The organism is Maridesulfovibrio spiralis (SeqCode) (genome assembly GCF_048571135.1).
Taxonomy (GTDB): Bacteria; Desulfobacterota; Desulfovibrionia; order Desulfovibrionales; family Desulfovibrionaceae; genus Maridesulfovibrio; species Maridesulfovibrio spiralis.
This window is the reverse complement of record NZ_CP182344.1, coordinates 4261885-4319251: the sequence shown is the minus strand read 5'-3', so window position 1 is coordinate 4319251 and position 57367 is coordinate 4261885. Positions and strand designations below refer to the sequence as shown.

The window sequence follows — 57367 nt, the reverse complement described above, 5'->3', positions numbered from 1 at the left end:
CCTGCTTGGGAATTTTCACACCCATTTTGGCAGCAGCCTTTTCGTTGACGAACAGGCGCAGGTTCTGGAGGGTTTCAACAGGCATGTCTGCAGGCTTTGCCTTACCACCGAGGATGCGTGCAGCCATGTCGGCAGTCTGTAGACCCATGCGGTAGTAATCCACTGCGAGAGCAGCCACAGTTCCGCGTTTAACTGAATCGGTATCTGCGGAGAAGATGGGCAGCTTGTTCTGGCGGCAGACCTTGATTGCTGCTTCCAGCCCGGAAACAACGGTGTTGTCCAGAGGAATGTAGATTGCGTCGCATTTACCTACAAGACTCTTGGCAGCCTGATATACGCCGCTGGAGTTGGCTATGGATGCTTCTTCAACCTTGATGCCGAAATCCTTGCAGATTTCTTTGAGCAGGTTGGTCAGTACGATGGAATTGGCTTCACCTGCATTGTAGATGGTCCCGAGCGTTTTAATCTCAGGCATGAATTCCTTAATCAGTTCGACCTGACGCAGAACCGGGCTCATGTCAGTCATACCGGAAATGTTTTTACCGGGAAGCATGAGGCTTTTCACCAGACCTGCAGCGACCGGATCAGTTACGCCGGTAAAGAGAACAGGAACGTCCTTGATCTTCTGGGCTACTGCCTGAGAAGAGGGAGTGGTGATAGTCAGTACCAGATCGGGGTTCTCGCCTTTGATCTGGTTGGCAATCTGAATATTAGTGGCCTGATTACCCTGAGCGATGTGCTCATTGTAAATTACATCATATCCGGCTTCTTTAAGCCGGTCTTTAAAACCTTCCCTCATGGCATCGAGGGACGGATGCTCTACAATCTGGGAAATAGAAACAGTGTAAGTCTGGGCGGAGTGGATTACAGGAACAGTAACCATGAACAGCAATACGAGAAATAGGAGGATTTTTTTCATCCTGATACTACCCTTTATTAATAATTATTTGATTGAATTGAATTTGCCCTTAAAATGACACTTAAGTCAAGACAGGATAAGAATTATTTTTTATAGTTATAGATTTAGCTGCAGATTTGAACTCCGGTTTTATGGCGGTTAAGTGACAGCTTTATGTCAGCATATTTAACTGTTGGGGCGCAAGGAACTTACAGGGACAATCCTGATTTTGCCTTTGTTTTCAGCTACCCATTGGCGGATTGCTTTCAGGGTCTCGCGGTTCGGATGTCCGATAGCGATTGCCTGTCCTCTTTTTCTGGCGATTTTAGCGGCCTTGGACAGCTGGTATTTAATTGCTCCCACATCTTTTACATTATCAAGGAAAATGTTGCGCTCGTAGAAAGTCACGCCTTCTTTTGAGGCTGCTCTGCGTCCTGCGCTTTTCGGGGTGGTGCGGCTGTCGAGGAAGAATAGCTTCTTCTTGTGCAGCTGAGTCATGACCACACTCATTCCGGTGTAGAATTCGGTGAAGCGCGAACCCATGTGGTTGTTCAGCCCGGTTGCACCGGGAACTTTTGCAATTGCCGCACGGGTAATTCTACTGATGTCTTCCGCGTTCATGACCATCAGCAGGGCATCTTTACCGGGATTTACTTTGGGGTAGCCTTTGGGTTCCATAGGCAGATGGACCATGATTTCATTGCCGCTTTTCTTAGCAATGGCAATGGTCTTTCCTACGTGAGAACTGTCAGGCCAGATGGAAAAAGTGATCTTCGCATCCAGTGCCGCCAACCCTTTGGCAAGGCCGAGGTCTTCGCCCATATCGTCAATCACGATTGCCATCTTGGGAGCATTCGGATCAAGCTTAACCGGAGCAGGCTTTTTCTCTTCGATCACTGGGGCGAAAAGAGAAAATTTGTGGGTCGGGACGCCGTTGATGCTTATCAACCAGCTGTCGGCTGCGATTTCATGCAGACTAGCGTTAAGTGCTGTGGATTCAAGCCCTTTCTGTACTTTGGCTATAAACGTTTTCTTGTCGCCGGATACAGGAAAGCTGAGTTGCTGGAAATGGTAGTCGTGCCCTTGGTGTTTTTTCAGCGACACGTCTTCCAACCGCAGGTCACTCATGGATATTTTGGATGTTTTAAGCGTATTGATCAGACTTAGGTCGATCTGTTTGACCATGTCGTCCAGATCGCCTTCCATGGGTTCTTCGTAGAGTTGAGCCGGGGCTGCCGCCTGTTCTGTGGAGGCCTGTTCTGTGATAGTTTGGTCCGCGGTGTCTGCGTCGGCAACAGCATTTTCTTCAGGTGCACCTAAGCTCAGCAGGGCGATAATCAGGCAGATGGAGGCCGCCGCAGCAATAGTCGCTGCTGCAATGGCGACGGGCCTTGAAAGATAAGCCCGAAATCCCGGGGTTGATTCCGGGATTTCGGGCTGGTCGTTATGTTCGGATTTGTTCTGATCCACTTCTAGTAACCCTTAATGTTACTTGATTTCTTTAAGGCGGGGGAGTTGCTTGACCATCTGCAGAGCCAGCCTGAGCTGGTTGTCTCTATCAAGCATTCTTTTGGCCTTGTCGTCTCTAATCTTATCGTTCTTTTTATCTTTACCGTTATTCTCCAGGTGACGGCTGAGGTCTTTTTCGCGCAGGATGAAGCGGTCATCCTTGTCTTTGTCTACTGCCGGGGGAACGAAAGGATAGACGATGTCAGGATCAATACCTTCGGCCTGAATGGATCGGCCGCTGGGGGTGTAGTAAAGGGCGGTGGTCAGCTTGATGCCGGAACCGTCAGCCATGGGGATGATGGTCTGCACAGAGCCTTTACCGAAGGTCCTTTCACCGAGCAGCAGGGCACGGTCATGGTCCTTCAGTGCACCGGCTACAATTTCAGATGCGGAAGCGGAACCTGCGTTGATCAGGGTTACGATAGGAACGTGTACATCTGTTGCCTGCCCTTCGGCCATGAAATCCTTGCGGCTGGCTTTGTTGCGGCCTTCGATGTAGACGATCAGACCTTCATTGATGAAAGTGTCTGCAACAGAGACTGCCTGTGTGAGCAGACCGCCGGGGTTGTTGCGCAGGTCAAGTACAACGCCTTTGAGAGTGTGGCTTTTTTTGTAATCGCGAAGTGCTTTGTGCATTTCACGGGTGGTGTTTTCATTAAATCTGGTCAAGCGCAGGTAGAGTATGCCGTCTTCCAGTTCCTGACTTTTGGCACTTATGATTGGAATGGTGTCGCGGGTAATGGTAACTTTATCCGGCTTATTTGCGTCCTTGTGCAGAATGGTCAGGATAACGTCAGTGCCGCGTTTACCTCTGATTTTACCTACAGCTTCCATCAGAGAAATAGACTGGGTTGATTCGCCGTTGATTTCGAGGATGAGGTCTCCGGCCTTGAGTCCGGCTTTGTATGCCGGGGTATCTTCAATGGGGGAGATAACGGTCAGGCGGCCTTTCTCCATGCTGATTTCAATGCCGATACCGCTGAATTCACCGCTGGTGGATTCCTGCATTTCTTTAAAATCATCATTGGAAAGAAAAGTGGAGTGAGGATCAAGCTGTTCCAGCATGCCCTTAACAGCATCATCAACAAGTTCCTTGCGTGAAATGTCGTTAACGTAATTGTGCTCCACCAGATCAAGCACCTGCGAGAATCTGCGCAGGGGTTCAAAACGGTTGTCATTAACGGCTTGTGTGGGTTCCGGTGCTACGGAGATTACAAAAAGAGAGATGATTGCTATCATCCACAAAGTTTTTCTCATGTGTTCCTCCAACATGGTGGGTGCTGTATCTTGTCCAATTTATTATGCATTAATTTCGGGCAAGCCATTTTTGCGGATCAACGGGTTTCTGATGAAAGCGTAATTCAAAGTAGAGGCCCGTTTCTTTCAAGTTAGGGTAATACCCTGTTTTTCCGATAATTTCATCCTTTTCGACTTCTTGACCGGTTTTTACGAAACTTTCGGCCAGATAGGCGTAAAGGGAGTAGTAGTTATAGCCGTGATAGATGATCACAACCCGTCCGAATCCCCTGAGGGTGTCATTGTGAACGACCTTGCCCCAGAAGATTGATTTTACATCAATATTCCCGGCTGTTTTGATTCCGATACCGCGTACAGGCGGTTTTGCGGAAGGTTTGAACCGGAATTTGATATCCCCCACGCAGGGGCGTGGTAAGGACCCTTTAAAATTAGCAATTTTTTTACTGGTCAGGCTCTTAAGTCTGTAATTCAGTTTGTTGATTGTTTCAAGAAGACCTTTCAGTTCCTGTTCCCGGCTGATCTTAAGGGCGCGGATTCCTTTAATCCCGGACAGCAGGCTTAATTTGTCGTTCAAAAGGTTGTCTTTTGTCACGTTGATTTCGGACAGTTTGGATTCAGCTTTTGAACGTAAATCTTTCTGGACTTCCAGATTCGCAGTGATCTGGCCAGCCTTTTCGCGGGCTTTGTCCAGCTCGACTTTGGTGTCATTATATAAAGAAGCCAGCCAGACGAATTTACGATCAGCCTCTTCCCAGTCTTCAAGCGAACCGAATTTGTTTTCCAGTTTGCGGGAATGGATAGGCCAGATCTTGGTCAGCATGGATCTCAGTTTATCGACTATTTCATCCAGTTCGCCTTCCAGAACACGCTGGTCTGTCTTTGCTGCCTGTTCGTCTTCTATGATCCCGGCAAGGTCATCTTCCTGTCGGAAAAGTTCTCGCTCCACATTAAGGATACGGTCTTCGATGGCGGCCAGTTCACCGAACATACTGCGTTCTTCGCGGGTAAGTTTGAGCAGCTCCTGTTTCTGTGCTTTAACGGTCTGTCTGGTGTCTTTGATCTCATCTTTCAGCCTTTCCACAGTGGAATCAGCAAAAACTGAATTTGCGCAGCCCATTACGAGCAACGTAAATACAGCGATAATCAGGTGTGTTTTACAATGAAATCGGGACATAAGCAGAAGTCAGTTTTCCAGAAATTTACCCAGCGGACAATTATCGCAGTCCGGCTTAGATTTTTTACACCATTCCTTGGCTGCTCGCACAATCAAGGCGTGGTATTCATTGTACATTTTGACGTCATGATCAAGTACATCCATGAAATATTCCTGTAATTCATGGTAATCGATATCTTCATGTACCAGCATGTGGCGGTTAAAGATTCTGCGCGTATAAGCATCAACAACGAATACAGGCTTGTTCAGCGCATACAGCATGATCGAATCCGCTGTTTCCGGACCGATTCCGTTGACTGCCAACAGTTTTTCGCGCAGTTCGAAGGTCTCCATCTCTTTCAGGTCCGTGATACACTTTGCAGAATTGGCGTCAAGGAAATCAAGGAAATTATTGATTCTGACCGCCTTCATCCTGAAAAAACCGGAAGGCCTGATTAACTCCTGCAACTCTTCAATAGAGAATTTACGCAAGCCCTGCGGAGTAAGCCCGTCATTATCCCTGAGATTGTTGATGGCTTTTTCAACATTCACCCAGTTCGTGTTCTGAACCAGAATCGCGCCCACCGCAATCTCAAAAGGACTTTCGCCCGGCCACCAGTGGCAGGGGCCAAGCCTTTTAGACAGGGCTTCGTAATAATCAAGCAGGATTCTTTCTCTATTCATAAGATGCCTTCGGCGAGTCTACCGGCGGTCCCTCCGGGGGCTTAAACCCTTTTGCAAAAGGGTTTAAGAATCCCAAAACCTTTTAGTATGCTTCGCGTCCATGTTCATACAAATTGGCGTAGGGATAATTACTTTTCGATAACTACTAAATTCGTGTCTCCAGCGGCGAAGCCCGATCAAAAAGTTTTGAAGGGATGGGGTCTGGGGAAGGGGAACTTTTTCCAAAAGTTCCCCTTCCCCAGCCGCCGGAGGCATAAAATTAATCTGCACTAACATCGCGCCAGAGCAGTCCGGCCCATTCACCCATGGTGAATATTTCCGGTGCGGGCAGTCCGGCCCTGATGTATTCCGCGGCAACTTTTTCGGCCTGTTCCACGAGGATACCGGAAAGAATCAGGATTGAATTTTCCTTCAGCCTTGCAGTCACATCCGGGCAGAGTTCGATGAGCGGACCGGAAAGTATATTTGCGACAACGAGTTCGTATTTCAGAGTAGGGTCGATGGAATCCGCACTGCCGACGGAAAGGATAATTCCGTTAACATCGTTGTTATCAATATTTTCCTGTGCGCAGACGATGGATTGCGGATCGATATCCACACCCACACCTTTTAGCCCGAGTTTGGCAAGGGCAATGGCGAGGATTGCGGAACCGGTTCCGAGATCGAAAAATTCCATGTCAGCTTTCAACTTGCCTTCTTCCGCAAGTTTGCTGATCAGTTCAAGGCAGAGCGCGGTCGTGGGGTGGCTGCCTGTTCCGAAAGCCATTTTCGGTTCGATAATGATGTGGTTTTTGCCTTCGGTTTTCTTTTCCAGCAGCCAAGGCGGCAGGATTTCGAACTGACCGCAGGTTACCGGTTCAAAGTAGTCTTTCCATGCAAGTCCCCAGTTTTCATCTTCGATTTCTTCACCCACACATCCTGCATGAGGCCAGCGGGTTTTGATTTCTTCTACGATTTCCATGCCCAGAGGATGGTCTTCCAGATGGATGGTGTAGAAAATTGAGTCGTCATCAAGCGGTTTTTCTTCCCAGCCGTGGGCAACCTTTGCGCCGAGATAGACCTGACATTCGTCGCTTTCAAGTTCGGAAAGGGTAAACTGGATTCTGAGCAGTTTGGGCATTTGGTTTTCCTTATATTAAAATCAGGTTGTTGATTTGAATGTTTGCTGTTTTCGAAATAGCAGTACATGAAAAAGCCCAAGTACTAAAGTTAGTATTTGGGCTTTCATGTTTATTTATTTAATCCCTGCCGAACGGTTAGACAATCCGGTCAATCAGGTTGCCGCGTCCGGTCAGGCTGTGGATGGCGTGATCAACTACCTGCTGCTGTTCCGCATCATGCTGGTGCAGCGTGGGCACGTCAATACCGTCCGGGACTGCGTCCGGCCTTTCGGTCGGCAGCCAAGGCTCAATGCTGGTGTCCTGAACACCGCCTTCTATAGGCGTGGCAAATGATGTGCTTTCCATAATATTTAGTACTGTTGCGTTAGGCGCTTTTGTTAATTTTATTTCGCCTCCGGCGGCTTAAAACCTTTTTGAAAAAAGGGTTTGTTCCACAGTCGTTATCTCTAAGACTCGCGGAAACAGCTCGCCTAAGAGCTAATGCAAGAATCCCAAAAACTTTTAATAGTTGTTGAGGCGAGTTCTATTTAGACTCTTGCTATATTATGAAGATAATCCTGCTTTGCCTTGCGGTCAAGTTATGCCTGCTTTTCCAGCAGCTCTTCCAGAGCCTTCAGGAATGCAACAAGGTCTTCCCGGTCTATGGTCAGTGCCGGGAGTAGTCTCAAGATGGTTCCTTTGGTCAGGTTGAGGATGAAACCCTGCTCACGCAGAGCTGCAAAGATTTCGCTGCCGTCAAAATCAAGCTCAACGCCGAGCATCAGGCCGAGTCCGCGCACGGATTTGATTTTACCGGGGAATTTTTCCTGCAGTTTGCCTGCTTCGGCCTTGAAGAAATCACCAAGCTCTGCTGCGCGTTCGTCAAGTTTATCTTCGGTCATAATGTCGATGACCTTGGATGCTACTTTTGAAACCAGTGCACCGCCGCCGAAGGTGGTTGCGTGGCTGCCGGGGGTGAATCCTTTGGCTACTTCTTCGGTTGCCAGCATCGCACCCATGGGCAGTCCGTTGGCAAGGGCCTTGGCGGAAGTGAAAATGTGCGGGGTAACTCCGTAATGCTGGTGCGCCCACCATTTACCTGTTCTGCAAAGGCCGGACTGGACCTCATCCACGATGAGCAGGATGTCGTTTTCAGCGACCAGCTCGGTCACGGCTTTGACGTACTCTTCGGGCAACGGCTTGATTCCGCCTTCTCCCTGAACCATCTCGATCATAACAGCAGCGGTCTTTTCGCTGATGGCGGATTCGAGAGCCTCAACATCCCCGGCGGGAACGTATTTGAAACCTTCGGGCAGGGGAGCAAAGCCGTCTTTGATCGGTCCGGTTTGTCCGGTGGCGGTCAGGGTGGCAAGGGTTCTTCCGTGGAATGAACCGTCGAGAGTGATAATCTCGTATGCGTCCCTTTCCTTTACGGTGCGCATGTATCTTCTGGCCAGCTTGATGGCGGCTTCGTTGGCTTCCGCGCCGGAGTTGGCGAAAAAGACTTTGCCGGCATCGCAGGTGGCGAGCAGCTTTTCAGCCAGTTCGACCTGTTCTTCCTGATAAAAAAGGTTACTGACCTGAACAAGTTTCCGGGCCTGTTCGGCCATGACGTCTGCGAGGTCGTCGCGGCAGTGGCCTATATTGACCACGGAGATACCGGAGAGCAGGTCGATGTATTCTTTACCGTCAAGATCCCAAAGTCTGGAACCTTTTGCTTTACTTACGTTTACGGGATATCTGCCGTAGGTGTTGCAGATGGATTTCTGTTCAGCAGTGACAAGTGTATCGTGTTTGGTCATGATAAGTTTCTATTTTCAGTGGAGATTATTTTTTACCGGTGTGCCCGAATCCCCCCGCACCTCTGGTTGTGTCGGAGAGTTCTTCGCTGGGAGTCAGCCGGGCATGGCAGTAGGGCATGAAAACAAGCTGTGCAATGCGCTGTCCACGCTCGATTCGTCGTTTCTCGCCTGATGTGTTGAGCAGGGAAACTTTTATCTCTCCACGGTAGTCGGGATCGATTACGCCGACTCCCTGACTGACAGTAAGCCCGTCCTTGGTTCCCAGTCCGCTGCGGGAATAAATAAATCCGGCGATGCCCGGAGAGGTGATCTCAATGGCGATTCCGGCGGGGAATGCATATCTTCCACCAGCCTCGATTTCCACGAAATCTTCTTCAATGCAGGCCCGCAGGTCAACTCCGGCGGAGTTGGGGGTAGCATAGTCCAGACCGCCGTCTTTCGCGGTGTCACTGAGGAATTTTACTTTTACTTCAACTGGATTGGATTGGGTAGGATTCATTTTTTTATCCTTAGAACAAGTTTGGTGACAAACTCATAATGAGCAGACTACTAAGAAAGTGCCAGATGCAAGACGCAAGAAAAAGACTGGAACGACGCGTAGATAGACATACGTGAGTTTCAGCTTTTTTCGCAGCAACTCCGCAGATGGTGCTTTATCAGTAGTCTGGGAACAAGTGATATTTGGAAGGGGCAGAATGCTCTTGTCTGCCGGAAGTGTCAACTTTCTATCTATAATATTGCCAAACCGTCTTGAAATGTTAACCTGAATAAGGCAAATAATAAAAAGAAGTGTGAAAGGTTCGGGGTTTCTGATATATTCGTCAAATCATCCCGTTAAGAATCAATATTTAAGGAGATAACTATGCAACCGCTTCGCGTTTACAGCGTCGTTCCGCGTCTGCCCAGTCAGTTGAAAGAGCTTTGGGACTTGGCATATAACTTTCTTTTTGTCTGGAACAGCGATATTGCCAGTATCTTTTCTTCCATTGATCAGACTCTCTGGCGGGATTGCCAGCAGAATCCGGTCAAGTTCTTGAACAGCCTGCCGCAGCAGCAGCTGGAAGAACTCGCCAATGATGATTTTTTTATACAACGATTAAAAGAAGCTTCACGGGTGCAGCGCAATTATCTTGCCCGCGAAGGCTGCTCTTACAAGTTTGAAGGTGCTAAAAAAGGCGAGCCTGTTGTTGCGTATTTCAGTTTTGAATACGGCATCGGCTTGAGTCTGCCTATTTATTCCGGCGGTCTCGGAATTCTTGCCGGGGACCATCTGAAATCTGCAAGTGACCTGAATATTCCGTTGATCGGTATCGGGCTGTGCTATCAGCATGGTTATTTCCGTCAGTATATGACTCAGGACGGCTGGCAGCAGGAGCGTTATCCGAGTCACGATTTTGAGGAAATGTCCATCAAGGCCGCTAAGGATAAAAAAGGCAAGGATGTTAAATTTTCCATCGACATGAAGGGCGAGTCTCTTACTGTCAAAGTATGGTATGTTGAGGTGGGGCGTGTGACTCTCTATCTCCTTGATACCAACATTCCTGAGAACCCGACATATTTCCGCAACATCACCGCGCGCCTCTACGGCGGTGATCTTGAAATGCGTCTCTGGCAGGAAATCCTGCTTGGAATCGGCGGGGTAAAAGCTCTTGCCGCTCTCGGTCTGGAACCGAGCGTTATCCATATGAATGAAGGGCATTCTGCTTTCGCAGGTCTGGAGCGTATCCGTATTTTTATGACCGAACACGGTCTTTCGTTTGAGGCGGCAATGGAAATGGTCGCTTCGTCCAGCATTTTCACCACCCATACTCCGGTTCCGGCGGGTAATGACCGTTTCCCCGCAGACCTGATGCGTCCCTATTTTGAACCCTATGCCCAGACTATGGGCCTTGCTTATAAGGTTTTCCTTTCTCTGGGCAGGGAAGATCCGCGTGATGACGCAGAGCAGTTCTGCATGACTGTGCTGGCATTGAAGCTTTCCCGTTTCAATAACGGTGTTTCCAAACTGCATGGACACGTTTCCCGTAATATGTGGAAGAAAGTCTGGCAGCAGTATCCGGTGGAAGATGTTCCCATCGGGGCTATCACAAACGGTGTGCATATGCCGACATGGGTGGCTACTGATTTTTCATTACTTTTTGACCGTTACCTCGGCCCCAACTGGCGTGAAGACCCGGATTGTTCCCGTGTCTGGAAGCAGACCGACAACATTCCCGATGCTGAACTCTGGCGTACCCATGAGCGGCTCCGCGAAAGGCTTGTCGATTTCGTGCGTAAACGTCTGCGCCGTCAGCTGATGAATATCGGCGCCCGCCGTAAGGAAATTGAGCTTGCGGATGAAGTGCTCGATCCCCGTGCTTTGACCATCGGTTTTGCGCGCAGGTTCGCGACTTACAAACGCGCAGGACTTCTCTTTAAGGATAAGGAGCGTCTGCTCAAGATTATTTCCGATTCCAAGCAGCCGGTGCAGTTTATCTTTGCCGGTAAGGCTCACCCGCAGGACAATGAAGGAAAGAAACTTATTCAGGATCTTATCCAGTTCTGCCGTCGCGAAGAATGCCGCATGAGCCTTGTCTTCCTTGAAGATTACGATATGAAGATTGCCAACTATATGGTTCAGGGTTGTGATGTCTGGCTGAACACTCCAAGGCGTCCTTTGGAGGCTTGCGGAACCAGCGGCATGAAAGCCATGGCAAACGGTGTGCTTCAGTTCAGTACCCCGGACGGCTGGTGGGATGAAGCGTATCTGCCGGACAACAGCCTCGGCTGGGCGATCGGTCGTGGTGAAGATTACAACGATCATGAATATCAGGATTTTGTGGAAAGCCAGACTCTTTACAAAGTGCTGGAAAATGACATAATCCCCGAGTTCTATGACCGTGGTCACGGCAGCCTGCCCCGCAGCTGGATTGTCAAGGTCAAAAAGGCATTGGGAATTCTGGGACCGGAATTCAACGCCAACCGCATGGTGGAAGATTATACTGAAAAGGCTTACCAGCCCGCGTTCAGGAATTACGCCACAATGCATAAGGACGACTTCAAGGGAGCCAAGGACCTGGCTGCCTGGAGAATGGAAGTGATGACCAAGTGGTCAAGCCTGAAAGTCCGCAACATTGCTTCGGAAACCCATACCGACGTCTATGTTGAGGAGCCGATCATCATTACTGCCGAGGTCTTTCTCAACGGCCTGACACCGGAGAATGTGCAGGTTGAAATCTACGCCGGACCAGTTGGCCAGGACGGTAAGTTCGCCCGCCGTAATACTGTTGTCATGGCGCAGGAAGAAGATCTGGGCAGTGGCTGGCATGTTTATCAGGGTGAGGTGATGCCGCATGAGGCCGGAAGATTCGGCTACACTGTGCGTATCCTGCCCAGACATGAGCTGCTGCTTGATCCCCATTCTCTGGGCCTGATTCACTGGGCGCAGTAAAAGTAATTGGATGTCTGAAAGAATAATTAAAATAATCAAGTCACGAAGCGGGGTCCTTAAGGGCCCCGTTTTGTTTTTTGTGCTTTGCTGCCTGTTTTTGGGTGCAGCTACTGCCTCTGCTTTTGAGGCCAATGTTCGCTATGTAATCGATGGTGACACTTTTATACTTGAAAATGACCAGCGGGTGCGTATCGCCGGGATAGATACCCCCGAAATCGGGCGGGACGGCAAGCCGGACCAGTATTACGCCCGGCAGGCCAAGGCCATGCTCAACAAGTTGATTCTTGGCAAAAGGGTGCGTATTGAACCTGCCGGAAAAGGCAAGGACCGTTACAAGCGCATTGTCGGGTGGGTTTATATCGATGAGCTTTTTGTGAATAAGTATATGATCCGCAAGGGAGCGGCATTTTTCTATTTTCATAAAGGAAATGAAAGGGGTAAACAAAAATTACTTCTCCAAGCTCAGAGAAAAGCCTATACTGAAAAGAAAGGGTTCTGGCCTGCAATCAGCAAAGTAAAGAAATTTAATAAACCTTGGGTAGGCAATAGAAACAGTAAGCGTTGTTTTCTGCCGAATGATAAGTTTGCCAAACGAATCAGCTGGAGAAATAAAGTAAGTTTTTCCAGCCTCGGTGATGCCTTTTACGACGGTTATTCTCCCGCAAGACATTTAAATTTTTGGCCTTTGTCAAAGTAGACATTGCGTAGATGCGCAGTCTTTGTGGTTAAAGTATAAATTTAGAAGTCCCAGAGCAAAGCATATTAAAAAGTTTTGAGGGGATGGGGGCTGGGGAAGGGGAACTTTTTCCAAAAGTTCCCCTTCCCCAGCCGCCGGAGGCAACAGTGCTATTTAGAAAATTTGCCAGCACATTCCATGAATTCCGCATAGTGCGCGACCCGGACCTGTGCATCGACTGTAAACTGTGCATCAAGCAATGTTCCTACGAAGCCCATTTCTGGGACACTGCCCGTGAGAAAGTTGCCCATGACAACCGCAAATGTATCGGCTGTCACCGCTGCGCAGCCATGTGTCCCACTGCGGCACTTACAATTAAGTTAAATGAAGCCGATTTCCGGCCCAATGCTACATGGCGGCCTGAGTTTGCCCGCAACATATATAATCAGGCTGAAAGCGGCGGTGTGCTGCTGGCCGGAATGGGCAGTCCCGTGGATATTCCTGTTTACTGGGACAGATTGCTGCTGGACGCCAGCCAGGTCACCAACCCTTCCATAGACCCACTGCGTGAGCCTATGGAACTTAAGACCTTTCTCGGTACCAAGCCGGACCGTGTAGAGGTTGCATTGGATGCGGACGGTAATCCCAAGCTCAAAAATGAGCAGACTCCGCAGATTGAGCTGGCAACCCCGATAACCTTTGCCGGCATGTCTTTCGGGGCGATCAATTACAATCTGCATGTGGCCATGGCCATGGCTGCCAAGGAGCTGAAAACGGTCTACAACACCGGGGAAGGCGGACTGCACAAGTCGCTTTATGAATACGGGCAATGGACCATCGTGCAGGTGGCTTCCGGGCGTTTCGGGGTGCATAGTGACTACCTGAACGCCGGGGTTGGTATTGAAATCAAGGTCGGGCAGGGGGCGAAGCCGGGCATCGGCGGACACCTGCCGGGCGAGAAGATTAACGCCAAGATTTCTGAAACGCGCATGATCCCTCCGGGGTCGGACGCGATTTCACCTGCACCGCATCATGATATTTATTCCATTGAAGATTTGTTGCAGCTGATCTTTGCGCTCAAGGAAGCCACCGAATACCGGGTTCCTGTGGCGGTAAAGATTGCTGCGGTCCATAATGTCGCGGCTATCGCTTCCGGCGTGGTTCGCGCTGGGGCTGATATATTAACTCTAGACGGCATGAAGGGCGGAACCGGGGCTGCTCCGGCCATGACCCGTGATAACGTCGGTATCCCCATTGAACTGGCGCTCGCCAGCGTGGATCAGCGGTTGCGCGATGAAGGTATACGTTCTCAGGCTTCGATTATTGCCGGGGGCGGATTCCGCTGCAGCGGCGATGTGATCAAAGCCATTGCGCTGGGGGCGGATGCGGTCAACATCGGGACTGCGGCTTTGGTTGCGGTAGGGTGCACCCTGTGCGGACGGTGTTATACCGGGAAGTGTCCTTGGGGTATAACGACGAATGATAAGAAACTGGCCAAACGTCAGAATCCTGAAGTTGCTGCGGAACGGCTGGTCAATCTAGTACGCGGCTGGTCCCATGAGATTGAAGAGATGCTCGGCGGTATGGGATTGAATTCTATTGAAAGCCTTCGTGGAAACAGGGACAAGTTGCGGGCCGTAGGGCTGACCGAAACCGAGATGAATATTTTAGGCGTCAAGCACGCTGGCAGGTAAGAACATGAAACGTATTTATCCTGACAAGGACTTTTGCATGGGTTGCTGTCTTTGTGAGATGGCCTGCCTTGCAGCTCATTCCAAAGGGAATGATCTTATCCTTGCGTATAATGAAGAACGGGCCGAAGGGCTGCTCTCACGTAAGCGGGTTATTGAAAATTGTGATGTCTGTGTCGCCATCAGTTGCAGGCATTGTGAAGAACCGGAATGTGTGCCGGTCTGTATTTCCGGGGCCTTGACCAAAGATGAAGAGACCGGAATTACGGTCTATGACGCTGATAAATGCGTGGGCTGCTGGACCTGTATCATGGCCTGTCCCTACGGAGCCATCCAGCGAGATAAGTATAACAGCAAAATCATCAAATGCGACCTTTGCGCAGGAAGGGAAAACGGCCCGGCCTGTGTTGAAGCTTGTCCCAACCGTGCTTTGAAGTACGAGGAGAGGTAAGCAATGACATACGTGATTATCGGAAACGGAATTGCTTCGCTGGGAGCTATTGACGGTATCAGGAAATATGACCGCAAAACCCCGATTACGGTGATCGGGGCAGAAAACACAGCGGCCTATGGAAAACCGCTGACTTCCTATCTGCTGGCCGGGCGTATAAATCCCGGAAGACTTTCCATGAGGACTGACGATTATTACAAGAGCAAGGACGTTAGTCTTAAGCTGGCGACATACATTGAACAAATTGATCTTGAAACTCAGCAATTGTTGACTTCAGAGGGCGACAGGATTCCGTTCAATAAATTGCTCATTGCAACCGGTGGTAAGCCTTATGTGCCGGAGATTAATGGTGTAGAAGGGGATGGTGTCTATAATTTTACTGATGCGAAAGATGCTTACCGTTTGATTGAGTCGGTTAAGGATTTGAAGCGTGCCGTTGTTGTCGGCGGTGGATTGATCGGGTTGAAGGCTGCTGAGTCGCTGTACAACCGGGGAGTGGAGGTGGCTGTTATCGAGCGTGAAACGCGAATACTGCCTCTGGCTTATGATGCTGATGCCGCTGGGCTTATCGCTAAACGGGTGGATGATGCCGGAATGCTGGTTCGTTGCGGTGTGAACGGGCAGCAGATTGTTCGCGATAAGTCAGGGAAGTTACGCGGAATCCTGCTTGATGACAAAAAATTTCTTGAAGCTGATGCCATTGTGATCGCCATAGGTGTCGTTTCCAAAACAAGGCTTGCAGAGCAGGCCGGTATTGCCGTGGATAAGGGCATTGTTGTGGATGACAACATGTTCACCGGAACAGAGGACGTTTACGCAGCCGGAGATGTGGCACAGGCGCGTGATGTCGTGTTTGATAAGGATAAGGTCGTCCCGGTCTGGTCCAATGCGTATACACAGGGTTACTACGCCGGGCGCAACATGGCCGGGAACAAATCTCCGTACCCCGGAACCATGTCCATGAGTTCGATCAGCTTCTTCGGCCTGCCGACCATTTCAGTGGGCGAGGTTAATCCCGATCCCGAAAATTCTGATTATGAAATCTACACCTTTTTTGATGAAATAAAGCAGAGTTACCGCAAGCTTGTATTCAAAAAAGACCGGCTTGTCGGCTACGTGCTGGTTGGTGATATTGATTTCGCAGGTATGTACACTTCATTTATTAAATTTAAATTCAAAGTGGACGCCCAAACGAGAAAACGGCTAAGCGAAGGCGAACCCGATGTACTCATGTGGCCGGACGATTTTTTTAACAAGGCATGGAATCCAGAAGGTTAGGATACCGCCGGAGGCACCACCATGAAAGCACCAGACAATTATCATGATTTTGAGAAGGACATATCCGGTTGCGGTGTGTTCGGTGTAATCAGCAAAAGTCGCGAATGCATTCCCGGCGATATTCCCATCCGGGCCATGGCCTGTATGCATGATCGCGGCAATGGTCTCGGGGGCGGATTTGCTGCCTACGGTGTTTATCCTGATCTTGCTGACAAATATTGTTTGCAACTGCTTTGCGATGATCAGCATGCCCTTGATAAGGCCGAAGCGATCATTAAGATATTTTTTGATGTGAATGAGTCCGAACCGATCAGAACCCGTAAGGTTTTGAGCATACCGAACCCGCCTGTGGTCTGGCGTTTCTTTGTTTATCCTAAAGAGCTGCGGCCCCAATCTCCGTTCAGTGGTGGGGATGAGGCGGACTACATTGTCGGTGTGGTCATGAAGATCAATAAGGAAGTTCCCGGCGCATTTGTCCTTTCCAGCGGTAAAAATATGGGTGCTTTCAAAGGTGTTGGCTATCCTGAAGATATCGCGGAATTTTACAGGCTTGATGAGTACTCGGCTTATCTCTGGACCGGACATAACCGCTTCCCGACCAATACACCGGGCTGGTGGGGCGGGGCGCATCCGTTTACCATTCTGGATTGGTCAATTGTGCATAACGGGGAAATCTCGTCATATGGTATCAACAGGCGATACCTTTGCACCCACGGGTATGAATGTACCATGAATACCGATACGGAAGTTGTTGCATATTTAATTGATTTGCTGGTACGTAAGCACGGTTTGAGCCGAAAACTTGCTTCTTCTGTATTTGCTCCACCTTTCTGGGAGGAGATTGAAAAAATGGAAGAGCGGGAAAAAAAGCTTTACAGCGCACTTAGAACCACATACGCAAGTGCGATGTTGAATGGTCCGTTCGCTATTTTGGTGGCGGATTCCGACAGCCTGTGGGGGCTTAATGACCGCATAAAGCTGCGGCCCCTTGTTGTAGCAAGCAAGGGAGACCGGGTTTTTATGTCCAGCGAGGAAAGTGCCATCAGGATGGTCTGTCCTGATCTGGATGAGGTCTGGATGCCCAAGGCCGGGGAACCGGTCATAATTCAGGCGGACGGGTGATGCTATGACCGGATCATTTACAATAGATGCTACTGATATGGATTACCGCACTCTTAATGCGATAGTGCGGGAGAATGTCCGCAACGGTGTATGCGAATTCGTTCTCGACAATGTTGTCGGACAAAGGTACATAGCAACAGCACTTAAGGGTGAATTGACTTTCACTGTCAACGGCACGCCCGGTCAGGACTTGGCTTCTTTTATGAAGGGGCCGAAAATAGTAGTGAACGGCAATGTGCAGGACGGAACCGGAAACACCATGGATGACGGAAATATCGTCATCAAGGGAATTGCCGGGGATGTTCTGGGTTACGCAATGCGCGGCGGGACTATTTACGTTCAGGGCGATGTCGGGTATCGGGTAGGAATCCATATGAAGTCTTATATGGATCAGCAGCCTGTGATTGTCATCGGTGGTAAAGCCGGTGATTTTCTGGGCGAATATATGGCCGGAGGAGTGATTTTACTTCTTGGCATGTTTTCTGGTAAACCAGATGCTCCCATAGCGGGGATGTCGCTCGGGACAGGAATGCACGGCGGAGTGATCTACGTGCGTGGAGAGGTTCCCGAAGGGCTGGTCGGCCATGAAATAAAGGTTGAACCCGCAGACAAGGGCGATCTTGAGGCAATAGCCGAGATCGTCCGGGATTATTCAGAGGAAATCGGTGTTGATGCGGACGCTATTCTGGCTTCTGATTTTATGAAGCTTCTGCCCCGCTCACACCGCCCGTACGGGAATATGTATGTTCCCGTGTAATAGGCGGATTGTTTTATTCGTACACAGTCTTTTCAGGAGGACGTAATGTTTTTTGCAGATGTCGCACACGCGATGGGTGCAGCCGGACAGCAGGCTCAGGGCGGGCCTATGGGTGCACTTGGTTCTTTTCTCCCTCTCATCCTCATGTTTGCAATTTTCTATTTTCTGCTCATCAGACCGCAGCAGAAAAAAGCCAAAGAGCACAAAGCAATGCTGGATGCAATCCAGAGAGGCGACCGTGTTCTCACAGCAGGCGGCATCTACGGCCGTGTAACTGCTGTTGACGGCGATGAACTGACCGTTGAACTGGCAGAAGGTCTGCAGGTCAAGGTTGAAAGATCTTTTGTTTCTAACCTCGCAAACCCTGCGAAAAAAGAAGAAAAGAAAGATAAATAAATCTTTTTTGTGTAGCTAAGCCTATCAAGGCAAGTTTCTTTTCGGGGGTCCCGGGAGTGCTTGCCTTTTTAGTGTTTTTGTAACCTATCCTATTTGAATTTATAAAGGGAGAGGAGATGAACGGGAGTCTTCGTTGGAAAATAGTCCTGACCCTGCTTGTAGTTGTGCTTGGAGTTGCTTACCTCCTTCCTTCACTGCCTGCGGTTCAGAATTCGGGAATGGCTCGCTTCCTGCCTGATGACAAAATCAGTTTGGGACTTGACCTTAAGGGCGGAATCCACCTCACACTCGGTGTTGATATGGATAAAGCCATGGATAACAACCTTGCCCGCATGGCAGACGACCTTAAGGCCGTAGCCCGCGAGGAAGGCGTAATTGTATTGAAGCCTAAAGTGCTCAAGGGCGAGAGAGTGGAAGCAATTCTTCTTAAAGAAGCCCAGAAGGAAAAGCTGGAAAAGATTGTCAAAGACACTTTTGGCAACCTGACCATCCTGAGCACCGCAGTGAAGCCTGACGGTAAAGTCACTTACGTTTTTGCTCCCACTCCGGAATACAAAAAGTACCTGACCAAACTCACCATGGATCAGGCTATTAAAACTATCCGTAACCGTATTGACCAGTTCGGTGTTGCCGAGCCGGATATCCGCAAACAGCAGGGTAACCGCATTCAGGTGCAGCTTCCCGGCATGCAGGATCCCGAAAGGGCAATCAAGATTATCGGTAAAACTGCCCATCTTGAGTTCAAGCTGGTTGATGATACCGCTGATCTCCAGAAAGCAGTTCAGGGCATTATTCCCCCGGGCCGCGAAGTTACTGTCATCAGGCATAGACTTCCTGACGGTTCCTATGTTGAAAAGCCCATCGTTCTCAAGAAAGACGCTATGCTGACCGGTGAATACATCACTGATGCCCAGACCCGTTTCGACCAGTTCAACCAGCCTTATGTAACCTTGAATTTCAACAGCAGGGGCGCAAGGATTTTTGAACGCGTTACCGGTGAAAACATTAAAAAGCAGATGGCGATCGTTCTGGACGGCAAAGTATATTCCGCGCCTACCATTCAGGATAAAATCCCCGGCGGACGCGCATCTATCTCCGGCAGCTTCTCGACTGAAGAAGCTCATGACCTCGCAATTGTTCTACGTGCCGGTTCTCTGCCTGCTCCGGTTAAAATCCTTGAGCAGAGAACAGTTGGTCCTTCCCTGGGACAGGAATCTATCGATAAAGGTATCTCCGCAGCTATCGTAGGTAGTGTGTTGGTTCTTATCTTTATGTTCATCTACTACGGTTTTGCCGGATTTGTAGCTGACGTTGTACTGGTTCTTAACGTGGTACTGATCCTTGCAGGTCTGGCTGCTTTCGGCGCCACACTGACCCTGCCAGGTATTGCCGGTATCATCCTGACCATCGGTATGGCTGTTGATGCGAACGTCATCATCTTCGAACGCATACGTGAAGAATTAAGAAGGGGACTGACTGCCAAAGCCGCTATTGTCGAAGGCTACAGCAGGGCGACCCTGACCATTCTGGACGCGAACATCACCACTGTGATTGCAGCGGTTATTCTTTACCAGTTCGGTACCGGGCCGGTGCGCGGTTTCGCGGTAACACTTACTCTGGGTATTATTACCTCCATGTTCACCGCTATTTTCGTAACCCGCATCTTGTTTGATCTTTACACCTCCAAGCGTGCCGCAGACGCGCCGCTGAACATCTAAGGAGAGTGAATAAATGGGATTGCAGATAATTAAACCCGATACCAAGATCGATTTTATCGGATCAAAGACCAAAGCATTCATCGTTTCTGCTTTGCTGATCCTGCTTGGCCTCGGTTCATTGGTTATGAACGGCGGACCCAAGTACGGCATTGATTTCGCCGGCGGTATCGTGGTTCAGGTTAAGTTTGAAAAAAAAGTAGAAGTTAAGGCAGTTAAGAGCGCCCTCAAGGAAGCCAAGCTTCCCGGACTGGTTGTTCAGAGTTTCGGCCATGATGATGATAATGAAATCCTGCTCAGGACTTCATCTTCTGACATCAGCTCTTCTGAAGTTCGTGATAATATCTCTGCCGGCCTTGAGTCCGGTATGAATGGAACCGGATTTGAGATTCAGCGTCTGGAAATGGTTGGTCCCAAAGTAGGTGCCGACCTTAGAACCAAAGCCCTTGAGGCACTGTTCTATGCGGTGTTGCTGATCGCTATTTATATCTCCGGTCGTTTTGAAAAGCGTTGGTTTGCTGCGGCAATCATGGCCGGTGGTCTCTTCGCCGGTATCACTGCTTTGCAGATGTTGGGTATGTCTACCACCGTGCTGATCTTTGGTGCGCTGCTGATTACCGTTGGACTCTGCTGGTATCTGAAGTTGAACTATGCGCTTGGTGCTATCGTGGCCCTTATCCATGATATTATGATTACTGTCGGTATCTTCTCTTTGCTGGGCAAAGAGTTTGACCTGACTATCATTGCAGCACTTCTGACCATTATCGGTTACTCCCTGAACGATACCATTATCGTTTTTGACCGTATCCGTGAGAACCTGCTCGGCAAGATTAGTGATTCTCTGGCAGAAACCATCAACATCAGTATCAACCAGACCCTTAGCAGAACCATCCTCACTTCCGGCACCACCCTGCTGGTTGTTGCGGCTCTGTTCGCACTGGGCGGCGGCGTAATTCATGATTTCGCTCTCGCACTGCTTATCGGTGTAGGTGTTGGTACCTATTCCTCCATCTTCGTAGCTAGCCCCATCCTTCTCGGATTCGGCACCGGCATCATCGAAGAAGACAGCGACGACGCAGAGGAAGCTGAAGCAGTATAGTTTCAGAATCCTTTCGAAGCTTATTCAAGCGGGAACAGCTCAGGCTGTTCCCGCTTTTATTTTGGCTATGTGTTTTTGTGTTGGTGAAAGGTGAATAATTTTGTCTTAAGTTTTGATAGTCTTAAAATTATTGCAAATAATTACGAGAAGAGTAGATTTCTCCGAAAAAGATGAAATTAGCATTTCATATTTAAGGAGATTGTTTTGAATACTAAGATGATCGGCGCAATCAGTGTGGTTGCCGGTACTTCTATTGGTGCAGGCATGCTCGGCCTGCCTATGACTCTTGGAAATCTGGGATTTGTGACCGGGGCATGTGCGCTCATTTTCATGTGGATCGTGGCTGCGTATTCGGCATTGATGCTTCTGGAAATCAATCTTGAGTTCGGACAGGGCGTCAACTTCAACTACATGACCCGCAAAATTCTCGGGCGTAGTGGACAGCTTGTCGGAACCGGGTGTGTATTCTTTTTGTTGTATTGCCTGATTGTGGCCTACCTGAGTGGAATCGGGGGACTTGTTTCAAATGCTACCGGGATTGATCCGAGGATAGGATCGGGAGTTTTCACCGCATTCAGCCTTGCTGTGCTTGTTGCCGGAACCCATATTGTGGTGCAGGCAAATAAGACTCTGTTCATTTTGATGCTGGCAGCTATGTTGGTCAGTTTTGCGGCCCTCGGAGGGCAGTTGGATTTTAGTAATTTGACGCAGGGCAACCCCGCTCCAGAGGCTCTTTTTGTGACCTTACCTGTTTTAATAACGTCATTCGGCTACCATGTCTGCATACCGAGTATTGTAAACTATATTGGGGAAGATAAGAAAATCCTTGTCCGTATTTTGTTCATCGGCGGTGCGCTGCCGAGTTTCTGTTATCTGATCTGGTTGTTTTTGGCTGAAGGCAGCACAACCCCTGAGCAGCTGGCATCCATGAATAATGTAGATGCCCTTGTGGATATGATCAGCGGGGGAGCAGTCTGGGTTAAAACCGTTGTTTCTGTGTTTGCAGCCCTTGCCCTTGTCACTTCATTCTTCGGTGTCTCCTTAAGTTTGTTTGATCTGGTGGCCGAGACTTTCAAGCGTAGTGATGACGGTATGGGCCGCATCGGTTCCGGGTTAATTGTTTTTGTCCCGCCCCTCATCGCTTCTTTGCTGGCACCGGATGGATTCATTGCTGCTCTTGCGCATGCTGGTGCAGCCTTTACTGTCATTGCGGTTCTGTTGCCCTGCATTATGATCTGGAAAATGCGTGCGGCGGGTTTGAACCAGAAGTTCAGAGTCTTTGGCGGACGTCCGGCAATTATCGCCAGTTTTATCTGTGGGGTGGCGATCATCCTTGCAAATTACGTTCATGCATAAAATAAGGGGCCGCTGTGTGCGGGCCCTTATCTTGTTAGTATCTGAAAATCCAAGGCAGGATTAAAACGGATAAACCGGACCAGATTGCATAAGCGGGTAGATACCGGGCAAGGCCGTCCTCGATGTCTTCCAGAGAACCGGCACTGAAATGGTTGCGAATGTAGCCCACGCCCATAAAAGCAAGATTACCGAATACTACCAGATTTGAACCGAGTACACTTAAACGGTTCGCAGTCATTCCATATTCAAATACGCGCCAGCAGATGGCCCAGATCCCGATAAGATCCAGCAGAACAGTAGCTGCAATCATGGTACTGATGATGCTTGTTTCCATTTTGTCCGGAATGCGCTCACCTCGGCCGGTAATACTGAAGACTGCGGTACAAAGTACACAGAGCAGCAGGATGTTGTAAGTCAGCAGGGTAGAGCGGTCGTTAAAGAGTTCTTCCATATTTAAAGCCATAGCTCCCATGTAACAGAGAATGAGCACCAGAAGCAGAGGGGAGAATATCCGGGCTAGCAGCGGAACCAGCTTTCGGGCGGCAGAATATGTGTCCGTAGCCCATGCCGCAACTAGCGGAATTGATGCCAGTCCATATATTGCTAAATCCTCAATGATCCAGTCATTGCGTATGTTCAGCAGGTCGAACAAACCGTATGTGAGTAGAAGAAGTACCCCTCCTCCGAGGAAAATAAGTCCACCATGAATTGCCATCTCTCCGCTGAAACGCAGAAAATCTATGCGCTTGTGTTTGTAATCCGTTTCGAAGCCTGTACGGCTGAATCCATATAGAGACCAGATAAATAGCGGTAAATTAAGGATAGCGAGAGCATGCACGTCTTTCCATTTATTAGGGGTAAGCTGCATGGCAACTGCCAGAATTATGCAGCAGCCGATTCCGTAGTAGGTTGTTTTGCGGGGCCAGCCGCGCATGTGCATGGTGAATAAAAACATGGCAGTCAATGGGACCAGTGAGACCATCCATGCGAAGGTTTCGAATTTTCCATAGTCATACCAGTCCGGCAATTTCAGCAGTGTCCCTGAGCAAAAACACAGGAGCAGCATAATTAGCAGGTCGCGCTTGGATAATATTTCGGCTTTGGCTGAAGAAAACTCCATTCTTGCCTGCCATGCCCTGAAGAGCAGGCTGTTCTGTGCTGACGCAAAAGCACCCCGGTATGCTCTACGAAACGATTTGGGATCATTTCTGTAAAGTTGCTCAAGCTTTTCAGGTTCATCAATCGCAGCTTGAATTCTCGATTCGATATCCATCTGACTACCTTCCGGGGTTAGAGTGATATTCATATTAGTTCAAAAAATATTCTGAAAATATGGATGGCGTCAATGCGTGATTATAGGCTGCAACTTTTTTTTAAGATTGGTTAATATACTGTATAATTATTGCTATGAGGCTTTTTTACTGTTGTATGTATGGAATTGTGTGTGTCATTTTATGCACTATTCGTTGTCGAGGGTGTCATTTTGCAACAAAAAACGTAAATATGTCAAAAAAGATATAATTAAAAGTTATGTGCTTTGGCCGATATAATTTAAATTCTTTGACAATGCTGACTGCAGGTATATAATTACTCCACTTATTAACGGAAGTGCTTTATTTAAGAACGAAGGTTGGTTTTACTAATTTTTAAATTTTATAGGGGGTTGTTATGCCCAGAATCCTTAGAATTAATACCCGTACCAAAGAATTCAAATTTGAAGAACTCGGAGATCTGGCTGGCCTTGGCGGACGCGCCTTAACTTCCAGAGTAGTGAACAACGAAGTTCCCGGCGATTGTCATCCTCTTTCCGCTGAAAACAAGCTCGTTTGGGCTGCCGGTATCCTCGCTGGCTCCGGTGCTGCAAACTCCGGCAGACTTTCCTGTGGTGCTAAGTCTCCCCTGACTGGCGGTATCAAAGAAAGTAACTCCGGCGGACAGTTTGCACAGGTTCTGCCCCGTCTCGATATTCAGGCTATCATTTTTGAAGATAAGCCTGAAATGGACGCTCCTTTCTCTATTGTTGAAATTTATGCTGATCGCGTTGAATTCAAAGACGCTACCCCTATCGTAGGTAAGGATAACTATCCTGCACACGAAGAGCTTAAGAAAATTTATGGCGACAAAGCTGTAACCGCTCTGGCAGGACCTGCCGGCGAACAGTGCCTCGCTGCTTCAACCATTCAGTTTTCCGATCCGCATTTGCATCCCGCACGTTCCGCAGGACGTGGTGGTATGGGTGCAGTTATGGGTTCAAAAAAAATCAAGGCCGTTGTTCTTGATCCTAATGCAAAGGGCCGTGTCAAGCCCGTCAACGAAGAGGCATTCAAAGTTGCCCGTAAGCGTTGGCTTGAAATCCTCATGGGCCACCCCGTAACCAGCGAAGGTCTGCCCGCATTCGGTACCGCTATCCTCGTTAACATCATTAACGAAGCAGGCGCACTGCCCACCAAGAACTTCCGTTACGGCCGTTTCGACGATGTTGCGGATATCTCCGGTGAAAAGATTGCTGAAGTAATCGAATCCCGCGGTGGTAAAACTAAAGAAGGTTGTCACACCGGTTGTGTTATTCAGTGCTCCCAGCGTTACAATGACAAAGACGGCAACTACCTGACTTCCGGCTTTGAGTACGAAACCGTTTGGGGCTTCGGTGCAAACTGCCTGATCAATGACATCGACGATATCGCCACCATGGACCGTATTTGTGATGAAAAAGGTATCGACACCATCGAAATGGGTTGTACCATGGCTGTTGCTATGGACGGCGGCATCCTCGAATGGGGTGACAGTAAAGCAGGTATCGATCTGCTCAAAAAAATCGGTTCTGCCGATGCAATGGGCCGCATCATCGGTAACGGTGCAGACTTCGCAGGTCAGGCTTTCGGTGTAGACCGTATCCCCACCGTTAAAGGTCAGGGTCTGCCCGCATACGATCCCCGTTCCGTAAAGGGCGTTGGCGTTACCTACGCAACCACTCCCATGGGCGGTGACCACACTGCAGGTTACGCTGTTGCTACCAACATCCTGAAAGTCGGTGGTGACGTTGATCCCCTTTCCAAGGAAGGTCAGATTGAACTTTCCAAGAACCTCCAGATTGCTACTGCAACCATCGACGGCCTTGGCCTCTGCCTGTTCGTAGCTTTCGCAGTTCTGGATACCGAAGATGCAGTTCAGTGCATGTGCGACCTCGTTGCTGCAACACACGGCATTGAGTTCACCGCTGATGACTTTATCGCTCTCGGCGTAAACACCCTGAAGGATGAGCTTGAGTTCAACCGCAAAGCAGGTTTCACCAAGAGTGACGACCAGCTGCCCCGTTTCTTTAGCGAAGAAAAACTTGAGCCTCACGACACCGTATGGGAATACACTGTCGAAGAACTTCAGGCTGCTAAAGTCTAAAGTCGCTTAAAATAAAATGAGTTAAGCCCGGTTGAGAAATTCTCGACCGGGCTTAATTTTTATCTGTTTTTAACTACGTGCACGGATACAGGGGACTGCTTGATGACTTGATCGGTTACGCTTCCTATGAGATCAGGGGGGGAATTCTTCTTTTCCCGACCCAGACCGTGACTGGAAATGACGATCAGATCTACATTTTCCTTTTCAGCGTGTTCAAGGATATTCGTAACCGGATCGCCCATTGTCAGCCTGATTTCGATAAGCGGACAAATGCGTAGCTCTTCCTCGCATAGTTTGTTGAGGGCTTTTCTGGCTTTTTCGACTTCCCAATCACGAAAGTCATTGAGTCTGTCCTTATTCGGGTAATTGCCATATGCAGGGAAGTAGGAGCAGAGATCGATGGTGGAGTAGAGCACTACAACCTTGGCATTGTAGAGGGTAGACAGGGAAACCACTTCATCTATTGAGTCTCGCGAATAGCGCGATAGATCGGTCGGCCACAAGATAGTTTTTACTGACATATAAACCTCCATTCTGGAGTGGAATTAATATCTAGTAATAATATAAGCTCTCCCTGAAAAATAGAAAGAGGCACGGAATCATTCTGACTCCGTGCCTCTCTTTTATTATGTATGGACTCGATGAAATTTACATCATCATATAGTATTTGCGCAACATTTCCAGAGGGTAAGGTGAATCCCAGTGGTTGGTGAATTTTGCTGCTGCATAGTAGACCAGCAGGATCAGCAGAGAGCCTGCTGCGATCACGTACCACGGCAGCTTGATGCGGCTCAGGCGGTCGGTCACACTCAGGCAGCCGTCCACCGGACAGGCGTTGATGCACTGCGTACAGCCCACGCATTCAGCGGAATTGATGGTCTGCTTGATGTCGACTTCAATGCCTCCGGGGCATGCCTTGTTGCATTTTCCGCAGGCGATGCATTTATCTTCGTCACGCTTGATGGCAACCGGGGAAGCTTTCGCGATTATTCCCAGTAACGCTCCATACGGGCATAGGAAGCGGCACCAGAAGTAAGGAATGAATATTCCGAGTATGAGTATAGCGCCGACTACAATAGCGGCTGTGCTGCTCATATCAGTGAAAAATTGCATCATACGTGCTTCAGCTGTGAAGTTGTATGGAGAATGGATGAAAGCATCCACTTCACGTCCGCTCATTTTGAAGAATACAGTGATCAGGAAAAAGGTCAGGGCAACGTACTTGGGAATGAGCATTCCCAGCTCAATCTTGCCTTTGACAGTAACTATTTTGCCGATCCTGCGTCCAATTTTATTGAGCAGGTTGTGAATGAAACCCACCGGACAGAGATAGCCGCAGAATCCTTTGCGCACGATCAGGCTCATGACCATCACGGCGATAAAGATGGTTAATCCAGCGGGGTGAACTTCATCGAATATTCCCTGCGTAAAGAGCTGTTTTAGGGAAAGCAGGGCACTGATAGGCAGGAAGCCCTCCACTGCCCCGGGTTTACTGACCGCTATGTCGGAGTTACCGACCATCCATTGGTAGAAAAGATAAAAGCGGTATCCTACCCAGATGCAGAACATGGTCATTGCAAACTGGATAGAATCCCGCACTAGTTCTGGGGATACTTTTTTCATTTTTCCTTTGTCGGGAAGCTTAATCTTCCTGATGGTCTTTCAGGTCGTTATAAACATAGTCCCGCAGCGCCTGCACCCAAGGGCGTGGTGTTATTCCCGTTACCTCGCTGAACTTGGTGGTATCGAGAACTGAGTAGGGCGGTCGTTTGGCCTTGGTAGGATAGGCGGATGTGGGCACAGGGTCGACCCGGCAGTTTATAGCGCAGCTGTCGACGGCCTCGGTGGCCAGTTCGCACCAGCTTGCCTTGCCGGAGTTGACTACATTGAAAATTCCACGGGCTTCATGCTTGAGCAGTGCGATAGAGTAATCTGCAAGATCAGGTGTGTAAGTAGGAGATCCGTTTTGGTCATGAACGACAGTCAGACTGTCCCGCTCCTTGGCAAGATTCACAATTTTATGGACAAAATTGTTTTTTTGAGGACCGAACAGCCATGCGGTGCGAATGATCAGGAAATCAGGATAATCAAGATCCTTTATCCGTTCTTCTCCGGCCAGTTTGGTTTCTCCGTATACGGATTGAGGATTGGTCTGGTCGTCTTCGGTGTAGGGGGAGTCTTTTTTGCCGTCAAAGACAAAGTCTGTGCTGTAGTGGATCAGCTTGGCTCCCCACTGTTTGCAGAGTCTGCCCAGTGTAGCGGGCAGAGTGGTGTTTAGCAGGTGGGCGTTGTTTTCCTCGTCTTCGGCCTGATCGACCATGGTGTATGCCACCGTGTTGAAGACGAAGTCCGGTTCTTCCCTTTCCAGCAAAGCGTTCAGGGATTCTTCGTTTAGAGGATCGAAGTCGGAGCGGGAGAGAGGGATCGTTACTATTTCCTGCTGCTCCAGTCTTGCGGTCAAAGTTTGACCAAGAAGCCCGGTGCGTCCGCCGAGGATAACTGCCTTTTTACCTGCTAAATCAATCATTTTCGTTCTCCGTACCATTGGTCCATAAAGTCGCGGTAGGCTCCGCTGCGAACTTCTTCAAGCCAATCGCCGTTGGTCTGGTACCATTCAATGGTTTTGCGGATTCCTTCGTCAAAAGTCACTGCCGGACTGAAGCCCAGCTCCTTTTCAGCCAGTGAGTAATCCATGGCATATCGCATGTCATGACCGGGCCTGTCTTTGACATAAGTTATGAGTGACTCATCTTTTCCTAAAATATTCAAAAGTTCTTTGACCAGTTCAAGGTTGGTTTTTTCCGCAGCTCCGCCGAAGTTGTAGGCTTTGCCGGGTTTACCTTTGAGCAGGGTCAGCTCCACTCCGGTGCAATGGTCGTCAACGTAGATCCAGTCCCGAACATTGGAGCCGTCGCCGTAGATGGGCAGGCTTTCCCCGGCACATGCTTTGATGAACATGAGCGGGATCAGTTTTTCCGGAAACTGATAGGGACCGTAGTTGTTGGAGCAACGGGTGATGGATACGGGAAATTTGTATGTTTCAAAGTAAGCTCGGGCCATGAGGTCCGCGCTCGCTTTGGAAGCGGAGTAGGGGCTGTTCGGTTCCAGCGGATTTTTTTCACTGAAAGCCGGATCTTCAGGGCTAAGGGTTCCGTATACTTCGTCGGTGGAAACGTGGACGAATTTCTCAATCCCTGCATTTTTGGCGCATTCCATCATATTCTGCGCGCCGAGGGTGTTGGTGGTCAAGAAAGGTGCTGGGTCATTGATGGAACGGTCTACATGGGATTCCGCCGCAAAGTTGATTACAGCATCAATCTTGTAATCGTGCAGCACAGAAGTGACGAATTCCTTATCGCAGATGTCGCCATGCAGGAATGTGTAGCCGGAATTGTCTTGCTCTTCCAGCTGGATCAGGTTTTTGCGGTTCCCGGCATAGGTCAGTTTATCAAGGTTGAAAATTTTCCAGTCCGGGTGACGTTCCTTCATGAGGTATATGAAATTTGTGCCGATAAAACCGCATCCGCCGGTTATGAGAAGTCGCATAAGATCTCCGCTGAAGATTAAATAACAAAAGCGAACATAACTCTTGCCGCAGTGTTATGCAAGAAAGTGCAGGTGCAAAATGATGTGCAGGAACTGTACAGCCGTTCCGCCTATTTAAAAGAAACTTCCTCATTCAGGCAGGATAGTGCCTGATACAGAATAATTCCCGCAGAGGTGGAAAGGTTTAGGCTGCGCACGTTATCCGTGGTGGGAATATTAACCGCATGTTTGAATTCATCGAACATCCATTCCGGCAGTCCACGTGTCTCCGGGCCGAGCACAAGGTGGTCTCCGGGTTGGAATTCAAATTTAAACAAATGGGTTCCGCGCTTGGCACTGGTGGTGACCAGCCTTTTGGGTTCGGCCTTTTCCTTGTATTCCTGCCAGTTTTTCCAAACTGAAAGTTTGACCTTAGGCCAGTAGTCCAGCCCGGCGCGCTTGAGATGCTTGTCTGAAATGGAAAATCCCAGCGGCTCAATTAAATGCAGCTCGGTATCAGTGCCGGCACAGAGACGGGCAATGTTTCCGGTGTTAGGTGGGATTTCTGGTTCGAATAGAACTATGCTGAAAGGATTTGTGAATTTTTCCTGTGTCATGGCGGAATCGATAACAGGAGAAAGGAGTTAGAGCAATCACTTACAGAGGGTTGAAATTTGGTTATAAAAAAATGTCCGGATCAATCGCGGGAGGGAGGCAGAAGCGCTTGTGTATAAATCTTATTCTAAGCTGTTCGTTTCTACCGATTCCTGCACTCGCCTATCAGTCCAGAGCACTTTTCTATAGATGGGTGAAGAACGACTCTTAATTTTAGTGGCTTTCGCCTGTATTTTTATTTTGTTTAGTCTGTTCTTGTTGTCCGTCTTGATTATGTATAAGCATTTCCCGTGCCAATTTTTAAGTAAGGTGAGTAAATGCTTGTTATGCTGTGTCTTTTATATGAGTGAGTATTTTTGTTCACAACCAGAAACTTGTGAGTGTCGGAAAATAGACAGCTTTTCGGCGTCGTTTTAGCTGAAATTGTAAACTCCAAATTACAAAAATGTAGACATAAAAAAGGGACCTCATGGTCCCTTTTTTAAAAAACTGTAAAATTCACCAAACAAAGCAGGGAAGCCAAATAAAAGTTTTCAGGAGAGTCCAGAACTCCTTTTTTCAAAAGGGTTCTTACCTATAGCTGTTAGGCTAGAGCTTCCTGTTCGAGTCTTATGGATATCGAGAGCAACGCCGGTCCCGCTGAAAGCGCAGCCGGAGGTAAAAATCGTTTAAAAATGCGGGATAGATCCTCGACTCTTTAAATCGCAGCGATGCACTTGATTTCAACAAGGCCGCCTTTGGGCAGCGCGCTTACTTCGACTGCTGCACGTGCGGGCTTGTGGCTGGAAAAGAATTCGGAATAAACAGCATTTACCTTTGCAAAATCATTCATGTCGGTGAGGAATACATCTACGCTGATAACTTTAGTCAGTGCGCTTCCGCATGCTTCAAGGATGGCCTTAAGGTTTTCCAGAGCCTGACGTGCCTGTTCTTCAACATTATCAGACACGAATTCACCGGTAGCGGGGGATAGGCCAAGCTGTCCGCTGACAAAAGCCTGAGAGTTGAAAATGGTGGCTTGTGAGTATGGGCCGATTGCTGCGGGCGCGTTCTCGGTGTTAACGGTGGTAACGATCATAATTGTTCCTTTTGTTTTAAGATTGTTTGGGAAGTCCCCATAAATATTTGTCGGAGATATTCTCCGGTATAAATTTGGTAAGCTGCACCAGTCCTGCAACGAGCAGGCAGGACATAATCAGTCGTCCCCAGAACAGACCGGAAACATGTCCGCCAATCATCATCAGCAGCAGGGTGTCCTCAATAAGGCTGTGGCAGAGACTCATCAGGGTCAGGGAATAAAATACGTCTTTCTTGCCTACATTCCCTGATTTAGATTCGTGAATGATCATGCCGCCACCGTAAGAGAGGCCCATGGTAAGGCCGACGACTGTTAAAGCCGAAGCCTTGGAACCGATCCCCATCATGGTCAGGAAAGGACGCAACAGGAAGTCCATGGCCTCAATAACTCGAATTTTGGTCAGGATGCGCATCACTATCAGTAGACATAAAATGACAAAGAATATGGAGATCAGGTTACGAATTTCGCCCATAGCCCACTGTAGGATGGTCTTGTCGATGGCTGAGTTGTCCGGGGTCAGCAGAATATTTGCCGGACCTTGGAGCAGGTCGAAATTCTGGTAAACCAGGTTGAGGACAAGTCCCATGAGAAATGCTCCGGCCATTCGGATAAAAAGCTGAAAGCGCAGTTTCGGTCCACAGCTTTGTACTACCCGCAATTCAACAGGCATGGAGTGGGCAACCAGAATCATTGTTCCCAGAATAGTGGCCTGTGCTGCTGTCAGTGGCTGATCCTGTGCAAGGCTGAGAAAAACAATCAGTCCGCTGTAAATATTGTTGATCAGTGCTGTAGCCCAGACCAGTCCCATCTCACCGGGGAGTCCAACCAGCTCCATGACCGGTCCAAGAGGCGCGGCAAGATAACCGATCAAATTGAGTTCCTGAAGAATTTTTACGACAACTACAACTGGGATCATAATTTTAAACAGGTCAAGGCTGATGCGGGCCGCATCTTTAACTGTATCGAGCGTGGGGCGGATGAGATTGTTGGCAAGATTCATAGTTTTGGTGGGTGTTGGGAGATGAAAAAAATAAAGCCGGGCAGACTTGATTAGTCTGCCCGGCTGGGAAATCGGGTCCGATTAGGCCAGCATTTTTCCTTTCAGGCCTTCCACTGCTTCTTCTTCTGTGTCGTAAAGATCGAAAACTTTGTGCAGGGCGGCTATATCAATAATTTTTTTTACGCGGTCACTGATATTGAACATGGCAACGTTGCCTTTTTCTTTCATCAACTTGTTGCGCAGGGTAATCAGGGTACCGATGCCCATGCTGTCCATAAAATCTACGCTTTCCATATCGAGCGCAACGTTGAATTGCTTCTCGTCAAAGATCGGGTTGATCTGGCGCTGAAAGTCGTGGCTGACAACGTGGTTCAGTTCCGCAGATTCAATTTTAACAACAGTAATTTCATCTATCTGTTTAAAGCTGATTTCCATTTTTTTTCCTTAATTCTGTGGTTCTATTGAAGGATCACGTAGTGCAGGCTACACCGCCTTTTAATTCTTATCAAGTATGAGTTTAGCCGGGAAAACTGATTTGAAAAGTGGCTCCGTTATCGGTGAAGTAGTTAACTTCTCCATTCAACTGCTGGGCGAGAGTTTCAACAAGAGTCATTCCCAAAGTCCTGGATTCGCCGATGCAGAAATTTTCGGGCAGTCCACAGCCGTTATCCGAAACTTCCAGCTTGATGTTCTCGTCTTCACGGTGCATTGAAACGATCAATTCGCCACCTGTCTTCTGGGAGAAAGCATGGGTCAGGGCATTGGAGACCAGTTCATTGATGATCAGGCCGCAAGGGATAGCGGAATCAATTCCCATATGGATATCTTTAATTTCATATGTGGGCCGTACCCTGCCGTCCACGGAGTAGGAGCGAAGCAGGAAGCTGATCAGGGTAACCGCATATTCGCTCATGTCGATGCGGGAAAGATCTTCTGATCGGTAGAGTTTCTCATGCAGCATGGACATGGAGCGTACACGATGCTGGCATTCCCGCAGTAGGTTGGTAGCTTCGGCGTCTTCAGTATAACCGCTTTGCAGGCTGAGCAGACTGGAGATTACTTGCAGATTGTTTTTGACTCGGTGGTGGATTTCCTTGAGCATCACCTCTTTTTCAGCTAATGAGGCCCGAACTAATTATTCGGATTTTTTACGGGCTGAAATTTCTTCTGAAAGAACTTTGTTCATCAGCTGCAGCTCTTCGGTTCTTTCGCGTATTTTGCGTTCAAGCTCTTCTTTGTATCTTTCGTTTTCAACCAGAAGCCTTGCTCTCTCGCGGGTGCGGTTGATAGCATTTTCAAGATCATTGAGGTCTGTGATCGGTTTCGGAATGTAATCCCAGGAACCCAGCCTGACAGTGGCGATGACATCTTCAAATGATCCGGTACCGGAAACCACAATGACCGGAGTTTGCGGAGCTTCCTGTCCCAGTTGGCGTAATACAGATAGACCGTCCATTTCCGGCATGCGCAGGTCCAGCAGGATAACATCAGGCTGTTTTTCCCGGAATATTTTCAGTCCCTCGTGACCGTTTCCGGCTTGCAGAACTTCGTATCCGCTGTCTTCAAGGTAGTGTGCGATAGAAAGTCTGACACTTTCATCGTCATCAATGGTTAAAATTTTTGGAATGTCATCCATGAGCTGTTTCCGGTTTTGGTTAACGTAATGTTGAATTATAATTTATTTCAACTTGTTTACTTTTGTTGTTTGAACACTCTGCTTAAGTTATATTAGTACTTGAAAACCGTTATAACTTTGTAATTTTTGATTTTGTGAGTATATATTGATAATTGGTATTAGCCAAGCAGAGATTTTGATATTGGAGGTCGGTTTAGGGTGGAGAAAACACGGATATTACTGATAGCTGCGCCCGGGGAAAGCAGGGGTGCATATCTTCAAGTTTTACAGGGCTTCGATGTGGAGTGCGATGTTGCGGAATCACTCCATGATGTCGTCCGTGAGCACAGCAAGGTCAAGTATAGTGGGTTCTTGATAGATATACCAACTTTGCTCAGGTCTTCGGCTGCAGATAAAGCTGAAGCCAATCTTTTGAGCGATAATTTCCCGGTGATGCGCTTGAGCCATAAATCTGCCGAGGGAGTTCGCTGCATTCCTACAGGTAAGTTTTCCGGTCATGGTTCCACTCTGGGTGAATTTTTCACGGAAAGCTGCCAGAATTTTACTGCCAGATCCCTGCGTGGCACCAAAAGGGCAAACAAAGTGTTGAATGTCCTGCTGAACCGGGATATCAATTCTAAGAACAGCCATATGGAAAAAAGCGTGGCTTTGAATTTTTCCGAAGAAGGCTGTTTTTTGTACTCGGTTTCAAGATGGCGGAAAGGCGATACGCTTTGGATTGCTATCATGGAGCTGGAAGATAAGACTCCGATAAAAGCTGAAGTGCAGTGGGCCGTTCCTTGGGGCATAAAATCCCAGATGCCGGGGATAGGGGTTAATTTCCTGTCTCTGTCTGAAGAACAGGCCGACCAAATTGAAGCAATAATTCGTGCTAAGAAGGTGTAATGTGGGCGAGCTGAAAGAAGATAAGAATTTTGAGCGGCTGCTGGAATGCATGGCACGCGGAATTCTGGTAGGCGGATCAATTGGGGCCATTGCCGGGTGGTTTTTTATGGATATTCAACGCGCCCTTTTGCTGGGTATGTTGGTCGGCTGCGTAGCCGGGCTGACTATGAAGAATGTTCGTGATAAACGGGATAAGGAAGATTAGTTTTTAATATTTCACAAAAAGAAAGACCGTTCTGCAACAGCAGAACGGTCTTTCTTTTTGTGTTTTAGGCCTACAAGAGTTTCGGCTTACAAAATCTGGCTCAAGAAAGCCTTGGTGCGGTCTGATTCCGGGTTGGTGAAGAAATGTTCAGGATCGCCTTTTTCAATGAGCATACCCTGATCCATGAAGACAACTTCATCAGCAACTTCGCGGGCAAATCCCATTTCGTGAGTGACCACGACCATGGTCATTCCTTCGTTGGCTACTGTTTTCATAACATCCAGAACTTCACCGACCATTTCAGGGTCAAGCGCAGAGGTCGGCTCATCAAAGAGCAGAACCTTCGGCTCCATCGCAAGAGAGCGGGCAATTGCTACACGCTGCTGCTGACCGCCGGAAAGCTGGGTGGGATAGACCCCGGCTTTGTCATGGATACCTACTTTTTTGAGCAGTTCCATTGCAATTTCTCCAGCTTCCTTTTTGGATCTTTTGCGGACCACAGTCTGGGCGATGGTCAGGTTTTCCAGCACGGTTTTGTGCGGGAAGAGGTTGAAAGACTGGAATACCATGCCGACTTCTTCACGGATTTTATTGATATTTGTCTTCGGAGAGAGGATATCAACGCCGTCGATGAAGATGTGACCGGAATCTGCGTATTCGAGTCTGTTCAGGCAACGCAGGAAGGTTGATTTACCGGACCCGGAAGGTCCGATAACAACGACAACCTGTCCTTTGTCCACGGTGTGTGAAACATTGGAAAGGGCCTGTACTTCGTGGGGAACGTAAAATGTTTTGTATATATTTTTAACTTCAATCATTATCTCTGCACCATTCTCTTTTCAAGGTACTGGACAAACATGGAGAAAGCAAAGGTCAGCATCAGGTAGAGCAGGGCACAAAGGAACCACAGCTCAAAGGGCTGCAAGCTGGTGGAAACAGCTTCTCTTGTTCCTTTGGTCAGTTCCCTGATAGCGATAACACCAAGCAGGGAGGAGTCCTTGATCATACTGATGAACTGTCCTGCCAGCGGAGGGAGAATCCTTCTGAACGCCTGCGGCAGGATGATGTGTTTCATTGCGTAGTATTTTGACATCCCTAAAGAGCGGGCTGCTTCCATCTGGCCCCGGTGTACGGACTGGATACCTGCACGGACAATTTCCGCTACATAAGCACCTGCGAAAATAGCTAGGGATGCGATACCGAACCAGAGAGGCGGTATCTGACCAATGTTATATTGTGCGAGCATGTTGTTGATAAGTGTTCCCAGTACAAAGTACCAGATAAACATCTGTACAAGCAGCGGAGTACCGCGAATAAGTTCAATATATGTAATGGCGGAAAGCTTCAGGGCCGGGTTCTGGGAAATGCGTGCAAGACCGGTGAATAGTCCAAGGAGAATACCGAAGATGATAGCGATGGCGCTGACCTTGAGGGTAACAAACAAACCTTCAAGGATAACACCTGGTTTCCACTCTTTTTCCACCCCGATGGTGTCGCCTACGAAAACTGTATCTTCTTCATAAACATGCACCCCGGAAGCAGGAACTTCATACTGTTCGGATTCGTGGTTTTCACCTGTAACGGTAACGATGGCGTTGTTACCCTGTTTTTTGATAGAGGTAATGCTGCCTTCTATCTCAGCATTGATGCTGATTTCATCTTGGTAGAAGAAATAGTTCGGAATACGCTCCCAACGCCAGACGTAGTCAACCTGCTGTGTTGCCCAGTAAAGTCCGAACATGGTGGCAAACAGGCCGATGAAAAAAACAGTCTTCCAGAAAATTTCGTAGTTCCGGCCTCTGCCGGGAGCTCTCATTGATGTTCCACTCATAATTAATCAAGCCGATGTTTAAAAATTTAAGTTCTTACAAAACAAAAATCAGATTGTTGAGAGATGACCGGGCAAATGGCGCTTGGAACCGATCTTATTTCAACAACCTGAAGCAGGGACGGCCAAAAGACCGTCCCTGTTGATTTTGCGTACTACTGGATGTTTTTACGCCATGCGGTGCTTTCGAACCACTTGTGGTAAAGTTTGTCGTAGCGTCCGTCGTTCTTGATCTGATGCAGGAAGTTGGTCAGGAAGTTCAGGAAGTCGGGATCGCCTTTACGGATACCCCAGCCCAGAGGCTCGTAGGTGAAAGGCTTGTCCAGGAAGAAGAGTTTACCGTTACCCTGCTCGGACATGAAGATGGCGTTGAAGGGCAGGTCGTAGATCATTGCATCTGCTTTGCCGTTAAGCACTTCAAGAGCAGCATCGGTTTCGAGGTCGAAAGATTTGTATTTCGCCTTGGGCAGAAAGCGTTTTGCAGCCTGCTCACCGGTGGTTCCGAGTTTGGAAACGATGGTGTATTCGGGTTTGTTCAGGTCTTTGTATGACTTGATTTTACCTTCGAGTTTTTTGTTAACCAGAGCGGTCTGACCCACAACCATGAATGGTTCTGCGAAGTTGATCTGGAGGTTGCGTTGCTGGTTAACAGTCATACCTGCGGTGATGACGTCAATCTTGTTGGTCAGGAGAGCGGGGATGATGCCGTCGAATTCCATGTTGACCGGGACAAATTTAACACCCATGGCTTTTGCCATTTCACGAGCGAGGTCAATTTCGAAACCGACGATGCGGCCTTTTTTATCAGTCATCTGAAAAGGAATGTAACCGGATGCGATACCGCAACGGAGTTCACCGTTTTTCATGATGGAGTTGAGGGTGGATTTCTTGGCCAGATCGATGTCGGCTGCATTGGCGGTGGCTGCGAAGCACAGAGCCAGCACCATGATCAGCATCATGCAAATTTTTTTCATAGCTTTCTCCTTTAAAGTCCTTGTCTGCATTTAAGTCAAAATACCTGATGGCAATAGCGGATCAACCGTATTTCCCTTCGGTAAGTACTTCCTTCACAATCATTTCAACCTTGCAGATAGGGCAGGTCGGCATTGATTCTTTAGGAAAGTAAACAATACGGGTGTCACGGCATTTCGGGCAGATAACTTCTACAGCTTCCTGCCGTTCCTGTTTGACTTTGTTTTTCATTTGGTAATGCCCCTTTGAAAAAAAGAATCTGGAAAATTAACTTTTTTTTGAATAAAGTTCAAGAAAACAATTTTTTAAAGGTTTTATAATTCAAAGAAAACAATATTGTCCATGGAAACCTTTGTTGACATGGTTACTTTTTTGTATAATTTTCATGTTTGTGATTTTAGGGTATTTTAACTTATTTGGAGGAATATTATGAAGAAGATTATAGTTGCCCTGTTGTTGACTATTCTTGCTGCAACACCTGCTCTTGCCGGGAAAAAAGTGATCAGCGTTGCTTCTGACTGCACTTGGCCGCCGATGGAGTTTGTTAATAAAGATAAACAGATTGTCGGATTCTCCGTTGATCTTATGAAAGCTTGCGCTAAAGCAGCAGGCTATGAAGTAAAGATCAAAAACGTAGCATGGGACGGCATTTTTGCTGGTCTAGCTGCCGGTAAGTACGATGTTATCTGCTCTTCCGTTACAATTAACGAAAAGCGCAAAAAAGTAATGGATTTCTCCGCACCCTACTTCGAAGTTAAGCAGGCTGTTGTTACTAATAAAGATTCCAAAGCCAAAACCCTTGCTGATTTCAAAGGCAAGCCCGTAGGTGCACAGATCGGTACCACCGGATACTTCGCTATCAAGGCGATCGATGGTGCTATCCCCAAATCTTACGACGAGATCGGTCTTGCAATGGAAGATCTTTTCAATGGCCGCCTGAAAGCTGTTGTTTGTGATGACCCCATCGCAGCTGACTTTGCCCTGCAGCAGGAAGAATACTCCAAGAAGCTTAAAATTGCTTTTACTGTAAAGAACGAAACCCCTGAATATCTCGGCGTTGCTGTTAAGAAAGGTAACACTGAAGTTCTCGAACTGATCAACAAAGGTCTGGCAGCTGTTCGCGCTGACGGAACCTACGACAAAATCAAAGCTAAGTGGTTCGGCAATTAATCGCATGACCACGCAGGCTTGAGTATGATAAAACGAAAGCCGGGATCGGAGCAAAATTAACCGATTCCGGCTTTTTCATGCAGCCCGGATAAATTGATATGAAAGAAAAACAAGTTAAGATTGAGGTTACGGACGGGGCCAGCATTCCTGATAGCAGCGATAGAGGACTGCTGAATGCGTGGTGGGTTTCCTTCATCGGTGCGGTCGGGATCATTGCTTATTTGATCATCACCAAGCCCGATCCATACAGGGATATTCTGCTTTTTATTCCTGACGGAATTGTAGTTACTTTTGAAGTTACCATCTGTTCTATTTTCGGGGCGCTTATTATCGGCCTTTTTACCGGGCTGGGCAGAATTTCGAGCAATAAGTTTATCAATCTGATTGCGTCTACTTATGTAGAAGTTGTCAGGGGTATTCCGTTGCTCGTACAGCTGTTTTATATTTACTACGCAATGGGCCGTGTCCTGCAGGTTCCCGACATGCTGTCGGCGATCATTGCTATGAGTGTCTGCTACGGTGCATACATGGGTGAAGTTTTCCGCGCCGGAATTGAATCCATTGATGACGGACAGACTGAGGCGGCACGTTCTCTTGGGTTTAATAAGAATGAGACTATGTTTCTGGTTATCCTGCCTCAGGCATGGCGGACTATTCTGCCTCCGGTAGGTAATGAATTTATCGCATTGCTCAAGGATTCTTCTCTGGTCTCAATTCTGGCAGTTGCCGATATTCTCAGACGCGGAAGGGAATTCGCTGCGGAGAGTTTCCAGTACTTTGAAACTTACACAATGATCGCACTTGTTTATCTGCTGATTACCCTGATCCTTTCAAGAGCAGTGAGCCACATGGAAGAGAGGTTGAATCATTATGACCGCTAAGCCCATTATTGAAATCAAAGATGTTTACAAGTTTTTCGGTGATCTCGCAGCTTTGAGTGATGTTTCTCTTGATGTTCAGCAGGGGGAAAAAGTTGTAATCATCGGGCCTTCCGGGTCCGGCAAGAGTACCTTGCTACGCTCGATCAACCGTCTCGAAGAGATCAACAGAGGTTCTATTGTCGTTGACGGAATGGATGTGCATGACAAGGAAAACGACATTAATACCATCCGTCAGGAACTGGGTATGGTTTTTCAGTCTTTTAACTTGTTTCCCCATAAAACAGTTTTGGAAAATCTGACCATGGCACCAATCCGCCTTAAAGGTCTTGAAAAAGAGGAAGCACGCGCAATCGCAGTGGATCTGCTCAAGAAGGTCGGAATACGTGAGAAGGCGAACGTTTATCCTTCGAAGCTTTCGGGCGGACAGCAGCAGCGTGTGGCAATCGCCCGCGCGCTGGCTATGAACCCGAAAATTATGCTTTTTGACGAGCCAACCTCAGCTCTTGACCCTGAGATGATCGGTGAGGTTCTGGATGTAATGAAGAATCTAGCCCGCGAAGGCATGACCATGGTGGTAGTTACCCATGAGATGGGATTTGCCCGCGAGGTGGCAGACAGGATTGTCTTTATGGAAGACGGTAGAGTTATTGCCTGTGCTCCGCCGGAAGAATTCTTCAACAGCGCTGAACATCCACGTCTGAAAAAGTTCTTGGATCAGATCTTGTGATTCAGTGATTTATTTTTAGTTTTAAAAAGCCGGCTCTCGATTTGAGAGTCGGCTTTCTGGTTTTGGTACGTTTTTAGTAAGTGGAATATGTTTTCAATTCTGTAATAATTTATTATATGAGTTACTACGTTGATTCTTAAATACATGTTCATGGGGTATTGTTGATGTCTGGCAAGCGGATTCTTGTTGTTGATGATGAAAAAATTGTGAATCTCGATATTCAGGCCACTTTAAAGCGCTTGGGATATATTATTGCCGGTGACGCTGTTTCCGGTCCTGAAGCAATTGATAAATCCGCTGCTGCCCGACCAGATCTAATTTTGATGGATATCAAGCTGCAAGGCGAGATGGATGGTATTGAAGCAGCGAATATCATTATAAAGAAATATGACATCCCGATTGTTTTTCTCACTGCCTTTTCTGATGAAAAGACTCTTAGCAGGGCAAAGCTTTCCGGTCCTTTCGGTTATCTGCTGAAGCCTTTTGAAGAGCGCGAAGTCCGTTCTGCTATTGAGATTGCCCTTTATAAACATGCCATGGAGCAGGAGTATCGGCAGGCTGTGGCTGATGCCGAAGCAGCAAACGAAGCCAAAAGTTCATTTTTGGCGACGATAAGTCATGAACTGCGTACACCTATGAACGGGATTCTGGGCTTGAGTGAAATCCTTCTCAGCAGCGGACTTGCCTCTGAGCAACAGGAATACGTTGAGCTGATAAAAGGCTCGGCGTCATCATTGCTGCGGGTTCTAAATGATATGCTTGATTATTCAAAAATCGAGCGCCGTATCCTCGAATTGCGCGAAGGCGTCTTCGATGTCCGTCAGACTCTTGCTCTGGTGCTGAATTCACATCAGCCCAATGCTACTAACAAGGAACTCCAGATGGAGTGCTATGTTCACCCGGATGTTGCCGGAGAGTTGCAAGGTGATTCCGGCAGATTGACTCAGATTTTGAATAATCTTGTCGGCAATGCGATCAAATATACCGACACTGGCGGAATTTCTATTGAAGTAGTCCCCGATGAATGTGATTCCGATCCATATCCTGCAGGATGCGTGAGGCTTCTTTTCACTGTTTCCGATACCGGGGTCGGGATCTCCAGACATAAAGCGGATACTATTTTTGAAAGCTTTACCCAGCTCGAAGATTACATGACCCGTAAACATGGCGGGATAGGATTGGGATTAGCCATCACCCAGAACCTTGTGCACATGCTTCAAGGTGCCATCTGGGTAGATACTCAGCCGTCATATGGCAGTAGTTTTTATTTTACAGCCGTATTCAAGAGTGTTGATGATTGCACAATAAAAGAGTTGAGCGAAGGTGAGAAAATATTGAACTTCCCTCAGCGTAAGCGGATTATGCTCGCTGACGATAACATTATTACCCGTAGGGTTGTCACCGCTTTTCTGGAAAAGGCAAATTGTGAACTTGAACTCGTAGAGAATGGACGTGAAGCGATCAGGCTTTTGACCAGTAAACCTTTTGATCTGGTTATCATGGATATCCAGATGCCGATCATGGATGGATTGGAAGCTACCCGCCTTATTCGAGCCGGTTATATTGAAAATGTAGATCCGCAAATTCCGATTTTAGCACTCACCGCTCATGCCATGAAAGGGGACAGGGAACGCTGCCTGGAAGTCGGCATGAATGGTTATCTTTCAAAACCCTTCGATTCTGCGGGATTGATGAATGCGTTGCTTTCAGTTGTCGGTGGCGATGAGGGCAGAACTCAAATAGCTGCCCAGACTAAAGAAGAAATTGAAAATACATCCTGCCTCGATTTTAAGGGTACTATGGCTCGTCTGGATGGGAATGACGTGTTACTTTGTGAGATATATCGGCATTTTATGCGACTGGTTCCTACCCATCTTGTCAAGGTTGATGAAGCTGTAGGAAAGTCCGACAAGGATATGGCTAGAAGTGAGATTTGCTTTTTGAGGGGGCTGTCGCTTGATGTCGGTGCGAATAAACTTTCATCTTTGACAAAAGAAATGGAAGAGTTGTTAGAAAAAGATAATTTGTTGGAGGTTGGTGCCCTCCTGTCGTGTATGAAGTGTGAGGCTGAGAATACTTTTACCGAGATGTCAGATTATCTTTTTAAATACAACTGATTTTAATTGTGCTGTTTTGGGTTATCTGGAAGTATGGGCGTCTCTCAGCGAAACTAAAATTATTTTAAGGATTTGAGCATGACCCCCCCCGATGAAAAGATCATTAAGTCTCCAGCAATATATACTTTTTTCTTGATCCTGCTGCTTATTTCAGCCATCGCGCTGTGCTATTCCGTTATCAAGCCTTTCATAAGCACGATTATAATTTCAGTTGTTTTGAGTGGTATCTTTTATCCTTTAAGCAGGAAAATATGCCGCAGGCTTGGCGGACGTGCCGGCGCAAGTGCCTTTCTGACAGTCCTTATTATTGTCTTTGCTATCATCATTCCAGCTGTAATCTTTTTTTTCGGGATCATCGGGCAGGGTGTTGATTCGGTTTCCGCAATCAACGAATGGCTGCGCACTACCGATTTTTCAACCTTTTTCAACTCTGAACAGTACAACAGCTATCTACTCTGGCTGGAGCAGAAGCTTCCGTTTCTTGAGATCAGCTCAAGCGATATTCAATCCAGAGTTCTCGAAATTTCAAGAAGTTTCGGGCAGGCAATGCTCACTTCCGGTACATGGCTGGCGGGAAATATGGCCAGTCTTGTGGCTCATTTTCTGATCATGCTTTTTCTTGTTTTCTCCTTTCTCAAAGATGGAGACCGCTTCATCGAACGTATCAGATATCTTTCTCCTTTGCGTTGGGAGCAGGAAGATTTTATTATCGAAAGTCTAAGAAAAGTATCCAAATCAGTACTTTTTGGAAGTCTTTTTATTGCTGTTCTGCAGGGTGTTGTAGGTGGCATCGGGCTTGCTATCGCTGGCATTCCAGGACTTTTCTGGGGAACGATGATGAGCTTCGCGTCCCTTATCCCGGTGCTGGGTACAGGGCTGATCTGGCTTCCGGCTACAATTTATCTTGTAATTGTGGGTAAAGTGAAGATTGCAGTCTTTTTGTTGTTGTGGTGCGGTGTGCTTGTAACCGCGATTGATACAGTGCTCCGTCCGATTATCGTTCGCGAGGCTTCGCGGGTATCAACTATTTATGTTTTCCTCGCTATTCTGGGCGGTATTAATGCTTTCGGGCCGTTAGGAATACTTTATGGTCCGCTTATTCTTACCTTTCTCATGGTCATGCTCCACATCTATGGCGTGGAATTTCAGGATGTCCTGACTCATAAAAGCTAGGTTTTGATCTGCTGCGGTGGGCCGAATGTCGCGACGCGAAGATTTTGTCTGTAAATCTAGTTATTGTTTTTGTTCGGAGTTCTGTCGGACTGCAATATTGCCGGAGAGAACTCCGACTTTAGCTTTTGTTTTTTGAGCATACCCGCTTTGATCACTTCCCGTACTTTTACGAATGTCTCAACTTTATCGGGTAAATTTTCGAGCATGATATACCCGTCACCGCCACGGGCAAGATATGAGTTGGTAGCCAGCGAATATTTGCGGTTTTCTTTTATAAATTTATAGCTCCCTGATTTATCGAGAATCTTGATGTTGGAAACACGGTTCCCCGGGATTTTGATTTTTACCGGTTTGCCCTCACTGTCCATCTCCAGCTCCTGAGCTTGCCCTGTTAAGTCTACTGCGAAATGCACTCCGGAAATCTGCAGAAAAGCTCCAGATGGATCAGGGAGTTTATGAACTGAGCGCTCAAGTATTTGTTTCAGTGTCTTGCCAGTTACTTTTAAGATGCTGACCTTGTTGCCGAAGGGGAACATTGTATTAATATCCTGATCTGTAATCGGTCCGGATGGAATTACTTTGTCTCCTCTGATGCCCCCGCCGTTCTGAAATCCGATATCAGTTTGGAATTTCTCGCGGAGTATGGAGCTGATAATGTTGCCGGCTAAGGTTTCTTTTGTCCTAATTGATGCTGTCCGGGTGTCGAGTGGAGACGGGGCGATGGCTAACGGAAGGGATTCATTCTCGGTTTGGTGAATTTTTCCGGAAATGAAGTTCCTGATCTGGATATCTTCTTTTGTATTGTCTGTAACAGGAATAATCGTCCATTCGTGCTTGTGGATGGATCTGGCATCCATACTTATTTTCAGAACACCAACGTAACGTCCGTGGCTTCCACATTGAACCATCAGTCCGGGAGTAGGGCCGTCTCGGGCAATGACTTCCTGTCCGGGCAAAATCTCCTTGTAACTTTGGCCTCCGCAAATAATATCAATTTCCGGCACTTCCTGCAGGATCTGTTTTTGATGTTTAAGATTTAAGTGGCTCAGCAATATAATCAGATCGACTTTCTTTTTGTCTTTTAGTTCGCGTGCTGTTTTGCGTGCGGATTTAATTATATCTGCGGATACTCTGATTCCTGACCCAGGGTTGGATATCAGTTTCAGTTCCGGTAAAATCATGCCCATGAATCCGACTTTAACGAAATTTTTTTCGATCAGCTCGGTGTGTTGTATGTATTTTTGAAGTGGGTTGTCGGAGGATATTTTTATGTTGCTGACTACAGTGGGGAATTTTTTATTTTTCAAGCATTTCGCCAGAAATTTGGAACCCCGGTTGAATTCGTGGTTGCCAAGAGTGGAAATGTCGAATCCCATCATATTCATTGCATCAAAAACAGTCTTGCCTTTTTCGTTCGTCAGGGATTCTCCCATGAGGTCATCGCCTGTTGCCACGGTAATTGTTGAGCCAGGATACTTTGTTCTATATAATTCAAATATTGACTGAATTCTTGCAAATCCCCCGAAAGTACGTACCATGCTGGTAGAGTGTTGATAATTTTTTTCCTCTGCTGGAAGTAGTTGCCCGTTGAGTCCTGATGTAGTTAAAATTATTAGGTCCCAACGGTCGGCGGGGGCAGGTGATGACGTTGTCAGAATGGCAATTAGAGCTGCTACGATTGCAAATAGACGCATAACAGATTCCGTGGTTGCTGTTTCGGTTACAAAATAAATTATGTGGGCAATGGCTTATATTGTAAATATGGCCGAATGTAAGTCAGTTTTATCTTTTAATCCAGTATAACCGTGTTCAATATATTATCCATGAGGCAGGTCTCGGTGTTGTTTTCGAGTTTTCGCAATTTTATCCCCGGTATTTTTTGTGGAATAGCAGTATTTTATCTTCTCTGCGGTTGTTCCACTCATACTCCTAGGCCTTCAACTGAAAGTAAGGCTAAAGGATATTATAAAATTGAATCTGCCCAAGTTTCAGGTTTGATCAGCCGTCTTCAAAATCAGGACGATGGCGGCTTTTCTTGGCTGATGTTGCAAAAGGGCATTGAATATAATCTGAGATATGTTTCTTCCAAGCCGGCAAATAGCGTTGCAGCAAAGTATGGCCGCATGCAGATTACTTGGGGTATGCTTAGGCAGACTAATGAAGAAATGCTCGAACTGTTGCCTTTGCTTAGTGAGTCCCCTGAATTGTTGAACGAAAAGTTTGTTTGGTATTCAATGGCTCCGCGTACTCTGCTGACCGGATATTATGAGCCTTATCTGGAAGCCTCGCTTACGCCGCATCCTGATTATCCATATCCTCTTTATAGTGTTCCGGCGGACCTTAAGACGCTCGATCTTGGTAAATTCCATCACCGTTGGAAAGGCCAGAAATTGATTTACCGGCAGGAAAACGGTGAAGTTCTGCCCTACCATGACCGGGAAGATATTGATTTTGAAGGTGCGTTGCAGAGCAAGGGTTTAGAGATTGCCTGGGTTAAGGATCTGGTGGATGTGTTTATCCTGCAAATTCAGGGTTCCGGTAGATTGGTCCTGCCCGATGGTAATGTGAAGCATGTGCTTTATGCCGGGAAGAACGGATTGAAGTATGTCTCTCTCGGCAAGGTTTTGATTAATCGCGGTTTGTTGCCCAAAGAGGGGATGAGTATGCAGAAGATCAGGGCTTTTCTTGCTGAAAACCCGGAATTGGTTGAAGAGCTGCTGACCACTAATCCCAGCTATGTTTTTTTCAGACTTGATGATGAAGGGCCTTTTGGTTCCATGGGCGCACCGTTGACCCCGATGGCCAGTGTTGCTGTTGATAGTAAAGTTCTGCCGCTAGGCTCTCTTGCATTGCTGACCACCCGGTTGCCGCAGCAGGATGCGAATGCGAAAGCACCGTTTGTGCGCATGGTTATGGCGCAGGATCGCGGAGGAGCCATCAAGGGAACAAGAGTGGATCTGTTTTGCGGATCAGGATCTGATGCTGAATATCTGGCCGGACATCTGACTTCGTGGTCCCATGTTTATCTGCCGATCAGCCGTGCTTTGGTTGAAGAAATGGAAGCCGCAAAAGTCGAAAAGTGATATGCAGGTCCGTTTAACTCATATTTTTCATAATTGTTTTGTGCTCACATCAGAGCAGGTCTGCTACGTTTTTGACATCCCTGCTGAAAGGTTTAGGGGTAAAAAGGTACTGGCCGCGTTACAGGAAGCAGTTGCCGGGCGTGATGTTTTTGCGTTCTTTTCACATAGCCATCTGGACCATTTTGCGCCTGATTTCCGTGAAGTATGCAGCGGTGCTAATTCATTACAGGCCATAATCTCCGATGATATTGAAGAGATGTATCCTGATTTTGATTTCGGGAGCGCGTTGATTGTCGAGCCAGATGAAAAGTATGAAATAGGCGGGCTTGAAATTGAAGCTATGATGTCCAATGATCTTGGGGTGGCTTTCCTATTCCGTACACCGCAAGGATTGAAAGTTTACAACGGCGGAGATCTTGCCTGTTGGGATTGGGAAACAGCTTCGCAGAACGAATTAAATTTTACCCGTTCTTTTTTTACTGCAGCGGTTGAAAAGGTAGGCGCATACGGCGTTCATGTTGCATTTTCCAATGTGGACAGGCGGCTGAAAAGCCTGGCAGGCGGGCCGCAATTAGCTCAAGCGGTACAACCTCAGATTTTTATTCCGACTCACGCTTTGGGGCGTACCCAGTGGCTTAGAGGAATTCATGAGCGGCTTGGTATTAATGAGCAGAGTTGTTTTGAATATCGCCGCGTAGGTGACACTCAGGTTTATGAAGTAGATATTTAGTGTTTTCGCCGCTATCGTTTTAAAACAGCCAATAAGAAAGCCCGTGATACCTTAGAGGTCTCACGGGCTTCAACTATATAACTTGAAGAAGCTATTTAGCGAAGATTCATGGAATGTTTTGGGATTCATAAACCCTTTATCAAATGGGTTTAAGCCTCCGGAGGGATTAATTTTCTCCCATTTTACAAGGCGGGGCAGTGTAGCCACCCATGCCTTTGGGGATGCCATTAGGGCGGACATTACCTATGGAGAGCAGCTTTTCACACTCTTTTTGTCCGCACTCGGGGCAATCTGCTTTGGCTTCTTTGCCGGGCATGACCAGTTCGTCAAATTCCTTACCGCATTTTGAGCATTTGAATTCATAAATAGGCATTTGCTGACTCCTTTTATATGTAGTGGGAGCGAGGCTCCATTGATTGTTGTTACTGGAGTCAGAGGTAAGAGAAAATTACGCTCTTTTCAAGTGAAATTTATATGGTTGTTGAAAGCAGCGTTCCTCCGCCCTTCATGCCCAGCTGGGAGAAAAATCCGTTTAGCTGTCCGTGTATCTGCCCGGCCTGTTTGTCCTGCTGCTCTTGAATGGCGGCAGCTTTATCGAGCAGGGTATTTATATATTTTGTAATTTCCGCCAGCTTATCCTGTTCGGCCTCACTGAGTGTTCCTTCCTTGGCTTTGTCCTTAAGGGCGTCAGCCTGATCGTCCAGTTTGTAGTACAGGTTTTTTTCGGCATTGCTCAGGCCGTGTGTGACCAGACTCCCTGCGATTTTTTCCATTTCAGTCAGCAGTTCTTCGGCGCGTTTCTTTTCTTCTTCATTCAACTCCTTGGGAGTTGTGCCCTGAATTTCGTCAATCTGCTTGTTCAAATCGTCCGCTTTGGCCTGTTCTTCTGCGGTCAGGGTTTTGGGTCCGGTTATACCGAACAACTCTTTAAGTTCCTTCTGGATGGATTCTTCTTTTTTCTTTTCGGCAGCACTCAGGACCTTGCCTTCCGGGTAGTACATTTTTTTCAGTTCCCATTTCAGGCTTTCCGCTCTTTGGCGGTCTGAGCCCTGCGGGTCCTTGGTGGGTAATATTTCGTAAAGTTCGTCCAGCTGTGTCTGGAGTTCATCTACTTGTTTTTGTTCATCAGAGGTCAGTTTTTTGGGGTCGCCGTCAAGTCCGTAAAGTTTGTCCAGTTCTGCTTTCAATTCTTTGAATTTTTTTTCCTGCTCATCGCGCACTGACGAATCATTGACACCATAAATATTATTCAGCTGAGAGAAGTAGCCGTTAACCTGCTGCTGTTCATCGGAGGATAAGCCGAAACTCATAGTAGCGAACTGCATTTGCAGCTGCCTACGGATTTGGGTAGCACTCATGTCGCTTGAAATATTAGGTTTTTTAGCGTTTTGAGTGTTGTTGGCGATGTTTGAGAAGTAGCTTCCGGCTGTGCTTTGTCCATTCAAAACTGAGCTGGTGAACATGTCAGGCTCCTAAGAAAATGAGGATATTATTAGGAAATTATTTCCATAATGTTTATTTTTCTTAATTAAAGCAAAATGTGTTCCAGATATGATTGTTCTGAATTTAACATGCTAAACTGCCGTTAAAAATGCGGTTTTTAGTTAATTTTATTTAAAGTTCATGTTTTTGTTTGAACATGGTTGCACAAGCTGGGTATTTGTGAGAATCACGGAGTGTTTGCAGGGAGGATGGATCAAAAATTTTAAAAGAGGTTTAAATTCTTGATTTGAAGTCGTCCTTGAAGTATAGTCCTTTTTCGTTATAAACACGATCATTTAGGAGGAAAAAAATGAGCGCAGCAACTGAAAAAGTGCATCAGATGGAAGATTACCAGCAGAACGAAGAAGCGCTGGGTGAAAACGTCGCAGTAGGCGTTACCGAGACTGCTTCAAAAGACATGGGAAAGGTAGCAATTATCATTTCCTTCATGGCAGTAGTTCTTCTTGTTGTATTTTTCTACGGCCTGAACCAGAATCTGACCAGCCTTACCGCTGAAGTTAAAGATCTGCAGACCGTACGCGGTGAAGTGGAAGCCCTGAATTCCCAGATGGACGTCGTAGACGGCAGACTGGTAGAACTCGAAAAGCTCCCCACAAAAACCAGACATATTATCATGGACGGCATTATCGAAGAAATGAACCAGAAAGCAGCTTACGTTGGTGCACAGCTCAGCGAAGAAGAGCAGGCAAAACTTGCCAAGGTTCAGGAGCTCCTCAAGGACGTACAGTCCGGCCTCCAGAAATAATAGCTTTGAGCGATCAAAGTTCTGGCGCATCGGGATTTCCCGGTGCGCCTTTTTTTGTGCTTTAGAAAAAAATTTTCATTTTACGGATAATCTCAGCCATCCTGTGCTCATAGGTATGCTCGGCGAGCACTCGTTTATGTCCTGCACGGGCAAGTTTTTTCCTTTCTTCCGGGCTGTTAAGCCATCTTATCACGGTTTCGGTTATGCTTTGGGTGTCAGTATAACATGCTACCTCTTTTTCCGGTTCAAATAACTTTTCCAGTGCAGGGCTAGCTTCTGTCAGCAGAAATGCTTCGCATGCGGGAACATCAAATACCCGCTGATTCATGGCCAAGTGTGATTTAAGACTGGTCGTATTAAAATTTATCGCCGAACTTCTGTAGAAAGCGGGGAGTTCGTGCTCGTAATTTAGGCTGCTCCACCAAGAAAAGGTTTCATTTCCAGTAGAAAATTTGTTTTTCCAATAGGTGTCACCGACAATTACAGGTTTGAATTTTAGAATTTTTGAAACAATTTTTACCCGGCTTTGCCTTGTTGCTTCATATTCTATCAGATTGCGAAAAAGATTCTGGGTGTGTGCAGTTTGAGCAGAGTATGCATCGCGGGCTTCGGGAGCCATCTGCTCCAGTATCGTGTTTATTTCGGGGGCAGGACTTGTTTCATAAAATTGTGCCAGTTTTTTGTATTCTCGGAGTAGCGGGGCATTGAATTTACCTGTTTGAAGCAAAGTAGCGATTTTGTTAGTCCAGCTTGCGCCTACAAATGAAACAGTAAATTTCGGTGTAATCGATTTATCCGGGCGGAAAATGGAAGTGTCTGCTCCCAGAGGCAGGTAGTGGACTTCTTTGACATTTCTTTTCTTAAAAAAAGGAATTGATTTTGGATCCCAGCAGAAAGTTGCAAGCAGTGCTGTGGAGTCGGTGTTATTTTCCATATATATCTCAGGGCGATCTACAAACCAGCTCGCGAAAGGGATATTGCAGCGTCTGAGCAGTTCTAATACCTTTCCCTCAGCATCCAATCCCATATGATTTATGCTCAATATGAAATGCGGCTTGAAGGCTGCAATTGTATCAAACATCCTTTTTAGAAAATCACTTTGCGGGTCAATGGCTACGGTAGAAAAATCAACAGCGCACCGCTCCATAGCGCGGACCAGCTCGGGCACTACAAAGTAGTCATGTGTAATAAACAGGATGCGCGGTTTTTGCCCTCTGATTGATTTAATTTTAAGCATGTTACGGGGCTACATTTTTATAAAGTTAATGTCTACTAATCCACTTTTTCCCCGACCCTTGAGGTGAAGATATTTTCCAGAGGAACATCACGGTCATAGCAGGTAAGTCCGCAACGCAGGCAGCGTGCAGTTTCGTTGCGAAGTTCTTCTTCAGTGAGGCAGCCTTCGACTTCTTTGAAGGTCGTCGTGCGGTCATTCCCTTTGCAGTTGTGGGGCATTGGTGTGCGCCCCTTGTGTTTGCAACCGTCAACATCTTCAAAAAGGGTGTAAGGGATCGGATTATGCAGAATGTTGTCTGCCACAGGAATTTCACCGGTTGTCAGCAGATAGTGGATTGAACGTGCGGCGCGGCGGCCGCCTCCTACTGCGGAGATTACAAGGTCCGGTCCGGAAACAGCATCACCCCCGGCAAAGACTTTAGGTATTGAAGTCTGCAAGGTGTCCGGGTCGGCCTGGACAGTGCGCCAGCGTGTGAAGTCAATATTGCACTGCTCCTCACCATCAGTATAGAAACAGGATAACTGCGGCTTCTGTCCAATTGCTGAAATTACAGTGTCCACAGGATAGCGGATTTCAGATCCTTTTACCGGGACAGGGCGGCATCGCCCGGATTCGTCGGCTTCACCCAGTTCCATCTGCACGCACTCAAGATGGGTGGCTCTGCCCTGATCATCAATTATGACCTTGGTCGGGGCAGCGAGAAATACGAACTTGATTCCTTCGTCAGCCGCAGCTTCGATTTCTTCTGTGTTGGCAGGCATTTCATTTCGTGTGCGCCTGTAGAGCAGGGTTACATCACAGCCCAGCCGGATGCATGTTCTGGAGGCGTCAATAGCGGTATTTCCACCGCCTACAACAATAACCTTTGGTCCCACTGCCGGGGGTTGCCCCAAACCGACAGCGGTCAGAAATTCTGTACCTGAAAGCACGCCCTGTGCGTCTTCGCCGTCAATACGCAGTGTTCCGCTGGCCCATGCGCCGATACCCATGAAGAAGGCTTCGAATCCTTCGGCTTCCAGATCATTGATTGTAAAGTGTTTCCCTAATCGCTGCTCCATGCGCACATCTATGCCGAGATCAAGAATGCCCTGAATTTCCCATGCAAGGTCTTTTTTGGGAAGTCTGTACTCAGGGATACCGTAGCGCAGCTGTCCACCGAGTTCAGGCATGCCTTCGATGATAGTCGGGCTGTGCCCCAGACGGCGGAGATAGTAAGCGCAGGAAAGACCGGATGGTCCTCCTCCGATGACAGCTATTTTGCGTCCTGTGTCTTTGGCGCAGGGGATGGGCAGACGCAGATTGTTTTTCATTTCCCAGTCAGCAACAAACCGTTTGATCATGTTGATTCCTACCGGGTCATCAACATGGGTGCGGCGGCAGATCAGTTCACAGGGACGCGGGCAGACCCGGCCGCAGACCAGCAGCAGCGGGTTACGCTCGCGGATTATGTTCACCGCTCCGGCGTAATCGCCTTTGTTTGCGGCCTCAATGTAGCGTGGGATATTGATGTTTGCAGGACATTTCTGCTGACAGGGAGCAAGGCAGTCGTTGACCTCTTCCATGTGCAGCAGCTTGGAAGTCATGGAAACAATGGAAAGTACTCCACGCGGACATGCCTCAACGCATTTGCGACAGGCACGGCAGGCCAGCGGGTCAACCACGGGAAGACCTTCATCGCCCATGTGAATGGCATCAAAAGGGCAGACTGCAACACATGTTCCGAGTCCTAGGCAGCCTTCAGGACAGGTTTTGGAGCCATCGTAGAGCAGGGCCTGAGCACGGCAGTTTCCGGCTCCTTCGTAATTGAAAAGATCTTCAGCCCGTTCGCCTCCGGTACAATCCCTGAAAGCCAGTTCCGCTTCCATGTCCAGAACTTCAAGACCCATGACTTCACCAACTGCCTTGGCGGTTTCAGTGCCGCCGATAACACAGACGTTGGCTCCTGACTTTCCTTCCACCACCGCATTTGCCGCACCGTTGCAACCTGCATAGCCGCAGCCGCCGCAGTTGACACCGGGCAGAACATCCTCAACCTGCGCAATGCGCGGATCTTCCTTTACATGCAGAATTCTGGAAGCGACAGCGAGGATTGTGGCGGCAGTAAAGCCCAGTCCCATGAGTACAAATAGTGATGAAAGGATCATATCTAAATCATCCCCTTAAAAGCAAAAAATGCCAGCGACATCAACCCGGCCATGACAAGTGCTATGGGCGTACCTTTCATGGAGTTGGGTGTGCGTGAAACTTCAATCCGTTCGCGGATGGATGAAAGAACAATCAATGCAAGCATGAATCCCATGCCGGAAGCAAAGGAAAAGGCCACGGTTTTGATAAAAGTGAATTCCTCACGCTGGCAGATGATCGCGATACCCATCACCGCGCAGTTGGTGGTGATCAGCGGTAGAAAGATACCAAGCGATTTGTAGAGCGGCGGCACGGCCTTTTTAAGAAACATTTCTACAAACTGTACCAGCGAGGCGATGACCAGAATAAAGGTCAGGGTCTGGAGATATTGCAGCCCCAGCGGATCAAGCAGGTATTCCTGTACCGCCCATGTTATGGAAGCGGCCATGGTGGCAACGAAAACAACTGCGCTGCCCATGCCGATAGCCACGGAAATTTTCTTGGACGTACCGATGAACGGACAGTTTCCCAGATACTGGGCCAGCACGATGTTGTTTACGAATATGGCGGATATGAAGAGCAGGAAGTATTCTTTCATGGCTTAATCCTTCTAGCGGCTGCAAATTCCGCAGGACCTGCATTCGTGGCCGGGGTTGTCCAGTACCGCCTGCCCCTTGCGTCTTGCCTGCCAGCTGGTGAAAATATTCATTCCCGCGAGCATCAGTCCGAGACAGACAAAAGCTCCCGGGGCCTCAACCATGAAAGAGAATGGTTTGTATGTTTCGGGCAGAATCTGGTTGCCGAAGAGGGTTCCGTAACCAAGGAGTTCGCGCAGTCCGCCGAGCAGGGTAAGGGATATTGTGAATCCTATTCCCATGCCCAGTCCGTCCGCAGCCGCAAGCAGTATGGGATTCTTGGATGCGAAAGCTTCAGCCCTGCCGAGGATGATGCAGTTGACCACAATCAGCGGCACGAAGATGCCCAGCTGCTGGTAGAGCGGGTAGGCAAAGGCCTGCATGAGCAGTTCCACCGAAACAACAAGGGAAGCCGCGATAACAATGAAGCAGGCGATGCGTACCTTGGGAGGAATGATCTTTCGAAAAATTGAAACAAGGATGTTGGACATGGTCAGCACGAAGATAACCGCTAACCCCATTCCGAGTCCGTTGTCAGCCGTTTTGGTTACCGCCAGCACCGGGCAGAGACCGAGCACTACCTTGAAAGGGGGTAAGTCCTTCCAAAGTCCTTTTGAAAACTCTTTCCACAATAAGCTCATCTCAGGACTCCAGCTGCCATGCGGCTTTGATTTGCGGTTTGATTTTTTTGAAAATTTTTACAGCCTGTTTAACCGCTTCAACAGTAGCCGTGGATGAAATGGTTGCTCCGGCTATACCGTCAATGTTTCCTCCGTTTGCTGAAAGATCTACAACGTAAGAGTGTTCTTTGAACTGGCTGGTGAAACCGTGCCCGGCAACTTTGGAGCCTACGCCGGGAGTTTCTTTCATGGTGGTAATGCCGATGCCGGAAAGGTTTCCGTCCCCGATATTGAATCCTACCATAACTCCGACATTTCCGCCGTATCCTTTGGCAAAAGTTTCAATGGCCAAGCCATGCAGCTTTCCGTTCTGAATTGCAGGAAAGACTGCAATCTCATTTTCCGTACCGGGAATAGTGAATTTTTTGCGGTCTTTTACCGGAGAATTATCATATCCGCTAAGGACTGTGCTGATTGCCGGTCCCTGTACATATGTAAGCACCTGCTCCTCGATTCGTTCTTCGGTTGCTTCTTTCAGGGAGGCAAGGGTGACGCTGAACATGCCGCAGATCAGGGTCAGCACTACAATCATTTTTATGCTTTCTTTCATGATCTGCTCCGCAGGTGAATGTTGGTGATGCCTCCGAACGGCGCAGGCCGGATTTTGTCGATCAACGGGGCCATAAGGTTGGCAAGCAGGATGGCGAAGGGGGCACCGTCGGGATAGATTCCGTAGACCCGGATAATGATAAGCAATGTTCCGGCAAGGAAACCGTATAGTATCATGGGTATGTGTCCCGCAGGGGAGGATGGACCGTCTGTTGCCAGAAAAAAGGCCCCGAAAAGGGTTGTCCCGCAAAGCAGGTGATATTCGGGGGAGGCGGCCTCCAGCGGCTCAATAAAATAGTATACAGCAGCAGTTGCAGCGGCTCCGGCAATGAAGGCCAGCGGAATGTCCGGTCTGATAATTCTGCGTACCATCAGGTAGAGGCCGCCCAGAAGTATTGCAAGGGGCTGTGCAGCTCCTGTTCCGCCAAGTTGGAATCCCAGCAGTAAGGATTTCAGGGAATATTCATCAAGTGTTTCCGGGCCGAAGTTTTTCAACTCACTTAAAGGATACGTCAGTTCCGAAGCAAGCATTGATACATCAAAATTCATGAGATCGGGCCATGATACAGTCAGGATGGCCCATCCTACCAGCGGAACGCAAAGCGGGTTGGCGCCAAGTCCTCCGAATATCATGCGGCCCATAAATATTGAGAGGCCGCTGCCGGAGGCAACCAGCCACCACGGTGCGGACGGAGGAACCAGAAAACCGAACATAAGCCCGTAGAGCAGGGCGGTATAATTGTCGGCCTCAATCTCCCGTTTCATGAAATATAAACATACGGTTTCAGTAACTACCGCCGTGAATGAAGACAGAGCCAGTACCCGCAGCGCAAGAAACTGGTAGTGGTATACCGCAAAGCAGGCAGCCGGAAGCAGCGCAATTATGGTTTCCAGTGCGTCTTTTTTAATGGTCCGTCCGCAATGCGCATGTGGAGGGATGGAGACAGTCAGTATCGGTGATCCGTTCAGTGGCTTCATTACTGCTCCCGGAGATCTTCAATTATCGGTTGTGCGGCCAGTTCTTTTTTTGCCAGCCGGATGTATTGCAGAATGGGGCGTTGGGCCTTGCACCAGTATGCGCACAGACCGCACTCGAAACATGATGCGATATTATAGCTCAGGCAGTTCTCATAAAGTCCGAACTCGGCGTGGCGGGAGATCATATTGGGCATCAACCGGGCAGGACAGCGAATTACGCATTCGCCACAACCGACGCAGGGGTTGTCTTTAAGAGTTGGTCCGCTGGGTGAACGCAGCACGACGATCCCTTGTGTTTCAGGAGTTACTCCCTGTTTCAGGTTATAGATGGCCCGTCCGGTTAACGGGCCTCCCAGAATAACCCGGTCATGTTCTCCGGGCCTGAATCCGGCCACCTTTAAAAGCACGCCCACAGGTGTCCCCACCGGAGTGAGAAAAGGTGTGTTGCCTATTTTTACGATTACCAGAGTTACCGGCTGCCGTCCTTGGATAGTCCGCCCGATGCGGTAAAGAGTTGCCGCATCAATAACGCAGACAGCTGAAGGTAGTTCTTCACCCGTTATCGCCTTAGTGATCAGTTCCGGCAGACTGTTCGGGTATACCGGTTTAATCTCATGTCCGGTGCATCCTTGAATTGTCCAGTCCATACCTTTGGGAATAGCCAGTGAGCATGCCTTGGGAGAAATGGCTTTTTTCAGGTAATTCAGCCCGACGGTCATGATGTCGTTGAACTCTTCAATCAGAATGCGGTGGCCGTCCATTCCGGCTTCATGGGGAACTGCGTTCACTATCAGGGTGCAGCCCTGCTTCATATTACGTGTATCAATTCCGTTGCGGCGCAGGTTTTCCAGCATTGTACGTGGATCTGTAGCCGGGAAATCAACCGGCGGGGCAACTCTGGTTCCTTCTTCCCTAATGGTGATATGATCTTTCTTTATGTCGATCACAGTGCCGGAAACTGAGCTGTGAACATCCGGTCTCTTGCCTGCCGGGTCGGAAGCAACCGGCTGGGCTTTGGAAACCTGATCATTCAGCTGTACCGCAGGATCAAGCCCGGTTATTTCAAGGCATATTTCCAGTGGTCCGCCGATATCCTGTTCCCATGTGTTGATCATGGGGCCGCGTTCAGAGGGGGTAAGTGAAAAAAGAGGATTCATATCAGGGCTTCCCAATTTATTTTAAATGGCATCTGCTGCATTCGCTGTCTTTATATGGGCCGCGTTTCATTTGTTTATGGCAGTCCATGCACTGGTCATGGAAAGCACTGGTGCGGTTGAGCACCAGATCTTTATCGTTATCCTGGTGGCATTGTCCGCAAGCTGTATAGTCACCGGAGTAATTTTTCATATCCTGCATCCTGTGGCAGGGGGAACAGCCTTTCAGGCCTTCTTCGAACATATCATCATGGCAGGCTATACAGCGGTCATGGGCTGCATCGCGAACGCTTGGCATCTCTGCTGTTCCCGCATTTGTATGGCAGTTACCGCATTTTTGCGGCTCTTCTTCAATGTCCGTATCATG

General features: G+C 48.0%; 57 protein-coding genes (2 of these 57 running past the window's edge). 22 read left to right on the top strand and 35 right to left on the bottom strand.

The features are described 5' to 3' along the window. The 9 genes from ACNI29_RS19380 to dut form a co-directional block, all read right to left on the bottom strand. Positions 1-919 carry the 5' portion of an ABC transporter substrate-binding protein gene (locus ACNI29_RS19380; protein WP_419780012.1) on the bottom strand. The gene continues 32 nt to the left of window position 1, outside the view, so the window shows 919 of its 951 coding nt (coding positions 1-919); its start codon is at positions 917-919; its stop codon lies off the left edge, out of view. A gap of 165 nt (positions 920-1084) precedes the next feature. Next, on the bottom strand, positions 1085-2368 hold the full coding sequence (locus ACNI29_RS19375) for a divergent polysaccharide deacetylase family protein (protein WP_419780011.1): 1284 nt from the start codon (positions 2366-2368) through the stop codon (positions 1085-1087). Between the two features lie 18 nt (positions 2369-2386). Next, positions 2387-3664: a S41 family peptidase gene (locus ACNI29_RS19370; protein ID WP_419780010.1), complete on the bottom strand. Its 1278-nt coding sequence runs from the start codon at positions 3662-3664 to the stop codon at positions 2387-2389. A gap of 49 nt (positions 3665-3713) precedes the next feature. Then, positions 3714-4781 carry a murein hydrolase activator EnvC family protein gene (locus ACNI29_RS19365; protein WP_419780009.1) on the bottom strand — a complete coding sequence of 356 codons (1068 nt, stop codon included), beginning with the start codon at positions 4779-4781 and terminating at the stop codon, positions 3714-3716. 66 nt (positions 4782-4847) lie between these two features. Next, the gene (locus tag ACNI29_RS19360; RefSeq protein ID WP_419780008.1) at positions 4848-5501 is read right to left on the bottom strand and encodes an endonuclease III domain-containing protein; all 654 of its coding nucleotides are present in this window, start codon (positions 5499-5501) and stop codon (positions 4848-4850) included. A gap of 259 nt (positions 5502-5760) precedes the next feature. Beyond that, entirely contained in the window at positions 5761-6621 is an 861-nt protein-coding gene (locus tag ACNI29_RS19355) for a 50S ribosomal protein L11 methyltransferase (protein ID WP_419780007.1), read from the bottom strand. Positions 6622-6757: 136 nt separating this feature from the next. Then, on the bottom strand, positions 6758-6967 hold the full coding sequence (locus ACNI29_RS19350) for a hypothetical protein (RefSeq protein WP_419780006.1): 210 nt from the start codon (positions 6965-6967) through the stop codon (positions 6758-6760). Between the two features lie 233 nt (positions 6968-7200). Beyond that, entirely contained in the window at positions 7201-8403 is a 1203-nt protein-coding gene (locus ACNI29_RS19345) for an aspartate aminotransferase family protein (protein ID WP_419780005.1), read from the bottom strand. A 25-nt stretch (positions 8404-8428) separates the two neighbouring features. Then, the gene (gene dut, locus ACNI29_RS19340; protein ID WP_419780004.1) at positions 8429-8902 is read right to left on the bottom strand and encodes a dUTP diphosphatase; all 474 of its coding nucleotides are present in this window, start codon (positions 8900-8902) and stop codon (positions 8429-8431) included. A 363-nt stretch (positions 8903-9265) separates the two neighbouring features. Here dut and glgP point away from each other — a divergent pair, with 363 nt between their 5' ends. From glgP to ACNI29_RS19285, 11 genes are all read left to right on the top strand, one after another. Beyond that, complete coding sequence (gene glgP / locus ACNI29_RS19335) at positions 9266-11833, top strand: alpha-glucan family phosphorylase (RefSeq protein ID WP_419780003.1); 2568 nt, start codon at positions 9266-9268, stop codon at positions 11831-11833. Positions 11834-11843: 10 nt separating this feature from the next. Then, the gene (locus tag ACNI29_RS19330; RefSeq protein ID WP_419780002.1) at positions 11844-12530 is read left to right on the top strand and encodes a thermonuclease family protein; all 687 of its coding nucleotides are present in this window, start codon (positions 11844-11846) and stop codon (positions 12528-12530) included. A gap of 146 nt (positions 12531-12676) precedes the next feature. Next, complete coding sequence (locus tag ACNI29_RS19325) at positions 12677-14203, top strand: glutamate synthase-related protein (protein ID WP_419780001.1); 1527 nt, start codon at positions 12677-12679, stop codon at positions 14201-14203. Positions 14204-14207: 4 nt separating this feature from the next. After that, on the top strand, positions 14208-14651 hold the full coding sequence (locus ACNI29_RS19320) for a 4Fe-4S dicluster domain-containing protein (RefSeq protein ID WP_419780000.1): 444 nt from the start codon (positions 14208-14210) through the stop codon (positions 14649-14651). 3 nt (positions 14652-14654) lie between these two features. Then, positions 14655-15929: an NAD(P)/FAD-dependent oxidoreductase gene (locus ACNI29_RS19315; RefSeq protein ID WP_419779999.1), complete on the top strand. Its 1275-nt coding sequence runs from the start codon at positions 14655-14657 to the stop codon at positions 15927-15929. A 21-nt stretch (positions 15930-15950) separates the two neighbouring features. After that, positions 15951-17051: a class II glutamine amidotransferase gene (locus ACNI29_RS19310; protein WP_419779998.1), complete on the top strand. Its 1101-nt coding sequence runs from the start codon at positions 15951-15953 to the stop codon at positions 17049-17051. 4 nt (positions 17052-17055) lie between these two features. Next, on the top strand, positions 17056-17808 hold the full coding sequence (locus ACNI29_RS19305) for a GltB/FmdC/FwdC-like GXGXG domain-containing protein (protein WP_419779997.1): 753 nt from the start codon (positions 17056-17058) through the stop codon (positions 17806-17808). 45 nt (positions 17809-17853) lie between these two features. Then, entirely contained in the window at positions 17854-18204 is a 351-nt protein-coding gene (gene yajC / locus ACNI29_RS19300) for a preprotein translocase subunit YajC (protein ID WP_419779996.1), read from the top strand. Positions 18205-18320: 116 nt separating this feature from the next. Continuing rightward, positions 18321-19922: a protein translocase subunit SecD gene (gene secD / locus ACNI29_RS19295; RefSeq protein ID WP_419779995.1), complete on the top strand. Its 1602-nt coding sequence runs from the start codon at positions 18321-18323 to the stop codon at positions 19920-19922. 13 nt (positions 19923-19935) lie between these two features. Then, positions 19936-21018, top strand: coding sequence for a protein translocase subunit SecF (gene secF / locus ACNI29_RS19290; protein WP_419779994.1), 1083 nt, complete (start codon positions 19936-19938; stop codon positions 21016-21018). Between the two features lie 204 nt (positions 21019-21222). Next, positions 21223-22374, top strand: a complete 1152-nt coding sequence (locus ACNI29_RS19285) for an amino acid permease (RefSeq protein WP_419779993.1) — start codon at positions 21223-21225, stop codon at positions 22372-22374. A 34-nt stretch (positions 22375-22408) separates the two neighbouring features. On the opposite strand, the gene ACNI29_RS19280 is transcribed toward ACNI29_RS19285, so the two are convergent. Next, a complete protein-coding gene (locus ACNI29_RS19280; protein WP_419779992.1) occupies positions 22409-23680 on the bottom strand; it encodes a hypothetical protein in 1272 nt (423 codons plus the stop codon). A gap of 362 nt (positions 23681-24042) precedes the next feature. On the opposite strand from ACNI29_RS19280, the gene ACNI29_RS19275 reads away from it, so the two are divergent. Beyond that, the gene (locus ACNI29_RS19275) at positions 24043-25770 is read left to right on the top strand and encodes an aldehyde ferredoxin oxidoreductase family protein (protein ID WP_419779991.1); all 1728 of its coding nucleotides are present in this window, start codon (positions 24043-24045) and stop codon (positions 25768-25770) included. A gap of 59 nt (positions 25771-25829) precedes the next feature. On the opposite strand, the gene ACNI29_RS19270 is transcribed toward ACNI29_RS19275, so the two are convergent. From ACNI29_RS19270 to ACNI29_RS19225, 10 genes are all read right to left on the bottom strand, one after another. Continuing rightward, positions 25830-26291 (bottom strand): universal stress protein, encoded by a 462-nt coding sequence (locus ACNI29_RS19270; RefSeq protein WP_419779990.1) that lies wholly within the window; start codon positions 26289-26291, stop codon positions 25830-25832. Between the two features lie 127 nt (positions 26292-26418). Further along, complete coding sequence (locus tag ACNI29_RS19265; protein WP_419779989.1) at positions 26419-27393, bottom strand: 4Fe-4S binding protein; 975 nt, start codon at positions 27391-27393, stop codon at positions 26419-26421. Between the two features lie 19 nt (positions 27394-27412). Beyond that, positions 27413-28297 (bottom strand): dTDP-4-dehydrorhamnose reductase, encoded by an 885-nt coding sequence (gene rfbD / locus ACNI29_RS19260; RefSeq protein ID WP_419779988.1) that lies wholly within the window; start codon positions 28295-28297, stop codon positions 27413-27415. Beyond that, entirely contained in the window at positions 28294-29316 is a 1023-nt protein-coding gene (gene rfbB / locus ACNI29_RS19255; protein ID WP_419779987.1) for a dTDP-glucose 4,6-dehydratase, read from the bottom strand. Before rfbB ends, rfbD begins: the two co-directional genes overlap by 4 nt. Before the next feature lie 110 nt (positions 29317-29426). After that, positions 29427-29912 (bottom strand): tRNA (cytidine(34)-2'-O)-methyltransferase, encoded by a 486-nt coding sequence (locus tag ACNI29_RS19250; protein ID WP_419779986.1) that lies wholly within the window; start codon positions 29910-29912, stop codon positions 29427-29429. 695 nt (positions 29913-30607) lie between these two features. Beyond that, positions 30608-30988: a RidA family protein gene (locus ACNI29_RS19245; protein ID WP_419779985.1), complete on the bottom strand. Its 381-nt coding sequence runs from the start codon at positions 30986-30988 to the stop codon at positions 30608-30610. A gap of 16 nt (positions 30989-31004) precedes the next feature. Beyond that, positions 31005-31988, bottom strand: a complete 984-nt coding sequence (locus tag ACNI29_RS19240) for a hypothetical protein (RefSeq protein ID WP_419779984.1) — start codon at positions 31986-31988, stop codon at positions 31005-31007. Between the two features lie 81 nt (positions 31989-32069). Next, positions 32070-32423, bottom strand: a complete 354-nt coding sequence (locus ACNI29_RS19235; protein WP_419779983.1) for an STAS domain-containing protein — start codon at positions 32421-32423, stop codon at positions 32070-32072. 82 nt (positions 32424-32505) lie between these two features. Then, positions 32506-33090 (bottom strand): sensor histidine kinase, encoded by a 585-nt coding sequence (locus tag ACNI29_RS19230; RefSeq protein WP_419779982.1) that lies wholly within the window; start codon positions 33088-33090, stop codon positions 32506-32508. A gap of 33 nt (positions 33091-33123) precedes the next feature. Beyond that, a complete protein-coding gene (locus tag ACNI29_RS19225; protein WP_419779981.1) occupies positions 33124-33624 on the bottom strand; it encodes a response regulator in 501 nt (166 codons plus the stop codon). Positions 33625-33903: 279 nt separating this feature from the next. On the opposite strand from ACNI29_RS19225, the gene ACNI29_RS19220 reads away from it, so the two are divergent. Then, positions 33904-34509, top strand: coding sequence for a PilZ domain-containing protein (locus tag ACNI29_RS19220; protein WP_419779980.1), 606 nt, complete (start codon positions 33904-33906; stop codon positions 34507-34509). Between the two features lies 1 nt (position 34510). Further along, positions 34511-34714: a hypothetical protein gene (locus ACNI29_RS19215; protein WP_419779979.1), complete on the top strand. Its 204-nt coding sequence runs from the start codon at positions 34511-34513 to the stop codon at positions 34712-34714. 86 nt (positions 34715-34800) lie between these two features. On the opposite strand, the gene ACNI29_RS19210 is transcribed toward ACNI29_RS19215, so the two are convergent. The 4 genes from ACNI29_RS19210 to ACNI29_RS19195 all read right to left on the bottom strand — a co-directional run bounded on the left by ACNI29_RS19210 (position 34801) and on the right by ACNI29_RS19195 (position 37745). Beyond that, positions 34801-35532 (bottom strand): amino acid ABC transporter ATP-binding protein, encoded by a 732-nt coding sequence (locus ACNI29_RS19210; RefSeq protein ID WP_419779978.1) that lies wholly within the window; start codon positions 35530-35532, stop codon positions 34801-34803. After that, a complete protein-coding gene (locus tag ACNI29_RS19205; RefSeq protein WP_419779977.1) occupies positions 35532-36545 on the bottom strand; it encodes an amino acid ABC transporter permease in 1014 nt (337 codons plus the stop codon). Before ACNI29_RS19205 ends, ACNI29_RS19210 begins: the two co-directional genes overlap by 1 nt. A 152-nt stretch (positions 36546-36697) precedes the next feature. Further along, positions 36698-37516, bottom strand: coding sequence for a transporter substrate-binding domain-containing protein (locus tag ACNI29_RS19200; RefSeq protein WP_419779976.1), 819 nt, complete (start codon positions 37514-37516; stop codon positions 36698-36700). Between the two features lie 61 nt (positions 37517-37577). Beyond that, on the bottom strand, positions 37578-37745 hold the full coding sequence (locus ACNI29_RS19195; RefSeq protein ID WP_169052010.1) for a hypothetical protein: 168 nt from the start codon (positions 37743-37745) through the stop codon (positions 37578-37580). Positions 37746-37940: 195 nt separating this feature from the next. Here ACNI29_RS19195 and ACNI29_RS19190 point away from each other — a divergent pair, with 195 nt between their 5' ends. The 5 genes from ACNI29_RS19190 (at position 37941) to ACNI29_RS19170 (ending at position 43582) form a co-directional block, all read left to right on the top strand. Continuing rightward, a complete protein-coding gene (locus ACNI29_RS19190; RefSeq protein WP_419782122.1) occupies positions 37941-38684 on the top strand; it encodes a basic amino acid ABC transporter substrate-binding protein in 744 nt (247 codons plus the stop codon). Between the two features lie 98 nt (positions 38685-38782). Next, positions 38783-39565 (top strand): amino acid ABC transporter permease, encoded by a 783-nt coding sequence (locus ACNI29_RS19185; protein WP_419779975.1) that lies wholly within the window; start codon positions 38783-38785, stop codon positions 39563-39565. Next, on the top strand, positions 39555-40292 hold the full coding sequence (locus ACNI29_RS19180) for an amino acid ABC transporter ATP-binding protein (protein WP_419779974.1): 738 nt from the start codon (positions 39555-39557) through the stop codon (positions 40290-40292). Before ACNI29_RS19185 ends, ACNI29_RS19180 begins: the two co-directional genes overlap by 11 nt. 164 nt (positions 40293-40456) lie before the next feature. Next, on the top strand, positions 40457-42409 hold the full coding sequence (locus ACNI29_RS19175) for a hybrid sensor histidine kinase/response regulator (protein ID WP_419779973.1): 1953 nt from the start codon (positions 40457-40459) through the stop codon (positions 42407-42409). Between the two features lie 78 nt (positions 42410-42487). Beyond that, positions 42488-43582: an AI-2E family transporter gene (locus ACNI29_RS19170; RefSeq protein WP_419779972.1), complete on the top strand. Its 1095-nt coding sequence runs from the start codon at positions 42488-42490 to the stop codon at positions 43580-43582. 56 nt (positions 43583-43638) lie between these two features. On the opposite strand, the gene ACNI29_RS19165 is transcribed toward ACNI29_RS19170, so the two are convergent. Beyond that, a complete protein-coding gene (locus ACNI29_RS19165) occupies positions 43639-45036 on the bottom strand; it encodes a bifunctional metallophosphatase/5'-nucleotidase (protein WP_419779971.1) in 1398 nt (465 codons plus the stop codon). 669 nt (positions 45037-45705) lie between these two features. On the opposite strand from ACNI29_RS19165, the gene mltA reads away from it, so the two are divergent. Next, positions 45706-46665: a murein transglycosylase A gene (gene mltA / locus ACNI29_RS19160; RefSeq protein WP_419779970.1), complete on the top strand. Its 960-nt coding sequence runs from the start codon at positions 45706-45708 to the stop codon at positions 46663-46665. Position 46666: 1 nt separating this feature from the next. Continuing rightward, entirely contained in the window at positions 46667-47395 is a 729-nt protein-coding gene (locus tag ACNI29_RS19155) for an MBL fold metallo-hydrolase (RefSeq protein WP_419779969.1), read from the top strand. 166 nt (positions 47396-47561) lie between these two features. On the opposite strand, the gene ACNI29_RS19150 is transcribed toward ACNI29_RS19155, so the two are convergent. Both ACNI29_RS19150 and ACNI29_RS19145 read right to left on the bottom strand, forming a co-directional pair. Continuing rightward, positions 47562-47768 carry an FmdB family zinc ribbon protein gene (locus ACNI29_RS19150; protein WP_419779968.1) on the bottom strand — a complete coding sequence of 69 codons (207 nt, stop codon included), beginning with the start codon at positions 47766-47768 and terminating at the stop codon, positions 47562-47564. 97 nt (positions 47769-47865) lie between these two features. Continuing rightward, complete coding sequence (locus ACNI29_RS19145; protein ID WP_419779967.1) at positions 47866-48858, bottom strand: hypothetical protein; 993 nt, start codon at positions 48856-48858, stop codon at positions 47866-47868. A 329-nt stretch (positions 48859-49187) separates the two neighbouring features. Here ACNI29_RS19145 and ACNI29_RS19140 point away from each other — a divergent pair, with 329 nt between their 5' ends. Further along, positions 49188-49643, top strand: a complete 456-nt coding sequence (locus tag ACNI29_RS19140; protein ID WP_419779966.1) for a hypothetical protein — start codon at positions 49188-49190, stop codon at positions 49641-49643. 61 nt (positions 49644-49704) lie between these two features. On the opposite strand, the gene ACNI29_RS19135 is transcribed toward ACNI29_RS19140, so the two are convergent. The 8 genes in view from ACNI29_RS19135 to ACNI29_RS19100 are tightly spaced (at most 35 nt apart) and all read right to left on the bottom strand, a layout consistent with a single transcriptional unit that may run on beyond the window. Next, positions 49705-50880, bottom strand: coding sequence for a CgeB family protein (locus tag ACNI29_RS19135; protein ID WP_419779965.1), 1176 nt, complete (start codon positions 50878-50880; stop codon positions 49705-49707). A gap of 35 nt (positions 50881-50915) precedes the next feature. Then, positions 50916-53024 carry an FAD-dependent oxidoreductase gene (locus tag ACNI29_RS19130; protein WP_419779964.1) on the bottom strand — a complete coding sequence of 703 codons (2109 nt, stop codon included), beginning with the start codon at positions 53022-53024 and terminating at the stop codon, positions 50916-50918. 2 nt (positions 53025-53026) lie between these two features. After that, the gene (locus tag ACNI29_RS19125; RefSeq protein WP_419779962.1) at positions 53027-53602 is read right to left on the bottom strand and encodes an electron transport complex protein RnfA; all 576 of its coding nucleotides are present in this window, start codon (positions 53600-53602) and stop codon (positions 53027-53029) included. A gap of 12 nt (positions 53603-53614) precedes the next feature. Next, positions 53615-54280 (bottom strand): electron transport complex subunit RsxE, encoded by a 666-nt coding sequence (gene rsxE / locus ACNI29_RS19120; protein WP_419779961.1) that lies wholly within the window; start codon positions 54278-54280, stop codon positions 53615-53617. Position 54281: 1 nt separating this feature from the next. Continuing rightward, entirely contained in the window at positions 54282-54869 is a 588-nt protein-coding gene (gene rnfG / locus ACNI29_RS19115; RefSeq protein WP_419779960.1) for an RnfABCDGE type electron transport complex subunit G, read from the bottom strand. Further along, positions 54866-55846, bottom strand: coding sequence for an RnfABCDGE type electron transport complex subunit D (locus tag ACNI29_RS19110; protein WP_419779959.1), 981 nt, complete (start codon positions 55844-55846; stop codon positions 54866-54868). Before ACNI29_RS19110 ends, rnfG begins: the two co-directional genes overlap by 4 nt. After that, entirely contained in the window at positions 55846-57003 is a 1158-nt protein-coding gene (locus ACNI29_RS19105; protein ID WP_419779958.1) for an electron transporter RnfC, read from the bottom strand. The genes ACNI29_RS19110 and ACNI29_RS19105 overlap by 1 nt, the downstream gene beginning before the upstream one ends. Positions 57004-57019: 16 nt before the next feature. Next, positions 57020-57367 carry the 3' portion of a cytochrome c3 family protein gene (locus tag ACNI29_RS19100; protein ID WP_419779957.1) on the bottom strand. 399 nt of this gene lie beyond the right edge of the window, so 348 of the gene's 747 nt are visible here — the last part of the coding sequence; its start codon lies beyond the right edge, outside the window; the stop codon is at positions 57020-57022.

Bases quoted from the DNA above. Each gene is read 5' to 3' on its own strand.
- ACNI29_RS19225 (WP_419779981.1), bottom strand. From the start codon at position 33,624: ATGGATGACATTCCAAAAATTTTAACCATTGATGACGATGAAAGTGTC.
- ACNI29_RS19150 (WP_419779968.1), bottom strand. From the start codon at position 47,768: ATGCCTATTTATGAATTCAAATGCTCAAAATGCGGTAAGGAATTTGAC.
- ACNI29_RS19200 (WP_419779976.1), bottom strand. From the start codon at position 37,516: ATGAAAAAAATTTGCATGATGCTGATCATGGTGCTGGCTCTGTGCTTC.
- ACNI29_RS19320 (WP_419780000.1), top strand. From the start codon at position 14,208: ATGAAACGTATTTATCCTGACAAGGACTTTTGCATGGGTTGCTGTCTT.
- ACNI29_RS19350 (WP_419780006.1), bottom strand. From the start codon at position 6,967: ATGGAAAGCACATCATTTGCCACGCCTATAGAAGGCGGTGTTCAGGAC.
- ACNI29_RS19250 (WP_419779986.1), bottom strand. From the start codon at position 29,912: ATGACACAGGAAAAATTCACAAATCCTTTCAGCATAGTTCTATTCGAA.
- ACNI29_RS19355 (WP_419780007.1), bottom strand. From the start codon at position 6,621: ATGCCCAAACTGCTCAGAATCCAGTTTACCCTTTCCGAACTTGAAAGC.
- ACNI29_RS19270 (WP_419779990.1), bottom strand. From the start codon at position 26,291: ATGTCAGTAAAAACTATCTTGTGGCCGACCGATCTATCGCGCTATTCG.
- ACNI29_RS19135 (WP_419779965.1), bottom strand. From the start codon at position 50,880: ATGCTTAAAATTAAATCAATCAGAGGGCAAAAACCGCGCATCCTGTTT.
- rfbD (WP_419779988.1), bottom strand. From the start codon at position 28,297: ATGATTGATTTAGCAGGTAAAAAGGCAGTTATCCTCGGCGGACGCACC.
- glgP (WP_419780003.1), top strand. From the start codon at position 9,266: ATGCAACCGCTTCGCGTTTACAGCGTCGTTCCGCGTCTGCCCAGTCAG.
- rnfG (WP_419779960.1), bottom strand. From the start codon at position 54,869: ATGAAAGAAAGCATAAAAATGATTGTAGTGCTGACCCTGATCTGCGGC.
- ACNI29_RS19240 (WP_419779984.1), bottom strand. From the start codon at position 31,988: ATGAATCTTGCCAACAATCTCATCCGCCCCACGCTCGATACAGTTAAA.
- ACNI29_RS19155 (WP_419779969.1), top strand. From the start codon at position 46,667: ATGCAGGTCCGTTTAACTCATATTTTTCATAATTGTTTTGTGCTCACA.
- ACNI29_RS19280 (WP_419779992.1), bottom strand. From the start codon at position 23,680: ATGAATATCACTCTAACCCCGGAAGGTAGTCAGATGGATATCGAATCG.
- ACNI29_RS19235 (WP_419779983.1), bottom strand. From the start codon at position 32,423: ATGGAAATCAGCTTTAAACAGATAGATGAAATTACTGTTGTTAAAATT.
- ACNI29_RS19130 (WP_419779964.1), bottom strand. From the start codon at position 53,024: ATGATCCTTTCATCACTATTTGTACTCATGGGACTGGGCTTTACTGCC.
- ACNI29_RS19265 (WP_419779989.1), bottom strand. From the start codon at position 27,393: ATGAAAAAAGTATCCCCAGAACTAGTGCGGGATTCTATCCAGTTTGCA.
- rfbB (WP_419779987.1), bottom strand. From the start codon at position 29,316: ATGCGACTTCTCATAACCGGCGGATGCGGTTTTATCGGCACAAATTTC.
- ACNI29_RS19210 (WP_419779978.1), bottom strand. From the start codon at position 35,532: ATGATTGAAGTTAAAAATATATACAAAACATTTTACGTTCCCCACGAA.
- mltA (WP_419779970.1), top strand. From the start codon at position 45,706: ATGCAGATTACTTGGGGTATGCTTAGGCAGACTAATGAAGAAATGCTC.
- secD (WP_419779995.1), top strand. From the start codon at position 18,321: ATGAACGGGAGTCTTCGTTGGAAAATAGTCCTGACCCTGCTTGTAGTT.
- ACNI29_RS19140 (WP_419779966.1), top strand. From the start codon at position 49,188: ATGAGCGCAGCAACTGAAAAAGTGCATCAGATGGAAGATTACCAGCAG.
- ACNI29_RS19185 (WP_419779975.1), top strand. From the start codon at position 38,783: ATGAAAGAAAAACAAGTTAAGATTGAGGTTACGGACGGGGCCAGCATT.
- ACNI29_RS19275 (WP_419779991.1), top strand. From the start codon at position 24,043: ATGCCCAGAATCCTTAGAATTAATACCCGTACCAAAGAATTCAAATTT.
- ACNI29_RS19205 (WP_419779977.1), bottom strand. From the start codon at position 36,545: ATGAGTGGAACATCAATGAGAGCTCCCGGCAGAGGCCGGAACTACGAA.
- ACNI29_RS19305 (WP_419779997.1), top strand. From the start codon at position 17,056: ATGACCGGATCATTTACAATAGATGCTACTGATATGGATTACCGCACT.
- dut (WP_419780004.1), bottom strand. From the start codon at position 8,902: ATGAATCCTACCCAATCCAATCCAGTTGAAGTAAAAGTAAAATTCCTC.
- ACNI29_RS19110 (WP_419779959.1), bottom strand. From the start codon at position 55,846: ATGAAGCCACTGAACGGATCACCGATACTGACTGTCTCCATCCCTCCA.
- ACNI29_RS19345 (WP_419780005.1), bottom strand. From the start codon at position 8,403: ATGACCAAACACGATACACTTGTCACTGCTGAACAGAAATCCATCTGC.
- ACNI29_RS19145 (WP_419779967.1), bottom strand. From the start codon at position 48,858: ATGTTCACCAGCTCAGTTTTGAATGGACAAAGCACAGCCGGAAGCTAC.
- ACNI29_RS19180 (WP_419779974.1), top strand. From the start codon at position 39,555: ATGACCGCTAAGCCCATTATTGAAATCAAAGATGTTTACAAGTTTTTC.
- ACNI29_RS19365 (WP_419780009.1), bottom strand. From the start codon at position 4,781: ATGGGCTGCGCAAATTCAGTTTTTGCTGATTCCACTGTGGAAAGGCTG.
- ACNI29_RS19175 (WP_419779973.1), top strand. From the start codon at position 40,457: ATGTCTGGCAAGCGGATTCTTGTTGTTGATGATGAAAAAATTGTGAAT.
- ACNI29_RS19195 (WP_169052010.1), bottom strand. From the start codon at position 37,745: ATGAAAAACAAAGTCAAACAGGAACGGCAGGAAGCTGTAGAAGTTATC.
- ACNI29_RS19315 (WP_419779999.1), top strand. From the start codon at position 14,655: ATGACATACGTGATTATCGGAAACGGAATTGCTTCGCTGGGAGCTATT.
- ACNI29_RS19360 (WP_419780008.1), bottom strand. From the start codon at position 5,501: ATGAATAGAGAAAGAATCCTGCTTGATTATTACGAAGCCCTGTCTAAA.
- ACNI29_RS19170 (WP_419779972.1), top strand. From the start codon at position 42,488: ATGACCCCCCCCGATGAAAAGATCATTAAGTCTCCAGCAATATATACT.
- secF (WP_419779994.1), top strand. From the start codon at position 19,936: ATGGGATTGCAGATAATTAAACCCGATACCAAGATCGATTTTATCGGA.
- ACNI29_RS19370 (WP_419780010.1), bottom strand. From the start codon at position 3,664: ATGAGAAAAACTTTGTGGATGATAGCAATCATCTCTCTTTTTGTAATC.
- ACNI29_RS19125 (WP_419779962.1), bottom strand. From the start codon at position 53,602: ATGAAAGAATACTTCCTGCTCTTCATATCCGCCATATTCGTAAACAAC.
- ACNI29_RS19105 (WP_419779958.1), bottom strand. From the start codon at position 57,003: ATGAATCCTCTTTTTTCACTTACCCCCTCTGAACGCGGCCCCATGATC.
- ACNI29_RS19330 (WP_419780002.1), top strand. From the start codon at position 11,844: ATGTCTGAAAGAATAATTAAAATAATCAAGTCACGAAGCGGGGTCCTT.
- ACNI29_RS19310 (WP_419779998.1), top strand. From the start codon at position 15,951: ATGAAAGCACCAGACAATTATCATGATTTTGAGAAGGACATATCCGGT.
- rsxE (WP_419779961.1), bottom strand. From the start codon at position 54,280: ATGAGCTTATTGTGGAAAGAGTTTTCAAAAGGACTTTGGAAGGACTTA.
- ACNI29_RS19230 (WP_419779982.1), bottom strand. From the start codon at position 33,090: ATGCTCAAGGAAATCCACCACCGAGTCAAAAACAATCTGCAAGTAATC.
- ACNI29_RS19245 (WP_419779985.1), bottom strand. From the start codon at position 30,988: ATGATCGTTACCACCGTTAACACCGAGAACGCGCCCGCAGCAATCGGC.
- yajC (WP_419779996.1), top strand. From the start codon at position 17,854: ATGTTTTTTGCAGATGTCGCACACGCGATGGGTGCAGCCGGACAGCAG.